Origin of the sequence: Salipiger bermudensis (assembly GCF_017309175.1) — a bacterium.
GTDB lineage: Bacteria > Pseudomonadota > Alphaproteobacteria > Rhodobacterales > Rhodobacteraceae > Salipiger > Salipiger bermudensis.
The window spans coordinates 1-55,040 of record NZ_JAEKJV010000010.1; the positions used below are offsets into that span (position 1 = coordinate 1).

Annotated in this window: 56 protein-coding genes and 1 tRNA gene (1 of these 57 running past the window's edge); 37 read left to right on the plus strand and 20 right to left on the minus strand. The window is 67.2% G+C overall.

Annotation, left to right across the window (positions count from 1 at the left end):
* Positions 1-1,059, plus strand: a 1,059-nt coding sequence (locus JF542_RS24535; RefSeq protein ID WP_277988614.1) for a tyrosine-type recombinase/integrase, incomplete at its 5' end; no start/stop codon positions are given.
* Positions 1,060-1,129: 70 nt separating this feature from the next.
* Here JF542_RS24535 and JF542_RS14330 read toward each other — a convergent pair.
* Positions 1,130-1,203: transfer RNA gene (locus JF542_RS14330), tRNA-Cys, on the minus strand.
* Positions 1,204-1,492: 289 nt separating this feature from the next.
* On the opposite strand from JF542_RS14330, the gene JF542_RS14335 reads away from it, so the two are divergent.
* The 13 genes from JF542_RS14335 (at position 1,493) to JF542_RS14395 (ending at position 15,449) form a co-directional block, all read left to right on the plus strand.
* Entirely contained in the window at positions 1,493-1,816 is a 324-nt protein-coding gene (locus JF542_RS14335; protein WP_144266900.1) for a hypothetical protein, read from the plus strand.
* Positions 1,813-3,735, plus strand: coding sequence for a cellulose biosynthesis cyclic di-GMP-binding regulatory protein BcsB (locus tag JF542_RS14340; RefSeq protein ID WP_207076329.1), 1,923 nt, complete (start codon positions 1,813-1,815; stop codon positions 3,733-3,735). The genes JF542_RS14335 and JF542_RS14340 overlap by 4 nt, the downstream gene beginning before the upstream one ends.
* Before the next feature lie 3 nt (positions 3,736-3,738).
* The gene (locus tag JF542_RS14345; protein ID WP_207076330.1) at positions 3,739-5,625 is read left to right on the plus strand and encodes a glycosyltransferase family 2 protein; all 1,887 of its coding nucleotides are present in this window, start codon (positions 3,739-3,741) and stop codon (positions 5,623-5,625) included.
* Positions 5,622-7,043: a hypothetical protein gene (locus JF542_RS14350; protein ID WP_207076331.1), complete on the plus strand. Its 1,422-nt coding sequence runs from the start codon at positions 5,622-5,624 to the stop codon at positions 7,041-7,043. The genes JF542_RS14345 and JF542_RS14350 overlap by 4 nt, the downstream gene beginning before the upstream one ends.
* Complete coding sequence (locus JF542_RS14355; RefSeq protein WP_207076332.1) at positions 7,044-7,985, plus strand: response regulator; 942 nt, start codon at positions 7,044-7,046, stop codon at positions 7,983-7,985. It abuts the gene before it with no gap.
* Between the two features lie 13 nt (positions 7,986-7,998).
* Positions 7,999-9,963 carry an ATP-binding protein gene (locus JF542_RS14360; RefSeq protein ID WP_207076333.1) on the plus strand — a complete coding sequence of 655 codons (1,965 nt, stop codon included), beginning with the start codon at positions 7,999-8,001 and terminating at the stop codon, positions 9,961-9,963.
* Positions 9,960-10,328, plus strand: a complete 369-nt coding sequence (locus JF542_RS14365) for a response regulator (RefSeq protein ID WP_007797297.1) — start codon at positions 9,960-9,962, stop codon at positions 10,326-10,328. Before JF542_RS14360 ends, JF542_RS14365 begins: the two co-directional genes overlap by 4 nt.
* Positions 10,321-10,998 (plus strand): hypothetical protein, encoded by a 678-nt coding sequence (locus JF542_RS14370; RefSeq protein WP_207076334.1) that lies wholly within the window; start codon positions 10,321-10,323, stop codon positions 10,996-10,998. The genes JF542_RS14365 and JF542_RS14370 overlap by 8 nt, the downstream gene beginning before the upstream one ends.
* A 116-nt stretch (positions 10,999-11,114) precedes the next feature.
* The gene (locus JF542_RS14375) at positions 11,115-11,474 is read left to right on the plus strand and encodes an ElaB/YgaM/YqjD family protein (protein ID WP_007797301.1); all 360 of its coding nucleotides are present in this window, start codon (positions 11,115-11,117) and stop codon (positions 11,472-11,474) included.
* Between the two features lie 9 nt (positions 11,475-11,483).
* On the plus strand, positions 11,484-11,819 hold the full coding sequence (locus JF542_RS14380) for a phage holin family protein (RefSeq protein ID WP_207076335.1): 336 nt from the start codon (positions 11,484-11,486) through the stop codon (positions 11,817-11,819).
* Between the two features lie 127 nt (positions 11,820-11,946).
* Complete coding sequence (locus JF542_RS14385) at positions 11,947-12,597, plus strand: protein-L-isoaspartate O-methyltransferase family protein (protein ID WP_207076336.1); 651 nt, start codon at positions 11,947-11,949, stop codon at positions 12,595-12,597.
* A gap of 36 nt (positions 12,598-12,633) precedes the next feature.
* Entirely contained in the window at positions 12,634-14,040 is a 1,407-nt protein-coding gene (locus tag JF542_RS14390; protein ID WP_207076337.1) for a TolC family outer membrane protein, read from the plus strand.
* Positions 14,041-14,108: 68 nt separating this feature from the next.
* Entirely contained in the window at positions 14,109-15,449 is a 1,341-nt protein-coding gene (locus tag JF542_RS14395; protein ID WP_207076338.1) for a hypothetical protein, read from the plus strand.
* 114 nt (positions 15,450-15,563) lie between these two features.
* Here JF542_RS14395 and JF542_RS14400 read toward each other — a convergent pair whose 3' ends face one another.
* Positions 15,564-15,893 carry a DUF6280 family protein gene (locus JF542_RS14400; protein WP_007797315.1) on the minus strand — a complete coding sequence of 110 codons (330 nt, stop codon included), beginning with the start codon at positions 15,891-15,893 and terminating at the stop codon, positions 15,564-15,566.
* A 217-nt stretch (positions 15,894-16,110) separates the two neighbouring features.
* On the opposite strand from JF542_RS14400, the gene efp reads away from it, so the two are divergent.
* Positions 16,111-16,674: an elongation factor P gene (gene efp, locus JF542_RS14405; RefSeq protein ID WP_007797318.1), complete on the plus strand. Its 564-nt coding sequence runs from the start codon at positions 16,111-16,113 to the stop codon at positions 16,672-16,674.
* Between the two features lie 95 nt (positions 16,675-16,769).
* On the plus strand, positions 16,770-17,237 hold the full coding sequence (locus JF542_RS14410) for a GNAT family N-acetyltransferase (protein WP_242533765.1): 468 nt from the start codon (positions 16,770-16,772) through the stop codon (positions 17,235-17,237).
* Between the two features lie 12 nt (positions 17,238-17,249).
* Here the strand turns inward: JF542_RS14410 and JF542_RS14415 are convergent, their stop codons facing one another.
* The 4 genes from JF542_RS14415 to JF542_RS14430 form a co-directional block, all read right to left on the minus strand.
* On the minus strand, positions 17,250-18,047 hold the full coding sequence (locus JF542_RS14415; protein WP_207076340.1) for a fructosamine kinase family protein: 798 nt from the start codon (positions 18,045-18,047) through the stop codon (positions 17,250-17,252).
* Positions 18,044-18,778 (minus strand): CAF17-like 4Fe-4S cluster assembly/insertion protein YgfZ, encoded by a 735-nt coding sequence (gene ygfZ, locus JF542_RS14420; RefSeq protein ID WP_207076341.1) that lies wholly within the window; start codon positions 18,776-18,778, stop codon positions 18,044-18,046. The genes JF542_RS14415 and ygfZ overlap by 4 nt, the downstream gene beginning before the upstream one ends.
* 77 nt (positions 18,779-18,855) lie before the next feature.
* Positions 18,856-20,604, minus strand: a complete 1,749-nt coding sequence (locus JF542_RS14425; protein ID WP_207076342.1) for an ATP-binding cassette domain-containing protein — start codon at positions 20,602-20,604, stop codon at positions 18,856-18,858.
* Positions 20,601-21,296 carry a phosphatase domain-containing protein gene (locus JF542_RS14430; protein WP_207076343.1) on the minus strand — a complete coding sequence of 232 codons (696 nt, stop codon included), beginning with the start codon at positions 21,294-21,296 and terminating at the stop codon, positions 20,601-20,603. The genes JF542_RS14425 and JF542_RS14430 overlap by 4 nt, the downstream gene beginning before the upstream one ends.
* A gap of 143 nt (positions 21,297-21,439) precedes the next feature.
* Between JF542_RS14430 and JF542_RS14435 the strand changes: the two genes are divergently transcribed.
* Complete coding sequence (locus JF542_RS14435; protein ID WP_207076344.1) at positions 21,440-22,639, plus strand: pyridoxal-phosphate-dependent aminotransferase family protein; 1,200 nt, start codon at positions 21,440-21,442, stop codon at positions 22,637-22,639.
* A 16-nt stretch (positions 22,640-22,655) separates the two neighbouring features.
* On the opposite strand, the gene JF542_RS14440 is transcribed toward JF542_RS14435, so the two are convergent.
* The 3 genes from JF542_RS14440 to JF542_RS14450 all read right to left on the minus strand — a co-directional run bounded on the left by JF542_RS14440 (position 22,656) and on the right by JF542_RS14450 (position 24,842).
* Entirely contained in the window at positions 22,656-22,844 is a 189-nt protein-coding gene (locus JF542_RS14440; protein ID WP_007797338.1) for a hypothetical protein, read from the minus strand.
* 118 nt (positions 22,845-22,962) lie between these two features.
* Positions 22,963-24,081, minus strand: a complete 1,119-nt coding sequence (locus tag JF542_RS14445; protein ID WP_207076345.1) for a pyridoxal phosphate-dependent aminotransferase — start codon at positions 24,079-24,081, stop codon at positions 22,963-22,965.
* A gap of 128 nt (positions 24,082-24,209) precedes the next feature.
* On the minus strand, positions 24,210-24,842 hold the full coding sequence (locus JF542_RS14450; RefSeq protein WP_207076346.1) for an NAD(P)-dependent oxidoreductase: 633 nt from the start codon (positions 24,840-24,842) through the stop codon (positions 24,210-24,212).
* A gap of 122 nt (positions 24,843-24,964) precedes the next feature.
* On the opposite strand from JF542_RS14450, the gene JF542_RS14455 reads away from it, so the two are divergent.
* Both JF542_RS14455 and JF542_RS14460 read left to right on the plus strand, forming a co-directional pair.
* Positions 24,965-26,251: a lipoprotein-releasing ABC transporter permease subunit gene (locus tag JF542_RS14455; RefSeq protein WP_007797344.1), complete on the plus strand. Its 1,287-nt coding sequence runs from the start codon at positions 24,965-24,967 to the stop codon at positions 26,249-26,251.
* Positions 26,244-26,927, plus strand: a complete 684-nt coding sequence (locus tag JF542_RS14460; protein ID WP_207076347.1) for an ABC transporter ATP-binding protein — start codon at positions 26,244-26,246, stop codon at positions 26,925-26,927. Before JF542_RS14455 ends, JF542_RS14460 begins: the two co-directional genes overlap by 8 nt.
* 16 nt (positions 26,928-26,943) lie before the next feature.
* Here JF542_RS14460 and JF542_RS14465 read toward each other — a convergent pair whose 3' ends face one another.
* Positions 26,944-27,378, minus strand: coding sequence for a DMT family transporter (locus JF542_RS14465; RefSeq protein WP_207076348.1), 435 nt, complete (start codon positions 27,376-27,378; stop codon positions 26,944-26,946).
* Between the two features lie 174 nt (positions 27,379-27,552).
* On the opposite strand from JF542_RS14465, the gene JF542_RS14470 reads away from it, so the two are divergent.
* Positions 27,553-27,969, plus strand: coding sequence for a c-type cytochrome (locus JF542_RS14470; RefSeq protein WP_007797352.1), 417 nt, complete (start codon positions 27,553-27,555; stop codon positions 27,967-27,969).
* Between the two features lie 28 nt (positions 27,970-27,997).
* Here JF542_RS14470 and JF542_RS14475 read toward each other — a convergent pair whose 3' ends face one another.
* Positions 27,998-28,588 carry a TetR/AcrR family transcriptional regulator gene (locus JF542_RS14475; RefSeq protein ID WP_207076349.1) on the minus strand — a complete coding sequence of 197 codons (591 nt, stop codon included), beginning with the start codon at positions 28,586-28,588 and terminating at the stop codon, positions 27,998-28,000.
* Positions 28,589-28,687: 99 nt separating this feature from the next.
* On the opposite strand from JF542_RS14475, the gene JF542_RS14480 reads away from it, so the two are divergent.
* The 3 genes from JF542_RS14480 to JF542_RS14490 all read left to right on the plus strand — a co-directional run bounded on the left by JF542_RS14480 (position 28,688) and on the right by JF542_RS14490 (position 31,300).
* Positions 28,688-28,975: a hypothetical protein gene (locus JF542_RS14480; protein ID WP_207076350.1), complete on the plus strand. Its 288-nt coding sequence runs from the start codon at positions 28,688-28,690 to the stop codon at positions 28,973-28,975.
* A gap of 9 nt (positions 28,976-28,984) precedes the next feature.
* Positions 28,985-29,878 carry a serine hydrolase gene (locus JF542_RS14485; RefSeq protein ID WP_207076351.1) on the plus strand — a complete coding sequence of 298 codons (894 nt, stop codon included), beginning with the start codon at positions 28,985-28,987 and terminating at the stop codon, positions 29,876-29,878.
* Positions 29,879-30,013: 135 nt separating this feature from the next.
* Entirely contained in the window at positions 30,014-31,300 is a 1,287-nt protein-coding gene (locus JF542_RS14490) for a homoserine dehydrogenase (RefSeq protein WP_007797364.1), read from the plus strand.
* Positions 31,301-31,589: 289 nt separating this feature from the next.
* Here the strand turns inward: JF542_RS14490 and JF542_RS14495 are convergent, their stop codons facing one another.
* On the minus strand, positions 31,590-32,762 hold the full coding sequence (locus tag JF542_RS14495; protein WP_207076352.1) for an acetyl-CoA C-acyltransferase: 1,173 nt from the start codon (positions 32,760-32,762) through the stop codon (positions 31,590-31,592).
* A 249-nt stretch (positions 32,763-33,011) separates the two neighbouring features.
* Between JF542_RS14495 and JF542_RS14500 the strand changes: the two genes are divergently transcribed.
* The 3 genes from JF542_RS14500 (at position 33,012) to JF542_RS14510 (ending at position 34,928) form a co-directional block, all read left to right on the plus strand.
* On the plus strand, positions 33,012-33,320 hold the full coding sequence (locus JF542_RS14500) for an STAS domain-containing protein (protein ID WP_340689159.1): 309 nt from the start codon (positions 33,012-33,014) through the stop codon (positions 33,318-33,320).
* A gap of 24 nt (positions 33,321-33,344) precedes the next feature.
* Positions 33,345-33,827, plus strand: a complete 483-nt coding sequence (locus tag JF542_RS14505) for an ATP-binding protein (protein ID WP_207076354.1) — start codon at positions 33,345-33,347, stop codon at positions 33,825-33,827.
* Positions 33,828-34,364: 537 nt separating this feature from the next.
* Complete coding sequence (locus tag JF542_RS14510) at positions 34,365-34,928, plus strand: DUF805 domain-containing protein (protein ID WP_110740066.1); 564 nt, start codon at positions 34,365-34,367, stop codon at positions 34,926-34,928.
* Between the two features lie 65 nt (positions 34,929-34,993).
* On the opposite strand, the gene JF542_RS14515 is transcribed toward JF542_RS14510, so the two are convergent.
* The 3 genes from JF542_RS14515 to JF542_RS14525 all read right to left on the minus strand — a co-directional run bounded on the left by JF542_RS14515 (position 34,994) and on the right by JF542_RS14525 (position 37,675).
* A complete protein-coding gene (locus JF542_RS14515) occupies positions 34,994-36,364 on the minus strand; it encodes a glutamate--cysteine ligase (RefSeq protein WP_007797378.1) in 1,371 nt (456 codons plus the stop codon).
* Positions 36,365-36,431: 67 nt separating this feature from the next.
* Positions 36,432-36,956 (minus strand): hypothetical protein, encoded by a 525-nt coding sequence (locus JF542_RS14520; RefSeq protein ID WP_007797380.1) that lies wholly within the window; start codon positions 36,954-36,956, stop codon positions 36,432-36,434.
* Positions 36,953-37,675, minus strand: a complete 723-nt coding sequence (locus tag JF542_RS14525; protein WP_207076355.1) for a 16S rRNA (uracil(1498)-N(3))-methyltransferase — start codon at positions 37,673-37,675, stop codon at positions 36,953-36,955. The genes JF542_RS14520 and JF542_RS14525 overlap by 4 nt, the downstream gene beginning before the upstream one ends.
* A 12-nt stretch (positions 37,676-37,687) precedes the next feature.
* On the opposite strand from JF542_RS14525, the gene ubiA reads away from it, so the two are divergent.
* The 6 genes from ubiA (at position 37,688) to JF542_RS14555 (ending at position 44,162) form a co-directional block, all read left to right on the plus strand.
* Positions 37,688-38,656 carry a 4-hydroxybenzoate octaprenyltransferase gene (gene ubiA, locus JF542_RS14530; RefSeq protein WP_040544562.1) on the plus strand — a complete coding sequence of 323 codons (969 nt, stop codon included), beginning with the start codon at positions 37,688-37,690 and terminating at the stop codon, positions 38,654-38,656.
* A 74-nt stretch (positions 38,657-38,730) separates the two neighbouring features.
* On the plus strand, positions 38,731-40,644 hold the full coding sequence (locus JF542_RS14535; protein ID WP_207076356.1) for an OmpA family protein: 1,914 nt from the start codon (positions 38,731-38,733) through the stop codon (positions 40,642-40,644).
* On the plus strand, positions 40,641-40,973 hold the full coding sequence (locus tag JF542_RS14540) for a hypothetical protein (protein WP_007797390.1): 333 nt from the start codon (positions 40,641-40,643) through the stop codon (positions 40,971-40,973). Before JF542_RS14535 ends, JF542_RS14540 begins: the two co-directional genes overlap by 4 nt.
* A 290-nt stretch (positions 40,974-41,263) precedes the next feature.
* Positions 41,264-41,917, plus strand: a complete 654-nt coding sequence (locus JF542_RS14545; RefSeq protein ID WP_207076357.1) for a histidine phosphatase family protein — start codon at positions 41,264-41,266, stop codon at positions 41,915-41,917.
* 62 nt (positions 41,918-41,979) lie between these two features.
* Complete coding sequence (locus JF542_RS14550) at positions 41,980-43,035, plus strand: saccharopine dehydrogenase (RefSeq protein WP_207076358.1); 1,056 nt, start codon at positions 41,980-41,982, stop codon at positions 43,033-43,035.
* The gene (locus JF542_RS14555; protein ID WP_207076359.1) at positions 43,032-44,162 is read left to right on the plus strand and encodes a saccharopine dehydrogenase family protein; all 1,131 of its coding nucleotides are present in this window, start codon (positions 43,032-43,034) and stop codon (positions 44,160-44,162) included. The genes JF542_RS14550 and JF542_RS14555 overlap by 4 nt, the downstream gene beginning before the upstream one ends.
* A gap of 147 nt (positions 44,163-44,309) precedes the next feature.
* On the opposite strand, the gene JF542_RS14560 is transcribed toward JF542_RS14555, so the two are convergent.
* The 5 genes from JF542_RS14560 to coxB all read right to left on the minus strand — a co-directional run bounded on the left by JF542_RS14560 (position 44,310) and on the right by coxB (position 47,779).
* A complete protein-coding gene (locus tag JF542_RS14560; protein WP_007797401.1) occupies positions 44,310-45,110 on the minus strand; it encodes a cytochrome c oxidase subunit 3 in 801 nt (266 codons plus the stop codon).
* A gap of 25 nt (positions 45,111-45,135) precedes the next feature.
* A complete protein-coding gene (locus JF542_RS14565; RefSeq protein WP_007797404.1) occupies positions 45,136-45,720 on the minus strand; it encodes a cytochrome c oxidase assembly protein in 585 nt (194 codons plus the stop codon).
* Positions 45,710-45,886 carry a hypothetical protein gene (locus JF542_RS14570; protein WP_207076360.1) on the minus strand — a complete coding sequence of 59 codons (177 nt, stop codon included), beginning with the start codon at positions 45,884-45,886 and terminating at the stop codon, positions 45,710-45,712. Before JF542_RS14570 ends, JF542_RS14565 begins: the two co-directional genes overlap by 11 nt.
* Positions 45,883-46,833 carry a heme o synthase gene (gene cyoE, locus JF542_RS14575; RefSeq protein ID WP_207076361.1) on the minus strand — a complete coding sequence of 317 codons (951 nt, stop codon included), beginning with the start codon at positions 46,831-46,833 and terminating at the stop codon, positions 45,883-45,885. Before cyoE ends, JF542_RS14570 begins: the two co-directional genes overlap by 4 nt.
* 67 nt (positions 46,834-46,900) lie before the next feature.
* Complete coding sequence (gene coxB, locus JF542_RS14580) at positions 46,901-47,779, minus strand: cytochrome c oxidase subunit II (protein WP_040544568.1); 879 nt, start codon at positions 47,777-47,779, stop codon at positions 46,901-46,903.
* A 187-nt stretch (positions 47,780-47,966) separates the two neighbouring features.
* Here coxB and tldD point away from each other — a divergent pair, with 187 nt between their 5' ends.
* From tldD to JF542_RS14605, 5 genes are all read left to right on the plus strand, one after another.
* Positions 47,967-49,388, plus strand: a complete 1,422-nt coding sequence (gene tldD, locus JF542_RS14585) for a metalloprotease TldD (protein WP_207076362.1) — start codon at positions 47,967-47,969, stop codon at positions 49,386-49,388.
* Between the two features lie 101 nt (positions 49,389-49,489).
* A complete protein-coding gene (dprA, locus tag JF542_RS14590) occupies positions 49,490-50,704 on the plus strand; it encodes a DNA-processing protein DprA (RefSeq protein WP_207076363.1) in 1,215 nt (404 codons plus the stop codon).
* A 147-nt stretch (positions 50,705-50,851) separates the two neighbouring features.
* Positions 50,852-53,557: a type I DNA topoisomerase gene (topA, locus tag JF542_RS14595; RefSeq protein WP_207076364.1), complete on the plus strand. Its 2,706-nt coding sequence runs from the start codon at positions 50,852-50,854 to the stop codon at positions 53,555-53,557.
* A 152-nt stretch (positions 53,558-53,709) separates the two neighbouring features.
* On the plus strand, positions 53,710-54,270 hold the full coding sequence (locus JF542_RS14600; protein WP_207076365.1) for a L,D-transpeptidase: 561 nt from the start codon (positions 53,710-53,712) through the stop codon (positions 54,268-54,270).
* A 115-nt stretch (positions 54,271-54,385) separates the two neighbouring features.
* Positions 54,386-55,040, plus strand: the 5' portion of a protein-coding gene (locus JF542_RS14605; RefSeq protein WP_007797421.1) for a CoA transferase subunit A. 50 nt of this gene lie beyond the right edge of the window; 655 of the gene's 705 nt are visible here — the first part of the coding sequence; the start codon lies at positions 54,386-54,388; its stop codon lies off the right edge, out of view.

Below are 55,040 nucleotides of genomic sequence, written 5' to 3' on the forward strand. Positions count from 1 at the left end.
AACCCATCGGAAACATCCCGCCAGCAGAGGCCGAAGCAAACTACCACGCAGCTCTGGAAACTCAGACCATGGCTGCGTAACTTAAATCAACCAGCCTCCGGCAAACCCGGCGCGGTTCATTGTCCCGAGTTCTTTCACGCCTTTGCGGAAGTCACCCAACCGACATCCGCTGGCCTCTACCTGACCGAGGCATTGGTCGACGACTTTTTGTCTAGCGCCGCCGTACCAAAGGGGGAGCGCTCAAAGAAAGATATCGAGCTCTGGGCCAAGCGTTTTCAACTAGAGTTTGGATCGGACCCCGCCGCGATGTTTGAAGAGCCTGCGTCACGGGGAGAGGTGAACAGCTGGCGGAAGCGCTGGCTTCACTCTCCGAAGCAGCACGATATGGCGGCCACCCATGCGACGCGTATCCTGAATTGGGCTGTTGAAGAGGGGAAACTGCGGGAACACCACTGTCACAAGCTGAAGAAGCTGTACGTCGCCAACCGGACCGAGATCGTCTGGACCTCGGACGATCTGAAAAGATTCAACCGCGTCGCCCCTAGGTGGGTGCAGCGCATCCTCGCTGTTGGATGTGAGACAGGACTGCGGGTGTCAGATCTTGTCCAGGTCCGTCTTGATCAGTTCGAGAAGACGCAGCACGGCCAGCGACTGCGGTTCAGGACCAGCAAGCGAGGGCGTGTCGCCTACATTCCTGTGACGCATTCCTTGCGCTGCCTGCTAGAGGAAACCCCCAATGGCCAGGAAACGCTGCTGGTCAGTGAGCTGGGCAAGCCGCTCTCGGCACGTTGGGCATCAAACCAAATTACGAAGTGGCGCCGCGAGGCAAAGGTGGAGCCGTGGGAAGATGGCCGCGAAAAGACGCTGGCGGATACGCGAGGCACGGCTGCAACGCGCCTTCTCAACGCTGACCTGTCGCTGCGCCAGATCGCAACGTTGATGGGGTGGTCCGTTCGCTACGCATCGCAGGTCATCGAAATCTACGCGCGTGTCAGTCCCGACGAAAGTGACGCCGTTCTGGCCCGCCTAGAAGCCGCCAGAACTCGTAGTGAGAAATGAAATTGTAAACGCACCTGTAAACAGCGGGGCCGCTACACAGAAGGGAGTGACGCAAGTGCTTGAAGATAAATGGAGGCGAGTACCGGAATCGAACCGGTGTACACGGATTTGCAATCCGCTGCGTCACCACTCCGCCAACTCGCCAGAGTGATGCACTCTCTAGGGCCCCGCCGCGGGGGCGTCAAGCGGTTATGGGCCCGCCTGGAAGATTCCTCGTGCCGTGGATTGCCCCTTCACCTGCGCCCGGCTCTGCGGTTAGGATTCGATATCGAGTGGCGTACCCAGTGCAGATTTCCGAAGACCTGCCCATCGTGTCCGGCGTGGCGTCGCGTCAGCCGGGATTGTGGCGGAAATAAGAGTGTGGAAACCGGCCCGGGGTTGTTCTAACCCTTGATCGAAAAGGTTTTTTGCCTGTGTTGAGGAGTGAGCAAACGTGAGTGATGCATATTCGGCAACGTTGAAGCTGCTGCAGGGCAGATTCATCGACGGGCTTCCCGAGATGCTGCGCCCGGTCAAGGAGACGCTCGGGCGCGAGAATGTCGAGCTCGCCGAGATCCACGATCTGCATCGCATCCTGCACGAGGCGGCGGGCAACGCCGGGATGCTCGGGTTCACCGATCTGCACCGGCTTCTCAAGGACGCGCTCAGGATGCTCGAGACCGCCGAGGCCGAGAACCGCACCCTCACGGATCCCGAACGCAACGCCCTGATCGTGGCGCTGGCGGGCATCATGCGGGCGCGGGAGGCGGCTCTTTGAAGCACGTTCCCGGCCTGTTCGCGGCGCTTCTCGCAGCACAGATCGGCTGTGCCCTGCCTGCCCTGGCGCAAAGCACAGCAGATGCGCCCGCCATCCAGTCCCGCGCCACCGAAACGCTGCGCCGCACGGTGCGCTTCGACGAGATCGGCTTTGATGCCGGCATCGAGTTCCGCCAGCTGTCCGGCGAGGTCACGTTCTTCCTGCCGGCCGCGCGCGCCGGGGCCATCGAGGGCGCCATGCTGCGCATCGAGCTCGAGCATGGCGAGAGCATGCAGACCGAGCGCTTCCTGTCGGTCGCAATGGCCGACCGCGTGATGAAGGTGGCATCGCTCGAAGGCAGTTCCGGTCGCATGACCGTCGAGGTGCCGGTGCCCGACGGCGCGATCTCGGGCGGTTTCCTCAAGGTCACGCTCGGCTACTCCGGGGCGCATTCCGAGCAGCTCTGCATCGATGAGCGGGCCTCGGGTGATTTCGTCTTCATCCGTCCGGGCTCCGCGCTCGAGCTCTATGTACGCGGCGGCGAGCTGGACAGCCCGCTCGATGTGGCGCGGCTGATGCCGCGCGACAAGCGGCTCGTGCTGGATGGCGAGGGGCCGGAGATGCTGCCCTTCGCGATGATGGCCGGTGCCGCCTATGATGCCGAGTTCGGTGCGGTGCGGGTTGGCGGCAGCGATGCCGGTGGCCGGGAATGGACCAGCGGTGCGCTGGTGGCCGGGCGCGACAGGGCGCGCGGCGGCCGCGTCGAGGTCATGGCGCTGGACGGGCGCCCGGCACTTGGGTTCGGTGGCAGCGATCCGGCGCTTGGTCTGGCCCTGCTCGAAAGCGAGTGGCAGGCGCTGGCAGCGGTCGACGGCATTGCGCCGGTCTCGCTCGATGGCGCAGAGGAGGCCTCCTCGCGGATCACCTTCGCGGAGCTCGGTGCGCCGAAGCTGCGGCAGAACGTGGTCGGCAGCTCGACCTTCACCTTCAACTTCGCCGCCGATGCGCTGCCGTCAGGCACGCTGCCCGAGCGGCTCGAGCTTCTGGTCGCGGCGGCCAACTCCGCCTCGGGGCGTGGCGTCGCGGTCAGCGTCTTCGTAAACGACTCGATGGTCGGGTCGCGGCCGCTCGACAGCGCCGAGCCGGAATGGATGGATTTTGCCCTGCCCGCCGGGCTCATCGGGCGCGACAACCAGGTCGACATCCTCGTGCAACGGCAGGTCGAGGGGGGCGGCTGCCGCTTCGCGCCGCAGGGATACCCGGCCGAGATCCTGCCGCAGAGCCGCTTCGTGCTGGGGGACGGACCTGCGCCGGGCGACGACTTCTTCCTCATGCGGCAGGCCTTCCGCGACGGCGTCACCGTGGTGGCAGAGCCGGGCGCGGCCGAGAGCGCATGGCCGCTGTTGCTGCCGCTTGCGGGCGCTCTGATCCCCGATCGTGCGACGGTCACCGGCGCGGCGCAGCTGTCGCAGGCCGAGGGGCCGTTCATCTATGTCGGCGCCAACCCGCCGGCGGGCAGCGATCCGGCGCTGCGTTTCGATCAGGGCGCGGTCGAGATCCTCGACGGCGACGGCGGGGTGATGTTCGCGGGATCCGGGCTCGAGGCACTGAGCTTCGTGCAGGTGGTCGAAACCGAGCAGGGGGCGGGCATCTGGATCCGCCCCGGTGATGGCCCGGCGCCGCAGCCGACCCGTTCGATACCGCTGCAGCTCGACCGGGGACAGCTGGCGATCCTCGATCAGGACGGGCTGGTGCTGTCGGTGGCGCGCAGCCGCACCGACCTGCTGCAAATCAGCTATCCCGACCAGACCGACCTGCTGCAGCTGCTGGCGAAGTACCGCCCGTGGATCGTCGGCGCGGCATGGCTGGCGCTGACGCTGTTGCTGATCCGCTTCCTTCAAGGTGTCTACCGGAAGCGCCGGGACAGCTCCGAGGGCTGATCGGTGGCGCTCGACGCGGAAAGCGAGGCCATCGGCAACCTGCTCTACGATCGGGGCATCCTGACCGACGAGCAGCTCGACGAGGCCGAGGACCTTGCCGAGGCCTGGAACCTTGGCCTCGTCGAGGTGCTGCTGGGCAAGCGCTGGCTGAAGGCCGCCACGATCTACCGCGAGCTTGCCTATTACTACGACGTGCCGCTGCTGGACCTGTCCGAGACGCCAGCCGACACTGCGCTTCTGCGCCGCTACGACGTCACCGAGATGACCGAGGCGCAGGTGATCCCCGTCCGCGAGGAGAATGGCCGCCTGACCGTGGCGACCGCGCGGCCCGGGCCTGTCACGCTGGTGAGGATCATCGAAATCTTCGGCAGCGAGGTCGACATCGCCGTTGCGACGCGGCTCGACATCTCGCTGGCGCTGCAGAGTGCGTTCCGCGAGGAACAGTCGCACGAGGCGGTCTACGGGCTGGCCGAGACCGACCCCGTGATGTCGGCCTCGAACGTGATCCTGCCGGCGCAGGTGGTGGTGCTTTACGGTTGCATCAGCCTGTTCCTGCTGGGGCTGGCTTTTGCGCCTGTGCCGACGCTGATCGCGCTCAACGTCGTGATGACGGTGTTCTATCTCGGCAACTTCCTGTTCAAGGCGACGCTGGTCTGGGTCGGCAGCGAGGCGCAGGAGCGCATGTCGCAGTCGATCGCCGCCGAGGCGGCGATGCTGCATGATGACGAGTTGCCGGTCTACACCGTGCTGGTGCCGATGTTCCGCGAGCCCGAGGTGCTGCCGATCCTCACCAACGCGCTGCGCAACCTCGACTATCCGCTGGCCAAGCTCGACATCAAGATCGTGCTGGAAGAGAGCGACCACGACACCATCGAGGCGGCGCGCTCGCTCGACCTCGAGGGGGTGTTCGAGATCGTGCTGGTGCCGGCGTCGCATCCGCAGACCAAGCCCAAGGCCTGCAACTACGCGCTGCAATACGCGCGGGGCGACTTCCTCGTGATCTTCGACGCCGAGGACAAGCCCGAGCCCGACCAGCTCAAGAAGGTGATTGCCACCTTCCGGCAGTCCTCGCCCAACACCGCCTGCGTGCAGTGCCGCCTGAACTACTACAACGCGCAGGAAAACTGGCTGACGCGGATGTTCACGCTCGACTACTCGCTGTGGTTCGACCTGATGCTGCCCGGCCTGCAGCGCCTCGGCGTGCCGATCCCGCTGGGCGGCACCTCGAACCACTTCCGCATGGACGTGCTGCGCCAGCTCAAGGCGTGGGATCCGCATAACGTGACCGAGGATGCCGACCTCGGCATCCGCCTCACGCAAAAGGGCTATCGGGTGGGGGTGATCGACTCGACCACCTTCGAGGAGGCCAACGTCTCGATCCCCAACTGGATCCGCCAGCGCTCGCGCTGGATCAAGGGCTACATGCAGACCTTCCTCGTGCACACGCGCCGCCCCATCCACCTGGCGCGCACCGTTGGGCTGCCGGGGCTGATCGGCTTTGTGTTCTTCATCGGCGGCACCTTCCTGTCGGGTCTGCTGAACCCGATCTTCTGGGGCATCTTCGTGCTTTGGATGATCTTCGGCGCGCAGCTCATCGAGCCGTATTTCCCGCCCGCCATCCTCTACATGTCGCTGATCAACCTGCTCGCGGGCAACGCGCTGCTGATCTACCTGACGATGGTGGCCCCGTTCCGCCGGCGCTGGACCTATCTCGCGCCGTGGGGCGTGACGGTGGTGGGCTACTGGGTGCTGATGACCATCGCCTCCTACAAGGCGCTGAAGCAGCTGGTGTCGAACCCGTTCTACTGGGAGAAGACCCAGCACGGCCTGTCCAAGCACACCGCCGCCGAGCTCAAGGCGGCCGGTGACGAGGGCGAGGCGGCGACGTGAGGGATCTGGTCTGGAAGATCGCCCTCTGGCTGCTGGTCAGCGCGGCGATGCTGCTGCCTATCGCCTGGGTCGAGGGGCATGGCTTCCTGTCTTCCGCCACCATCCAGATGTGGGCCAAGGCCATCGTGCTGACCGACGGGCCCGCGGTGTTCCGCGCCACCGACGCCTTCTTCCCGCCGTTGCCCTTCGCCATCGCACTGGTGATGCAGGTGCTGAGCGGCGGGACCGACATCCCGCTGCCGCATGTGCTGAGCGCGGCGGTTGGCGGGCTGCTGGCGGTTGCGTGGTACTACAACCTCATCAACCGGGCGGCCTATGACCGTCTGTCGGCGGTGCTGGTGGTGCTGCTTCTGGTGCTGAACCCGGTCTTTCTGCGCTCTCTGAGCGAGGGGCCGAGCATGATGTTCCTCATCCTCGGCGCGTGGCTCTTCTTCAGGGGGCTGGTGAACATCCGCCTGTTCGGCACCGCGCCCGACATGATGAAGGTGGCGCTGGGGCTCCTGGTCGCGACCATGTCGCACGAACTGGGCGTGCTTTTCGCGCTGGCCACGCTTCCGGCGCTGGTGCTGGCGGCGCGTCCGAGCCTGCTTCTGGTTTCGCCTTCGGGCTATCTCGTGTCGATGTTCTTTCCGGTGGTCGCCGCGGTGCTGTCGCTGTTCTTCGTCAGCGCGGTTCTGAAGACCGATTTCTTCGCGGTGCAGTTGCTGTCGCCCGACAGCGCATGGGCCGGGGCCACCTTTCTCGCGATCTTCTGTCTTCTGCCAGTGCCGCTGATGGTGATCTTCCGGCTGTTCCTCCAGCCGCGATTCTCGATGCCGCTCGGTGGCATGCTGCTGACGCTGGTCGGCATGGCTCTGCTGAACCGGGTCTACCCGGTGGAGCCCGATCCGGTCCTTGTGGCCGCCCCTGCGCTTGGCGCGATCCCGGTCGCGGCGCGCTGGTGGACGCGCACCTCGCTGCGCTCGACGCCGCTGGCCGCGCTGATGGTGCTCTCGGCGATGCTGGGCGGCTGGGCGCTGGGCACTCTGGGAACGCCGGAGAGCCGTGCCTGGCTGCAGGCGGCGAGCGGGCGGATGGTGACCAACCCTGTGGCGCAGGCAGCACATGTCGCGGCGTTCCTGCGCGACCGCGACGAGGTTCTCGCAGATGTCGAACGCCATCCAGATCTTGTCGCGGCGCTGGGAAATGCGAGCAATTTCATCGCGGCAGGCGATCCGGCCTATGATCGCGTGCTGTTCGGCGGTCGCCCGGCTGGAAAGTTCGTTGTCATCGGGGTGGATGAAAATGATCCAGTTGTTCGGGATCGCCTGTTGCGAGCGCTACCGAGACTGAAGAATAACAACGATTCGAGATTCGATCTCGTATATGACACGGGCAGCTGGATGGTTTACCGTGTGAACAGAGCAGGAGACACCTAAGTGCGGAAGTTTATCGCGGTCGACGACTCCGAGATCGCGCGAGAACTCATCAAGGCGACATTGGCCGATTTCGGCTATCACGACGTCTCGTCCTTCGGGAATCCGAAAGAGGCGCTCGAAAGCATGTCGGCCTCCGAAGTCGCAGCCGATCTGGTGCTGCTGGATGTGATGATGCCGGAAATGGATGGGGTCGAGCTTTGTGCGCGGATCCGGGCACTCGACAAGTGGCGCGACGTGCCAATCGTGATGCTCACCAGCCGCGAGGACAAGAGCACGCTGTCGCGGGCGTTCATGGCGGGTGCCAACGACTACCTGACCAAGCCCTTCGATCGCATCGAGTTCCAGGCGCGCCTGAGGGCGCAGCTGCGCCTCAAGGCCGAACTCGACCGGCGCAAGTCTGGTCCGCGCAACGCGCGCGCGTCGCGCCGCGCCCGCTCGCAATTCTCGCTGCCGGGTCTGCTGGCTGATCGCGACGCGCTGCAGGATGCGCTCGCTCAGGTAAGCGAAGAGCGGCTCGACGGGCTTGGTGTCTTTGCCCTTTCGGTCGACGCCACGGCGCGCAACACCGTCGATTTCAGCACCCGCGAGCGGCAGGCGATCCTTGCCGCGGTGGCCGAGGTGTTGGCGCAGGTGCGGATGCCGGCGGGCAACATGCTGGCGCATTGGGAGGGCGACACCTTTTGCGGTGCGTCTCTGGTGCACGATGACGACGCGCTGCTTGCGGATGTGCGCGACCTCGCGATGTCGGTCAAGCGGGCGCTGGAATCGATGCCGGGCAAGCTCAAGGGCGCGTTGCCGGGCGTGAGCGTCGGAGTCACGCTTCCGGGCACCGCCGGCACCGTGTCGGAGGCGCTTGGCAAGGCGTTCGGCGCGCTCGAGGAGCAGGCGCAGAAAGGCGGCAACGGGATCAAGGTCGCGGGCGCCAGCCAGCGGAACCACTAGGGAGCGACAGGTCATGCCCAACCGACTGGCGCGCGGTTTCCGAAGCAGCTTCGTGGCGCTTGTGCTGACAAGCGGGGCAATGCTGCTGTTCTTCCTGCACTACGACTACCAGCGCACCATGCGCGAGGGCGAGGTGCGCCTGACCCATGTTGCCGACCTCTTCAACCAGCATTTCCTCAGTGCCCTCGAGCTCGCAACCGTACGCGCCGAAGCGATGACCGAACGGCTGGGGGCCTTCAATCTCTACCGGGTCCCTGCACTCGAGGCCGAGCTGGGCGGCGGGCTGCGCGAGTTTGTCGAAAATGTCGACCAGATCGCAGCGATGTTGGTCATCGACCACGAGGGGGCGGTGCGCTGGTCCTCGATCGAGGGCGTTCTCGGCCTCTACCTCAATGACCGGGATTATTTTCAGGGCACGCTCGACGGGGCCGGAAAAGGCTATGTGATCGGTGCGCCGCTGGATTCGACGATCACCGGGATGCGCGTGACCCCGATTGCCTGGCCGATCATCTCCGAGACGGGGGAGGTCTCCGGTGTGATGGCGTCCTCGCTCGAGGCCAGCTATTTCCGCAGATTGCTGGAAGAGACCCGCTTCGATCCCGAGATGCTGGTCGATATCCGCTCGGTGGAGGGCACGGCCGCCTTCAGCTCGGAAGGGTTCTCGAAAGTAGGCGAAAACCGGCTCGTCACGGTGTCCTCGCCGATCGAGGGTACCGGGCTGAAGACCGTGATGGCGCTGCCGCGTTCGGTCGTGATCCGCAGCTTCCTGCTGCGTGCTGTGGCCTTTACTGCCGTCTACGCGCTGCTCTCGGGGCTCGCGCTCTACGCCGCGATCCTGGCGCATCGCCGGATGCTGGCACTGCGCGCAAGCCTCGCGCAGACCGAGCGCGAGGCCTGGAATGCGAAGCAGGCGGCGAGCCAGTTCCAGGCAATCTTCCAGAACGTCGAGGATGGCATCATCGTCTTCGACGCGCTTGGGGAGTTCCGGACCTCGAACCTTCGCGCGCAGGAGTTGTTCGGCGTCGACAATGCCGGTGCCGCGGTCGAGCGCTTCCGCGCCAGCGCCCCGGTCGAGCTCGAGCATCTCGTCGACAGCACGTCGTTCATCTTTGTCCCCGACGCGGGCAGCCATCACGGCGTCATCGGCCGCGAGATCCGCTGCAAGGTGAGCCGGGTCGAGGCGGTCGAAGGGCACACGCTCTACTGCGTGCTGACCGACGTGTCGGCCGAAGAGCGGCTGATCCGGGCGCGCACCGCCTTTGTCGAGACCGTGAACCACGAACTGCGCACGCCGCTGACCTCGCTCAACGGCGCGATGCGGCTGCTGAGCTCGCGCTTTGGCAACGAGTTGCCGCCGAAGGCGCGTCAGCTGCTCGATCTGGCCGAACGCAACGCCAGCCGTCTGATGATGCTGGTCAACGACATCCTGACCCTGCAGGCGATGGATCAGGGCCGGCTCGATGTCACGCTCGCGACCGTGCGCGCCAACGACATCCCGCGCGAAGCCGTGACCAACATGCAGGGCTATGCCGATGGCTTCGGCGTCGGCCTGCTGCTGGAGTTGCAGAACACCGGCGCCTCGGTCCAGGTCGATCCGCAACGGATGCAGCAGGTGATGGACAACCTGATCTCCAACGCGGTGAAATACTCGCCACAGGGCGAAAGCGTGGAGATCTCGAGCGCGCTGACCGAGACCGAGGTCGTGATCCGGGTGCGCGATCACGGGCCTGGCATTCCCGCAGCGGCGCAGGGCGCGATTTTTGAGCGTTTCGCCAAGCCCGCGCACGGACCGGACACCCAAGCGAGCGGAACCGGGCTTGGACTGGCGATTTCCCGCGAACTGGTCGAGCGCATGGGTGGGACTTTGTCTCTCGAAAGCATACATCTGACGGAAACCGGTGGTGACCGGGCGCACGGATCGACCTTCATCGTGCGTCTCCCGCTGGCGCAGATGGACCAACGGAGTGCCGCGGAATGAAAGTTCTATTCGTCGACAACGAGACCGACATCGTCACGCTGGTCGAGCTCGCGCTCGACGGCGAGGACGATATCGAGCTGACCGCAGTGACCTCCGGCGAGGCCGCCATGGGCGAGATCGCTTCCGGCGGCTACGACATGTTCGTCTTCGACCTGATGATGCCGCCGCCCGACGGGCGCCAGCTGTTGCGGGCGGTGCGCAGCGACCCCGCCAACGCCGGCAAGCCGGTGCTGATGTGCACGGCGAAATCCGATGCGGTGGCCAATGACGACCTGCGCGATGCCGGCGCCACCGATGTCCTGCCCAAGCCATTCGATCCGCTGTCGCTGGCAGACGTCCTGCGCGAGATCCACGCGGATGGCTGAGGCGCGGCGCGGCGTAGTGCCGGGAGCGCTGGCGGCGCTGCTGATCTCGGCGGTGCAGGCCGGGGCGGCTGCCTGGCCGCGGGCGGAGGGGCAATCCTTCCTGTCCTATTCCTACCAGTTCCAGATCAACGAGACGACGGACCGCAACTACTCGTCGCTGTATTACGAATACGGCGTGACCGAACGGCTGACTTTCGGCATCGACGCCGGGCGCAGCGATGGATCGGGCGACCTCACGGGGCTCTTCTTCCTCCGCAGGCCGGTGCTGTCGACCGATGCCGGCACCTGGATCTCGGCCGAGCTGGCAGTTGGTGCCATCGAGATCGAGGACGAGATCTATGGCGTGGTGCGCCCCGGTCTGTCCTGGGGGCGCGGATTCCAGTCCGGGCTGGGCAATGGCTGGGCCGGGGTCGAATCGTCCTATGCTTTCCGGGGCGATGGGTCCGAGGAGGGCAAGATCGACGCCACGATCGGGCTCAACCATGCCTCTGGCTCGCTGTCGCTGGTGCAGCTCCAGTATGCCGCCCCCACCGGCGGCGAGGACAGCGTCTCGATCGCGCCGTCGCACGTGATCAGCCTGACCCGCGGAGTCTTCCTCGAGCTTGGGGGCGCCTACAAGTTGACGAATGACGCAACCTCGCTGAAAATCGGGCTCTGGAGCGAGTTCTGAGGCGGCTCCCGGCGCCGAGACCTGAAGCCCTTGCATTTGCCGCCATGTGTCGGAACCTTTGACCGGGCAGCCTCGTTGACTTGTCAAAGGACACATCGATCAAGGGAGCCAGGATCATGGCGAATACCACGGCAAACACCCCGACCAGCAGCACAGCCTCGACCAGCACGAGCAGCAAGGACCGCGACCTTGACGCGCTGAGCGATCAGATCGCGACCCTGCGTGGCGATCTTTCGGCCCTGACCGAGATGGTCGGCGATATCGGCAGCCGTCGTGGCCGCGAAGCCAAGGCGAAGGCCAAGGCCAAGGCTGACGACGTGCGCGGGCAGGGCGAAGAGATGCTGCGCGACGCCGGTCGCCGCGTGGCGGATTTCGAAGATCAGGCAATCGGCCAGATCCGCGCAACGCCGCTGCAGGCGGTCGGCATCGCGGCTGCCGCCGGCTTCCTGCTGGGCTACCTCAACTCGCGGAGGTAACACCCGCCCATGTTCTACGCGCTCGAGCTTCGGCTGCGTCTCATCATCCGCCGCATCGTCTTTGGCGCGCTCGCGCTGATCGCGCTGATCGTGTCGGCGGTTTACTTCACCCGAGCCGGGCTCGTTGCGCTGGCGGAGCTGTATGATACGCAGACCGCTCTGCTGATCGTCGGCGGGATCTACCTTGCGCTGGCGCTGATCCTGCTTCTCATGGCGAACCGCCGCAAGGTGCCGGCGCCGCCGCCACCGCCGGCGACCAGCATCGCCAGCCTGCTCGAGGCCTTCCTCGCCGGGCGTGCGGCAGGCACCGCCGCAGGTCGACGCGGTGATGACGACGACGATTGACGGATCAACGGGCGCCCCAAGCGGGCGCCCGTTTCCGTTGCGGCAAATGTGACCTCTTCCGACATTGCGGCACCGTGGCAAGTGTGGCAGAACCATAGGGACCATACTGAACGGAAGAGTTTAGCGGATGACCGATTTCGCCACGCGCCGCCGCATGATGGTGGATACGCAGGTCCGGCCCTCGGACGTCACCAAGTTCCCGATCATCGATGCCATGCTCCGCATCCCGCGCGAGGCCTTCGTGCCCGATGCCGAGAAGGAAGCCGCCTATGCCGGCCGCAACGTGCGTCTGGCCGAGAACCGGGTGGTGCTCGAGCCGCGGACGCTGGCCAAGATGCTCGACGCGGTGAATATCGACAACGACGACCTCGTGCTCGATATCGGTGCCGGCTTCGGCTATTCCTCGGCGGTCATCGCCCGCATCGCGGAGGCGGTGGTCGCGGTCGAGGAGGACGAGGCGTTCACCTCCGAGGCGCAGAGCCTGCTGGTCGAGCATGGCGACAACGTGGTGTTCCACGAAGGCGCTCTGGCGCAGGGTGCCGCAGAGCATGGCCCTTATGATGCCATCGTGATCGAGGGCGGGGTGGCGCAGCTTCCCGAGGAGATCACCGCGCAGCTCAAGGATGGCGGCCGTATCGTGTGCCTGTTCATGGAAGGTGCACTCGGCACGGTCCGGGTCGGATGGAAGATCGACGGTGCGATCACCTGGCGCTTCGCCTTCAACGCGAGTGCGCCGGTGCTGCCCGGTTTTGAAAAGCAGGACGCCTTCGCTCTCTGAGGCGCCCGCGAGACGTGCTGCTGGAAGGGGAGGCCGATGGCGCGCAAGTCCGTTCTTGGAATGCTGGCCGGTGTCTGCCTTGCGGCCGTGACATCGGCTCCGGTCGCGGCTGAGTCTCTCGCCAGTGCGCTCTCGAGCGCGTACATCACCAGTGGCCTTCTCGACCAGAACCGTGCCGTGCTGCGCGCCGCCGACGAGGACGTCGCGCAGGCGGTGGCGGCATTGCGCCCGGTCATCAACTGGACCGGCACCGTCACCCGCAGCTTCGGCGCGCAGAACGCGGCATCGACCGGCGGCATGTGGGTCGACTACGCCACCACCACCGCCAGTGCCGACCTCGTGGCCACGCTCGTGCTCTATGCCGGCGGCGCGCGGTCGCTGAGCCTCGATGCCGCCCGCGAGGCGGTGCTCGCCACGCGGGCCGGTCTCGTCGGGGTCGAGCAGCAGGTGCTCTACAACGGCGTATCCGCCTTCATGGAGGTTCGCCGCGCCCTCGAGACCGTGCAGCTGCGCCGCAACAACGTCCGCGTCATCGGCGAGGAACTGCGGGCTGCGCAGGATCGCTTTCAGGTCGGCGAGGTGACCCGCACCGACGTGGCCGCCGCCGAGGCGCGGCTGGCCGGCGCCCGCAGTCTGCTGGCCGCCGCCGAGGGCACGCTCGCGGTCAACCGCGAGGTCTACAACGCGGTGGTCGGTCGTTATCCCGAGAACCCGCAACCGCCCGTCGGGCTTCCGCGACTGCCGGCCGATCCCGCGACGGCCAAGGCGCAGGCGCTGCGGGAGCATCCCGATATCGTGCAGCTTCGCCACGTGGTGGCCGGCAGCGACATCGCGATCGCCATCGCCAAGGCGCGGATGAAGCCGACGGTCAACCTCGAGGGCCGCTTGGGCATGAGCGGCACCTTCGATTCGCCCTTTGCGTCCGAGAGAGGATCAGTGACGCTCGGCCTCAGCGGGCCGATCTACCAGGGGGGCGGGCTGTCGTCGGGTGTCCGTCAGGCCATGGCGAACCGCGATGCCTCGCGGGCGCAACTTTACACCGCCGGCCAGCAGGTCGAGCAATCCGTCGGCAGCGCCTTCGCGCAGCTGCGCATCGCACAGGCCTCGATCGTCTCCACGCGCGAGCAGGTGCGGGCCGCCCGGGTCGCGTTCGAGGGCATCCGCGAGGAGGCCTCGCTTGGCGCCCGTACGACGCTTGACGTGCTCGATGCCGAGCAGGAGCTTCTCGATGCGCGGGCGGCGCAGATCTCGGCCGAGGTCGACCAGACCATCGCGGCCTACGCCGTGCTGGCCTCGATCGGTCAGCTGACCGCCGAGCAGCTCGGGCTCGACGTGCCGCGCTACGATCCGGCCGCGTATTACGACCTCGTAAAGACCGCTCCGGTGACCTCGAGACAGGGCGAGGAACTCGACCGTGTCCTTCGTGCCCTCGGAAAAAACTAGGCATTGCACATCGGTTGTCTGGAATCATCCGTCGCGGTAGAGTTTCGCGAGGCAAGAGTGGAAGATGAATGTCCGACCCCGTGACGAATGTGGAAATCGAGGATGTGCTGTCCTCCATCCGGCGACTCGTCGCCGACGATGCCCGTGAGCAATCCGCCCCGCAAAGCGGGAAGGGGAAGCCTGAACGGTTGGTCCTGACCCCGGCGCAGCGTGTGCCGGACGATGCGCCCAAGCCCGCGACGGGCCGGGGAGACGGATCTTCGACAAAGCGTCCGGCCTCGGAAAATCGCCTGCGGGCAGAGCCCGGGCGCGCGCCAGCCCCGGCCTCTGTTGAGCGCGAGAACGTGGCGGTTCCGTTCCGTCTGAACCGCGATCCGAAGGCCGAGTCGCCGTCGCGCGAGCGGCCTGAAGCAGCAGAGCGCCCCGAGAGCGACAAGGCCGGCCCTGCCGCCGCCGCGCGTCGCCTGACCCTTGGGCTCACCGCCTCGGACGAAGAATTCGAAGAGATCTACGAAGACGGCGGAGACGAGCCGTCTTTCGATGCCTCGACCCTGCTCGGCAAGCTGGTCGAGGAAGAGCTGGCGCGGGCGTTGGCCTCGCCGGAGGAGAGCGATGCGCGCCCCAAGTTTGCGCGCTCGAGACCCGCGCAGGCGACAGCGCCGGCGCCCGCCGCCGAGACGCAGGACGCGGACGAGACAGCGCAACTGCTCGACCGGATCGCGGAGGTCGCCGGGGGCGATGCTGCGGACGCCGCGGATGATGGCATCCCGACCGCCGAGGTCCCGCTGCCGGAACCCGAACTGCCCGAAATGTCCCCGCGCATCCCCGAACCGGAGCTCGAAGACGAGCCGGCAGGCGATGTCGGGCTGGCCCAGAAGATCGCCGCGCTCGAGGCGATGATCGCCCGTCACAAGGGCGACGAGCCGGAAGCGCAGGTTGAGCCCGCGACGGTGCAGGAGCCGGAGCAGGGGGCGGAAATCGAGGCCGCGCCCGAGCCCGAGCCCGTGGCCGAGAGCCATGAGCCGCAGGGCGCGGAGGCCGCTTGCGCGGCCTTTGTCCACCGGCCGCAGAAGCCGTTGGAATGGCAGGACCACAAGCCCGATGAGGTCGTCGCCGAGGACCCCCGGCGAGCCGAAGCGCTGGTGCTTGAGGGGCCGACCTGGAAGGGCACGGATCGGGGCGATGTGCTGGCGGACACGCAGCACTTGCCCGACGTGGCGGCGTCCGAACATGGCGATGCGTTGCCCGCCCCGGTGGACCTGTTCGATGAAGAGATGCTGCGTGACCTCGTGACCGAGATCATCCGTCAGGAGCTGCAAGGCGCGCTCGGTGAGCGCATCACCCGCAACGTACGCAAGATGGTGCGTCGCGAGATCCATCGCATGGTGACCAGCGAGCATTTCGACTGAGGCCGGCCTGCGTGGCCGCTCCGGTCTGTCGCGACGATCACCGCCAATAAACCGAAAGGCGCTCCCCTTGCAGGGAGCGCCTTTCGTTCAACGTGCCGAACGTCTTGGGTAGTATCAGGCTGCTTCGGCGCGATCCGCCGCGGCTGCGGCGTTGCGGCGTTCGCTCTCTTCGCGCGACAGCGCGACAGAGGTGCGGATGCCCTTGCCGACAAATTCCATCAGGCCCTGAACGACACGTTCGTTCGGGTCGATGCCGGCACAGCTCAGAACTTCACGGCCGTCGCGCGACCGTGCCCAGCGGGCGATCTGCTCAGGGCCATTGCCGTATTTCTTGTCGTCGGCGATCGCGTCGTCGAGCGCAGCCAGAACCACGGCCGCAAAGAGCTTGCGTGCGCGGTTGCCCTGTTCGGCATTGAAGGCTGTGCTATCCACGAAATCTTTCATATTTCGACCTTTGATTATTGCTCTTGTCTTTTCCGGCGTGTGTGGCGTTATGAACCATTCCGTTCGATTCGGATACACCACAAACGCATGGCTGACATGCGCTCACAACATTGCTTATTTCTTACGCACACGATATTCGCTGTCTTGCATGGGCAGGACTGGCCAGATATAGGACCGGCCAGACAATCATCAACCTTTTGCCGAGGTTTCGCCCCTAATGCCCAAGATCAACGGTAACGAAATCCGCCCCGGCAACGTGCTCGAACACAATGACGGCCTGTGGGCCGCGGTGAAGGTCGATCACGTGAAGCCCGGCAAGGGCGGTGCCTTCGCCCAGGTCGAGATGAAGAACCTGCGCAACGGCTCCAAGCTGAACGAACGCTTCCGCTCCGCCGACAAGGTCGAGCGCGTGCGCCTCGAGCAGCGCGACATGCAGTTCCTCTATGAGGATGACGGCATGCTCATCTTCATGGACACCGAGACCTACGACCAGGTGCAGCTGCCGGCCGACATCCTCGGCGAGCGCCGCCCGTTCCTGCAGGACGGCATGACCATCGTGGTCGAGTTCTACGACTCCGAAGCGCTCAACGCCACGCTGCCGCAGAAGGTGGTTTGCAAGATCGCCGAGACCGAGCCGGTGGTGAAGGGCCAGACGGCCGCAAACAGCTTCAAGCCCGCGGTGCTCGACAACGGCGTGCGCATCTCGGTCCCGCCCTTCGTCGGGCAGGACGAGGACATCGTCGTGAACACCGAAACCATGGAGTATTCGGAACGCGCATAACCCGCGCGCCGACGACTCTTGTCCCCGTGCGATCCGGGGGCAGACATGACGAGATGACCAAAGGCCTCCGGCGCAAAGCCCAGGAGGCCTTTTTCATGATCGACCATCTTCTCCAATCTGATCTGCCGCAGGTGGCCAGCCTGCTGCGTGGGCTGAACGCCCTGCATGTGCAGCGGGTGCCGCAGCGCTTCCACGCCGAGGCGGACGATGCCGCGCTGGCGGGCATGCTGGCGCTGGACATCGATACCGGCGCCGAGGCGCTGGTCTACCGGGCCGAGGGCGTGGCGCGCGGCTACCTGCTCTGGCGGCTGCGCGAGGTGCCCCAGAGCGCTGTGGAGCGCCCTCGCAGCCTTGCGGTGCTCGACCACATCGCGGTGGCGCCATCCTGGCGGCGGCGCGGCATCGCGCGGCGGCTGGTGGCGGGCTTCGAGGCCGAGATCACCGCGCGCGACTGCGACGGGTGGGTGGCCCATGTCCACAGCTTCAACGGCGCCTCACGCAGGCTCATGCAGCGTGCCGGCGCAGCGCGGGCGGTGGAGGTCTACGAAAAGCGGCTCGGCTGAACGCTGCCCGGCTCAGGCGCCGGAGGCGTCGAGCAGGCCGCTGACCATGCCGCGGTAATTCGCCCCGAAGAGCCGCAGATGCACCAGCGCCGGGAACAGCTGATAGATCGGGCGGCGCTCCGCTCGGCCCGGCTCGGTGCCGCCGTATCCGGACCAGAAGGCCTCGGGCGGGGTGCCGAACAGCTCAAGCATGGCGAGGTCGACCTCGCCGTCGCCGTGGTAACAGGCCGGATCGATCATCCATGCGGTGTCGTGCCCAAAGAGCGCGTTGCCGGTCCAGAGATCGCCATGCAGCAGGGCAGGCGGCGGGGCCTCGGGCAGACGCTCGGGCAGGGCGGCGGCCAGCGTCTCGACCCTGTGGGCCAGATCCGAGGGCAGGTGCGGCAGGAAGGGCAGCAGGCGGCGCTCGGCCCAGAACGCGGGCCAGCTCTGCGCTGCGCCATTCTTGATCGGGAGCGGCCCGAAGGCGTAATCCTCGGGCCAGCCGTAGCCGGTGCCGCAATGTTCGTGCAGCGCCACCAGCCCGGCGCCGAGCGCTTCCCAGCTCTCGGGAGCGGGCCGCGCCTCCTCGAGCCAGTCGAGGCAGAGCAGGTCTCCGGCCTGATGCAGAACGCCGGGCACCGGTGCGCCGGCGGTGGCCATGGCGGCGAGCATCCGGGCCTCGGTATCGACCCGTGCGCCGCGCTTCACCGCCATCACCCGGCCGTCGCTCAGCGTGACCTTCAGTACCTCCGAGAGGTCGCCGCCATGCAGCGGCTGCGCCGAGGTGATCTCGGCGCCGAAGACCGGCTCGAGCGCCGAGAGGCTCATGGCGTGTAGCGCACCGTCGCGCCGTCGGCCGTCATGTCGCCCTTGGCGCGATCGAAGCGCAGGTAGGCGATGCCGTGGCCCTCGGCCTGCGTGTAGAGTGTGCCGGCTGTCTTCTCGCCGGCGAGGATGTCGCTGCCGACCGGCGCGCTGCCGCTCACGTCGACCTGCGCGAGCCCCTTGCGCAGCTCGGTCTTGTGCTTCATCCGCGCGGTGACTTCCTGCCCGACATAGCAGCCCTTGCGGAAATCGACGCCGTTGAGGCGCTCGAACCCGGCTTCGAGGATGAAGGTGTCCGGCGTCAGCTCGACGCCGCTCTCGGGGACGCAGGCGGCGACGCGCAGCGCGTCCCAGTCGGCCTCCCCCCCGGTCTGGCCGTCATAACCGCGCCAGCCCATGCGCGGGTCGCGCGGATCGATGAAGGCGCCCTCCGGCTCTGGGCCGGTGCCACGGGTCACCGCGATGTCGGTCTCGGCGATCGCGACCTTGGAGCGCAGCTTGTACATTGTCAGCATGCGCTGCAGGTCCGGCGCCAGCGCCGCATCCACATCGATCAGGATGTCCTCGCCCTTGGGCACAAGGAAGAAATCGGCGCGGTACTTGCCCTGCGGCGTCAGCATGGCCGCGTAGACCAGCCCGTCCTTCAGGCCTGCCACGTCATTGGTCACCAGTCCCTGCAGGAACTGCTCCGCCTCCGGGCCGCTCACCCGAAGCACCTTGCGTTCGCTCGTCATCGCGCTCTCCCGATCTGTCCGTCGCGTCGTCTGCCCGCAATCTAGGATGCTTGGGCGGCGGGTGCGAGGGGGGTGGCTCAGGTTTCCGAGAACTGCAATGCGTGCAGCCGCGCAAAGGTGCCGCCGCGGGCCAGCAGCTCGTCATGGGTGCCTTCCTCGACCACCTGGCCCTGATCCATCACCACGATCTTGTCGGCATGGCGGACGGTCGAGAGCCGGTGCGCGATGACCAGCGTGGTGCGGCCCTTGGCGAGGGCGTCGAGCGCCTTCTGCACGACTGCCTCGGACTGCACGTCGAGGGCCGAGGTGGCCTCGTCGAGCAGCAGGATAGGCGTGTCGCGCAGGATGGCGCGGGCGATCGCCACGCGCTGGCGCTGGCCGCCCGAGAGCGACGATCCGCGCGGACCGACTTGCGCGTCGAGCCCGCCCTCGAGGCGGGGCAGGAAATCGGCCACGTGGGCGGCCTCGAGCACCTCCTGAAGGCGCTCCTCGGAGATGTCGCCGCGGCCGAGCAGGATGTTCTCGCGCAGAGATTCGTCGAACAGCAGGGCTTCCTGGCTGACCACCGAGAACAGGCCCCGCAGCTCGGCGAGCTTCATGTCGGAAACCTCGGTGCCGCCAATCTCGACCCGTCCGCTGGCCGGATCGACGAGCCGGGTCAGCACGTTGAAGATGGTCGACTTGCCGGCGCCCGAGGCCCCGACCAGCGCGGTGGTCTTGCCGGCCTCGGCAGTGAAGCTGGTGCCGCGCAGGACGGGCGCGTCGCCGTAGGAGAGCTGCACGTCATCGAGCACGATGCCCGGCACACCCTGCGGCGCAGGCTTGGGATCGGCGGGATCGCGCAGCGCCGGAACCATGTCCATCAGTTCCTTCAGACGCTCGATCGAGGCGGCGGCGATCTGCCAGGTGCCGCTCACCGCGCCCAGCCGGCGCAGCGGTTCGAAGGCCAGCGCGATGGCGGTGAAAAAGGCCATGAAGTCGCCGACGGTCTTCTCGCCGGCAATGATCTCGCGGCCGCCGTAGAACAGCACCCCGATGAAGCCGATGCCGGCCATGATATCGATCAGCGCCGGGATTGAGGCGCTGCCGAGAGAGGACCTGACCTCGGTGCGGATGCGCTTCCTGGTGAGCTTTGCGTAGCGCCCGGCCTGGTACTCTTCGAGACGGTTGAGCTTGACCGGCACGATGCCGTGGAAGATCTCGTTCAGGCGGGTCGACAGACCGGCCGAGATGTCGCGCGCCTTGCGGGCGTGCCTGCGCACGTAGCGCTGCGCGAACATCGACGGAAGCAGCATCAGGGGCGCCCCGATCAGGGCGACAAGGGTCCAGCGCCAGTCGATCGCAAGCGCCACGCCGAACAGCGAGAACAGGGCGATCACGTCACGACCTGCCCCGGTGATGATGATCTTCCAGACCTTCGCGATGCTGCCCACGTCGCCCTCGACGCGCTGCATCAGGTAGCCGGGCCCGTAGGCTTGGTGGAAGGTGCCGTCGAGACTTATGAGGTGGCTGACAAGGTCGTTGCGGATATCGCCGACGGTGATCTGCGCGATCTGCGACATCAGCACCTTCTGGATCACGCTCGCCACCGCGCGCGCCAGGAAGCTGCCGAAGATCACCAGCCCGACCCACCAGATCGCATCCGAATTGCCGCCGACGAAGACGTTGTCGAACATCGGCTTCATCATGTAGCTGAGCAGGCCGAACATGGTGCCCTCGATGCTCATGAAGGCAAGTGCGACGAGCAGCAGCCAGCGGTGCTTCCAGAGGTAGTTCCGCCACAGCCAGCTGAACAGATGGCCGGAGTTTTCCGTGCGCCCGCTCACGCCAGGTCTTCCGGAGGACGCTTGGCGTCGAACCCGGCCTGAATGGCCTTGCCGTCGTATTCGGTCCGGACCCACTCCTCGAACGGGATCGGAGCGCGGCGGTTGCGGGCGGCGTAGACATCAAGAATGTAGCCCTGAACGCCGGTGCGGGTGAACTCGAGGTGGATGTATTTCAGCCCAAGCTGCTTGCGCGCGACCTCAACCGGGACGCCTTCGAACACCATCAGGTACACCGCCGAGGCAAAGCCGGCGCGGTCGGCACCTGACTTGCAGTGGAACATCATCGGGCGTTCGGCATCGCGCAGAGTGTCGATCAGGGTGAGGATGCGCTCGCGCTTAGGCGCGGAGCGGGCCCAGAGCTTGGCGTGTTTCAGGGTCAGCCCGAGCTTCTCGCAGCTCTCCTTTTCAAAGAGGTAATGCGAGAACTTCTCTTCGCCGCGCAGCGTGATCACCGTCTTGATGCCCATCTTCGCGTATTTCTCGAAGCGCCGGTGGGTCGGGTGGTTCGAGCGCCAGACGCCCGGCGCGATCTGCCAGAAATTGGTCCAGACCGTGCGCAGCCAGGCGTGGTCGAAGAGGTTGTAATGAAACTGCGACAATGCCCGCGCCGCGGGGGTCGAGATATCCTTGCCGAACGACCGGCGCAGGCGCCGCTCGCGGTGTTCGATCTTTCCCCAGAGCTTTGAGAGCATGTGTGACGTCCCCATGGCCTTGCGGCGGTTTAGTGGCCTTGGCCGCGCGTGGCAAGCGGCGGGGCGGATTGACGCCGCCGCGCCCATGCTTAGGTTGACGCCGACCCCGGATTTTCAAGGGGGGACTTTCACGGAGAAAACCCATGTCACTTGCCCACGGTCGCCCGTACCTGGCCATTCCCGGTCCGTCGGTCATGCCCGATGCGGTGCTGCGCGCGATGCACCGCGCCTCACCGAACATCTACGAAGGCGAGCTTGTCGACATGGTGGCGGCGATGATCCCCGACCTGCGCCACGTGGCACAGACCGAGGGGCACGTGGCGATCTACATCTCCAATGGTCACGGCGCGTGGGAGGCCGCACTGTCGAACGTGCTGGCCGAGGGCGACAAGGTGCTTGTGCCCGCGACCGGGCGTTTCGGCCACGGCTGGGCCGACATGGCGGTGGGGCTGGGCATCGAGCCTCAGATCATCGACTTCGGCCGCAAGACGCCGCTCGATCCGGTCCGCGTGGCCGAGGCGCTGGAGGCCGACACCGGCCACACGCTGAAGGCTGTGCTGGTCACCCATGTCGACACCGCGAGCTCGGTGCGCAACGACGTGGCGGCGGTGCGACGGGCGCTCGATGATCTTGGCCACCCTGCGCTTCTGATGGTCGACTGCATCGCCTCGCTGGCCTGCGACGAATTCCGGATGGACGCGTGGGGCGCGGACGTGATGGTGGCAGGCTCGCAGAAGGGGCTGATGGTGCCGCCGGGGCTGAGCTTCGTGTTCTTCAACGATCGCGCCGCAGAGCGCCGCGCCGCGATGAAACGGGTGAGCCGCTACTGGGACTGGACACCGCGCGCCAATCCCGAGTTCTTCTACCAGTATTTCGGCGGCACGGCGCCTGCACATCACCTCTACGGCCTGCGCGCCGCGCTCGACATCATTCGCGCCGAGGGCATGGAGGCGATCTGGAAGCGCCATGCCACGCTCGCCCGCGCGATCTGGGCGGCGGCGGATGTCTGGGGCTCGGACGGCCCGCTGTCGATGAATGTCGAAGACCCATCGGTGCGCAGCCACGCGGTCACCGCGTTGCGGGTGGGCGCGCCCTATGGCGCCGAGCTGCGCAAGTGGACCGACACCGCGGCGGGTCTCACGCTGGGCATCGGGCTGGGCATGTCGGAGCCGGACGATCCGATGGGCACCGGCTTCTTCCGCATCGGTCACATGGGGCATGTCAACGCCCACATGGTGCTGGGCGCGCTCGGGGTGATCGAGGCCGGTCTGCACGCGGTCGGCATCCCGCATGGGCGCGGCGGTGTCGCGGCAGCGGCCGAGGTGATCGGGGCCGCCGTCTGATCGCGCGCGGGGCGGCTCAGGCCGCGCCGTTCAGCCGCCGGTCGAGCAGGGTGATGAGGTGGTTCACCGCCACCCCGGCCAGCGCCACCGCGCCGAGCCCCCAGCTCACCCAGATCACGCCGAAGATCCAAAGCATGTTGATGAACAGGAAGAACAGCGCGGACGAGGTGTAGTCCGGGGCTGGTTGGCGCGTGCGGTTGTCCATGGGCAGATCCTCAGAGCTCGGCGCGGGTCACCAGCATAGCACAGGTGACACCGCGACTTTGGGATCGAACCCTTTACGCAAGGTAATGGTTCCGTGATCGTGCCACCGCGAGGCAGCGTCAGGCCACGGTTTCGCGGGCCTCCGCCAGCGCCTTGGGCAGTTCCTCGGCCAGGATGTCGAGATCGGCCTCGGTGCCGGCGCTGATCCGAATGCAGCGATTCTGCGGTGCCACGAAGGGCATCCGCACGAAGACGCCGTGCCGCGCCAGCCCCTCGAGAACCGCCCGCGCATGGGCGCCGTCGCCGCCGCAATCGACCGCCACGAAGTTGGTGGCCGAGGGCAGGGTGGTGAGGCCGTTGGCCTCGGCGATGGCGGCGATGCGCTCGCGCGCCGAGTTCACGCGCCCGCGCACCTCGGCCAGCCATGCGTCATCGAGCAGCGCCGCCAGCGCGGCTTGCTGCGCCGAGCGATTCATCGAGAAGTGGTTGCGGATCTTGTCGAAGGCCTTGACCAGCGGCTCGGCGCCGAAGGCATAGCCCACCCGCGCGCCCGCCATGCCATAGGCCTTGGAGAAGGTGCGGAAGCGGATCACCCGGGGATCCTCGGGATCGATCTGCGGCGCCGTGCCCTCGGGGGCGAACTCGATATAGGCCTCGTCGAGCGCCAGCACCGTGCCCTCGGGCAGGTCGTCGAGCGCTGCCTCGATGGTGGCGCCGTCGATCCAGCTGCCCATCGGGTTGTCGGGATTGGCGAGGTAGACGATCTTGGCATCGACCTCGGCCGCCTTGGCGAAGAGCGCGGCTATGTCCTCGGCGTCGTCACGATAGGGCACCTTGTGCAACACGCCGCCATAGGCGTTCACGTGGTAGCTGAAGGTCGGGTAGGCGCCGTCCGAGGTCACCACCGCGTCGCCGGGCTCGACCAGCAGGCGCACGAGGTAGCCGAGGCAGCCGTCGATGCCCTCTCCGAAGACGATGTTTCCATGTCCGCAGCCCAGCCGCTTCGACAGCTCCGTCTTCAGCTCGAAATGGCTCGGGTCGGCGTATTTCCAGATCTCCTGATCGGCGGCCTGCAGCGCGGTGATCGCCTTGGGAGAGGGGCCGAAGACGCTCTCGTTGGCGCCGAGGCGGGCGCGGAACACGTGGCCGCTGGCGCGCTCCTGCTCTTCCGGGCCCACGAAGGGCACGGTGGCGGGAAGGCGGGCGATGAGGTCGGGAAATCTGGGTCCGTGGGTCATGGCGGGGATTTACGGCCTGCCGTGGTTCGCGGTCAAGCGGATGCGTCCGAGCGCCGGAACTTGCGCCGCGCGGCCCGGACAATCTCATCGCGCGCATGGAGATCTGCAAAGCGGCCCATGTGTGGGCGCTATCGCACCAGCACCGGCGCCTTTCCGATCAACGCATCGTCGCCGGCGGCGCGGACCACGAAATCGGCCACCGCGCGCCGGCTGACCAGCCCCATGCGCCACTCCCCGGGCTCGACCAGCACCTTGTAATGCCCGACGCCGCCATTGGTGAGGATGGTCGGGCGCACCAGCGTCCAGTCTAGGCCGGACGCGCGGATCATCTCTTCCTGAATGTCCTTGTCGGCATAGGCGCGGCCCAGCAGCGCCTGATGCGTCATCCGCTCGGTCCAGGACAGCGCCGAGCGCGAATCTCCCGTGCCGATGCCCGTGACAGCGATCAGGCGGCGCACGCCGGTCTTTTCCATGGCGGGGAGAAGCGCCGCGGTGGCATCCGAGAACAGCTTGGTTCGCGTCCAGATCACCGAGCCGTTGCGCGGCAGGCCCAGCGTCATGGCGACGGCGTCGACCCCCTCGACAGCCTCTGCAAGGCAGGCCGGGTCGGTGGCGTCACCGGGCAACGGCTCGAGCCCGGCCTGCAGCTCCATCTCGCCGGCGCTGCGGGCCAGCGCCCGAACCGAATGGCCCTGCGCTAGCGCGGTTTCGACCGTCGCGGCGCCTATGCCGCGGCTGGCTCCGATCACGAGAAGTTTCATGCGCCGTGCTCCCTCCTGTTTCGAGGCCAACGCGGGCGCGCTTGACCCCGTTCCGGCAAAAGGCCACTTTCCGCGCCGAGCAGACCTGCGCAGATCAGGCCCCTTCGGCACAGAAAGAGATTATGGCAAGCACCCCAGCCCCCTTCGCCCCGTTCGAATGGATGATCGCGTGGCGCTATTTGCGCGCCCGCCGCGCCGAAGGCGGGGTCAGCGTGATGACCTGGATCAGCCTCGTCGGCATCACGCTCGCGGTCTTCGCGCTGATCGCCACGCTGGCGGTGCGCTCGGGCTTCCGGGCCGAGTTCGTCGACACGATCCTTGGCGCCAACGCCCACGTGACGGTCTATGCCAGCCAGCGGCTCGACGAGTACGACCGCCCGGTGCGCACCTTTGACGATTATGCCGAGCGCGCCGCGCGCGTGGCCGAGGTGCCAGGCGTGATCCGCGTGGCGCCGCTGGTGAAGGGGCAGGTCATGGGCACCGCCGCTGGCCGCAATGCCGGGGTCGAGGTGTTCGGCATCGCCGAGGACGATCTCAAGGGCATTCCGCGCATCGCCGATCCCGAGACCGGGCAGGGCGACATCGACAATTTCGAGCAGGGCATCGCCATCGGCTCCGGCGTTGCGCGAGAGCTGGGGCTCAGCGTCGGCGACCAGCTCAAGCTGATCTCGCCCGATGGCGTTCGCACCGCCTTCGGCGTCAGTCCGAGGGTCAAGCTCTACGATGTGGTCTACATCTTCACCGCCGGGCGCTACGATATCGACCGCACGCGGGTCTACATGCCCTTCGAGGAGGCGCAACTCTATTTCAATCGCGAAGGCGTGGCCGACGAGCTCGAGGTGATGATCGACGATCCCGAGCGCGTCGAGCGGCTGGCTCTGCCGGTGCTGCAGGCGGCGGGCGAGGGCGCGCTGATCTGGACATGGCAGGACGCGTCGGGCGCCTTCCTGCGTGCGCTGGAGGTCGAGGATAACGTGATGTTCGTGATCCTCTCGGTGCTGGTGCTGATCGCCACCATGAACATCGTCTCGGGGCTGATCATGCTGGTCAAGAACAAGGGCCGCGATATCGGCATCCTGCGCACCATGGGGCTCACCGAGGGCGCGGTGCTGCGGGTGTTCTTCATCTGTGGCGCCTTCACCGGGGTGATCGGAACGCTCATGGGGGTGGTGCTGGGCTGCCTCTTCGCGATCTATATCGACCCGATCTTCTCCTTCGTGAACTACGTCGCCGGCGGCGGGGTCTGGGACCCGGCGGTGCGCGGCATCTACGCGCTGCCCGCCAAGCTGCAGATGGGCGACGTGCTCAGCGCCATGGCGCTGTCGCTCGGCCTGTCCTTCGTCGTCACGATCTTTCCCGCCCGCAGGGCGGCCCGCATGAACCCGGTGGAGGCCCTGCGCTATGAGTGATCCGGTCCTTCACCTTCAGGGCATCGAGAAACGCTACAACGCCGGCCAGCCGAACGAGATCGCGGTGCTGCGCGGCGCGGACCTGTCCGTCGCGCGCGGCGAGGTGGTGGCGCTGGTGGCGCCGTCGGGTGCCGGCAAGTCGACGCTGCTTCACATCGCGGGCCTGCTCGACACCGCAGATCGCGGCGACGTGGCCATTGCCGGCGAGACGGTGACCGGCGCCTCGGACCGGCGGCGCACCATTCTGCGCCGGCAGGAGGTGGGGTTCGTCTACCAGTTCCATCACCTGCTGCCCGAGTTCACCGCTCGCGAGAACATCGTGCTGCCGCAGCTCGCCAACGGCGTCGCCAAGGCCGAGGCCGAGGCGCGGGCGCAGGAGCTTCTGGAAAGCGTCGGCATCGGCGAGCGCGCCAGGCACCGCCCCGCGGCGATGTCAGGCGGCGAGCAGCAGCGGGTGGCGTTCTGCCGGGCGATGGCCAACGGGCCCAAGCTGCTGCTGGCGGACGAGCCGACCGGCAACCTCGATCCCACCACCTCGGACACGGTGTTCGGTGCTCTGGTGCGGCTGGTGCGTGAGACCGGTCTTTCGGCGCTGATCGCGACGCACAACCTCGAGCTCGCGGCGCGCATGGACCGTCGGGTGCGACTCGAGGAGGGGCGGCTGGTCGAGGGCTGAGCCCCGATCCGGCGGCTCAGCCGCGCTGGGCCAGCCAGACACCGGCGCCCATCAGCACCAGACCGCCAACGCGGGAGAGCGAGACCGGCACGGCGCGCGCGCCGAACAGGCCGAAATGGTCGATCACCGCGGCGCTGATCAGCTGGCCGACCAGCACGAAGAAGATCGCCCGCCCGACGCCGAACTGCGGCGCCACGTAAGTGACGCTCAGCACATAGAACGCGACGAAGAAGCCGGCGAGAAACAGGTGCTTTGGGGCGTCGACGGCGCGCACGATCGGGCGCGGGTCGGTGGCGAACATCACCACCGTGGCAGCGGTGAGCGCGACGCAGAACAGGATGAAGGCCGCCGCCGCAGGTGAGCCGATATAGCCGCCGAGCCGCGCGTTCAGCGCCGCGAGGACGGGGATGCCGATGCCGGCGGCAAGCATGGTGAGCGCGTGGATGGGCATTTGGTCTCCTTGGGGCATTCTCCGGGGGGCGTTCCGCGGTCTTCCGGGGCCGTCTGGCCGGCACAATGCGGCGGTGCAGCGTGAGTGTCACCCCAAAAGGTCAAAGGCTTTGGCTTGATCTGGGACACGCGACGGGCGAGACAGGAGAAAACACCACGAGGGAGGGCATCGAGCATGAAACGGGTGCTGATCGGAACATGGCTGGCGGCGGGGCTGGCAATCGCGGCCTGTACGCCCGACGAGATGCCGCAGGCGGCGGACGGGCGCGGCCTCTACATGGAATATTGCGCGGTCTGTCACGGCGCCGATGGCAAGGGCGATGGCGAGATGGCCCGCTCGATGACCGTACCGCCCAAGGATCTCACGCTGATCGCGCTGCGCCACGGCGACGAGTTCCCGCGCGCAAAGGTGCTGTCGATGATCGATGGCTACGCCCGCTCGGATCTCGACGGCCCGTCGATGCCGGAATTCGGCGAACTGCTGAAGGGCGATCTCGTGCCGCTCGACACCGGCGACGGGGTTCTCACCCCGACACCGCGCAAGATGGTGGCGCTGCTGGAATACCTCGAATCGATCCAGGCAACGCGCTGACGCTGCACGGGGCCGGGACCGCCCGGCCTCAGTCCGCCGAGACCGACTTGCGCACCATGTCCCAGTAGATGTCGGCGACCTCTTCGATGGAGAGCCGCCCGCCGGCCCGATACCACGTGTTCACGCCGGTCAGCATGGCGATGAGCGCGTAGGAGGCCAGCCGCGTGTCGGGCACCGAGAAGGCGCCCTCCGACTGGCCGTCGCGCAGGATCGCTTCCAGGGCGCCCTCGTAGACCTTCCGCTGGGCCTCGATCACCGCGAAGTTCTCGGGCGCGAGATTGCGCAGCTCCATGTAGGAGATGAAGATTGCCTGGGGCCTGTCGAGGTTGAAGCGGATGTGAAAGCGCACGAAGGCCTCGAGCCGGTTAAGCGGGCCGTCCGGGCGCGGCTCGGCCTCCCAGGTCGAGAGAAGCTCGTCCATGTGGCCCTTGAGCAGCGAGAACAGCAGCGCCTGCTTGTCGGGCGTGTAGTTGTAGAGTGCGCCCACCTGCACGCCGACCTCGCGGGCGATCTGGCGCATCGACACGGCGGCATAGCCGTGCTGGGCGAAAAGCCGCAGCGCGGTGTCGCGGACCTTCGGCCCGGTGATGTCGGAATGGGAACCTTGCGTGCGTGCCATGGTGACCAGATTAACTGAACGGGTGTTCAGAACAAGGTCTCGTGCTTGCCCCGCGCGCGCTGGTGCGGCAAGAGGGTGACAGACCAGACGGATCCGCCCATGCGCCTCTCGCCTCTTCTGCTGCTGCCCGTCGCCCTGCTGGGCTGCGCCACCTTTCCCGAGCTCGATGCCGCCCGCACCCCGGGCGTGGCGTCGCAGCCGTTCCCGGCGCTGTTGCCGATCGAAGATCTGATCGGCGCGCCGGTGCCGCGCGCCACGCCGGAGCTGCGCGCGGGGATCGAGGACCGGGTCGCGGGCCTGCGATCGCGCGCGGCTCAGCTTCAGGGGCCGGTGGTCTCGGACAGCGACAAGGTTCGGATGGATGGCGGCGTCGATACGTCAGAGTAGGCCGCGCAGGTGACGCGCCAGCCGCCCCTTCACGCCTGCCGGCTTTTCGATGACGGCGGCCGTGAGACCTTCGGCGATCCCGACCTGATGTTCCCGTGGTGGAGCGTCACCAAGACCGCCATTGCGATCTGCGCCCTCAGGCTGGCAGAGCAGGGGCGGCTGGACCTCGATGCGCACATGCCGGATCAGCCCTTCACCCTGCATCAACTCCTGACCCACCGCGCCGGGCTGCCGGATTACGGCAGCCTGCCTGCCTATCACGCGGCGGTGCGCGCGGATGAGGAGCCCTGGCCGCGCGACGCGCTTGTCGAGGCGGCCATGGCGCAGGGGCGTCTCTTCGCGCCGGGGCAGGGCTGGCGCTACTCCAATGTTGGCTACCTGCTGGCGCGGGAGTGGATCGAGGCGGTCGCGGGGCAGGGCCTCGGGGATCTGGTGCGCGCGCAGATCGCGGGACCGCTCGGGCTCGACAGCGTGGTGCTGGCGCAGACCCGGGGGCGGTTTGCGCGGACCGCGTGGCCCGAGGCGCGGCGCTACCACCCCGGCTGGGTCTATCATGGCTGCCTGATCGGCACGGCGCGCGACGCGGCGCGGATGATGCAGGGGCTGTTCGCGGGGCAGTTGCTGCGGGCCGAGAGCCTCTCCCGGATGCGCGAGACACTCCGTCTGGGTGATGCATTGCCCGGTCGGCCCTGGACCGCGCATGGCTACGCGACGGGGCTGATGAGCGGCAGGGTCGGGGCGGCGGGGCGCGCCATCGGGCATTCCGGCGCGGGGCCGTTCAGCGTCAACGCCGTCTATCACTTCCCCGACCTTCCGCGCCCGGTGACCGTGGCCAGCTTCACCGATGGACATGACGAGGGTGTGGCCGAGCGCGAGGCGGTGCGGCTGGCGGTCTCGGGCTGAGCCCGTGTCCGGTGGCGCAGCGCTTTCGCCGCAGCGCTGCCGAATCCCGTAAGCGCGCCGTTGCACCGGCGCGGGCTTGGGGATAATGCGGGCCGGACATCTGCGAAAGCGACAACAGCAAGAAGGAGCACTCCCATGTCTGACCCCCTCCGTCTCGGAATCGCGGGCCTGGGCACCGTGGGTGCCGGCGTGGTCAAGATCGTCCGCCAGAAATCCCTCCTGCTGGAAGCGCGCACCGGGCGCGGCATCGCGATCTCGGCGGTCTCGGCCCGCAATCGCGAGAAGGATCGCGGCGTGCCGCTGACCGATTACGGCTGGGAAGACGATCCGGTGACGCTCGCCACGCGGGACGATGTCGATGTCTTCGTCGAGCTGGTCGGTGGATCGGACGGGCCTGCCAAGGCGGCGGTCGAGGCGGCGCTGAAGGCCGGCAAGGACGTGGTCACCGCCAACAAGGCGCTGCTGGCCCATCACGGCCAGGCGCTGGCCGAACTCGCCGAAGAGAACGGCTGCGTGCTGCGCTTCGAGGCGGCCGTCGCGGGCGGCATCCCGGTGATCAAGGCGCTGACCGAGGGGCTTGCCGCCAATGACATCACCCGTGTCATGGGCGTGATGAACGGCACCTGCAACTATATCCTCACGCGCATGGAGAGCGGCGGGCTGAGCTATGCCGAGGCCTTCGCCGAGGCCGACGGGCTGGGCTTCCTCGAGGCCGATCCCGAGCTCGACGTGGGCGGCATCGACGCCGGCCACAAGCTGTCGCTACTCTCGGCCATCGCCTATGGCACGCAGGTCTCCTTCGATGCGGTGGAGCTCGAGGGCATCGGTCGGGTCAGCATCGACGACATCCGCCAGGCCTCGGACATGGGCTACAAGATCAAGCTGCTCGGCGTGTGCCGGATGACCGGCCGCGGGCTCGAGCAGTCGATGTCGCCCTGCCTCGTGCCCGCCTCGTCGCCGCTGGGGCAGCTCGAGGGCGGCACCAACATGGTGGTGATCGAGGGCGACCAGGTCGGGCAGATCGTGATGCGCGGCGCCGGCGCGGGCGAGGGCCCGACGGCAAGCGCGGTGATGGGCGACGTGGTCGACATCGCGCGCGGCACGCGGGTGACGACCTTCGGTGCGCCCGCCAGCAAGCTCGTCAAGGCGACGCCGGCCAAGGCCGCGACGCCGGCGCCGTACTACCTGCGCATGAACCTTGCCGACAAGCCGGGCGCACTGGCCAAGGTGGCCTCGGCGCTGGGCGAGGCCGGGGTCTCGATCCACCGCATGCGCCAGTACGACCATGTCGACAATGCCGCGCCGGTGCTGATCGTCACCCACAAGACCACCCGCGCGGCGTTGGATGCGGCGCTGGACGCGATCCCGGCCACCGGCGTGGTGCAGGGCGAGCCGGTGGCGCTGCGCATCGAGCAGGTCTGAGACGGATCTGGCGGTGCGCCCCTGACGGGGCGCGCAGGTCTTGCATGAGCCCGCTTCGGCGGGCCCATGCGGTGAGGGGGCGCGGGCCCCTGTCGCACCACCTGTCGCACCAAAGGTGCGCCTTGAGAAGAAAGGAGGGGGCGCTGCCCCCTGTCGCACCAAAGGTGCGCGTTAGGAAGAAAGGGGGGGGCGCTGCCCCCTCTTGGCCTTCGGCCAATTCACCCCCGAGGTATTTTTGAACCAGAGAAGGGGCGGGCGCTTTCGGAGACGGCGCGGGCGCGTTCAGGTCTCAGGGGCGCTCGATGGCGATGGCGGTGCCTTCGCCGCCGCCGATGCAGATCGCGGCGACGCCGCGCTTGAGGCCACGGCGTTCGAGCGCGTTGAGCAGCGTGACGATGATGCGCGCGCCGCTGGCGCCGATCGGGTGGCCGAGCGCGCAGGCGCCGCCATGCACGTTCACGATGTCGCGCGGCAGGCCCATCTCCTTCATGAAGGCCATCGGCACCACCGCGAAGGCTTCGTTGACCTCCCAGAGATCGACATCGGACTTTCTCCAGCCAATGCGGTCGAGGAGTTTCTGCGCTGCCGGGATCGGCGCGGTGGGGAAGAGATTCGGGGCCTGCGCGTGGCTGGCATGGCCTAGGATGCGGGCGCGGGGTGTGGCGCCGGTGGCCTCGGCACCGGCGGAGGATGTCAGCACGAGGGCCGCGGCACCGTCCGAAATCGACGAGGAATTGGCCGCGGTCACCGTGCCGTCCTTGCGGAAGGCTGGTTTCAGGTGGGGGATCTTCTCGGGGCGGGCGCGGCCTGGCTGCTCGTCGCGGGTGATGATCTCCTCGCCGGTGCGGGCATGCACGCTCACCGCGGTGATCTCGGCCTCGAAGGCGCCGGTGCGCTCGGCGTCGAGCGCGTTGTCGAGCGAGGCAATGGCGTATTGGTCCTGCGCTTCGCGGGTGAACTGGAAGGCCTCGGCGCACTCCTCGGCGAAGGTGCCCATCAGGCGGCCCCGGTCATAGGCATCCTCGAGCCCGTCGAGGAACATGTGGTCGATCACCTGGCCGTGGCCGATGCGGGCGCCGCCGCGCATCTTGGGCAGAAGGTAGGGCGCGTTGGTCATGCTTTCCATGCCGCCGGCGATCATCGTCGTGGCATGGCCGAGGGCGATCTGGTCGAAGGCCATCATCGCGGCCTTCATACCGGAGCCGCACATCTTGTTGAGCGTGGTGGCGGGCACGCCCTCTCCGAGCCCGGCGCGGAAGCCGGCCTGCCGCGCCGGGGCCTGGCCCTGTCCGGCGGGCAGGACGCAGCCCATCAGCAGCTCGTCGATCTCGGGGGTGCCGGCCTCGGAGCGCGCCGCACGGATCGCCGCACCGCCGAGATCGGCCGCGGCAAGATCCGAGAACATGCCCTGAAAGCCCCCCATCGCGCTGCGCGCCGCGCCGGTGATCACCACGTCCGTCATGAGTATTCCTCCCTCTCTCCTGCATATCCTTACCGAATGCTAAGGATTGCCGTCTAGCCATGGCGGCGGAAACCGTTGCAAGGGCGGAAGATGCAGCTGACCGTTGTTCAGAACGAAGTGATCCCGCAAACCTGTGGCGCGGCGACGGATCGCGCCGTCCCCGATGCCGGTTCCGACCATGTCAGCCGCGATGCCGCGCGCGACAGAGGCGCTGCCGGGCAGGGGGCACCCGCGACCGCGCCGGAACGGGTGCAGGTGATCCGCGTCGACGAAGACCGCATCGATTCGCTGGTGGCGATCCAGTTCAAGGACGCGGTGCGCGCCCTGGTCGATCCCCAAGCAAGCCGGGTGATCCTCGATCTCGAGCGCGTGGCCTTCATCGATTCCAGCGGCCTCGGGGCGGTGATCGCCGCCATGAAGGGGCTTGGCGCGAGGCAGAGGCTGGAACTCGCCGCCCTCAGCCCGGTGGTCGACAAGGTGTTCCGCATGACCCGGATGGACAGCGTCTTTACCATTCACGAGGTGGTTCCGCCGCTTGGCGAAGCCGGGCCGGCCTGAACGGGCCGCCGGGAGCGAGGGCCCATGGTGGAGGCGCATGACCCTGACCCGCCGCTCATTCTCGATCTCTGGATAGGGGCGACCTCCGCCGAGGTGCGCCGCAGCCTGGGGCAGGCCAAGCAGGCGCTCTGCGCGGTCGGCTTCGACCGGGACCGCGGCGATGAGGCCGAGCTTGTGCTTGCCGAGGCGCTCAACAACGTGGTCGAGCACGCCTACGCGGAGCAGGCGAACGGGTGGCTCCATCTGCAGATCCTTGCGAATGGCGAAACAGCGGTGCTGCGACTGTACGATCGCGGCGCCGAGATGCCATGCGGAGCGCCGCCGGCGGGCCGGATCCGCCCGAGCGCAAGGCCGGACGACCTGCCAGAGGGGGGGTATGGCTGGCACCTGATTCACCGGCTGGCGGACGCTGTCTGCTATGATCGCACCGATGGCTGGAACAGGCTCGAGTTGCGCCTCGGCCATACGCAGTTGCGGGACGGTGCAGATCAGCGAGGATCTTCATGAAAGCGCCCAGATCCGATCTCATTGGTGCCTGAAATGCCGGCGATACAGAGAGGGTAGCTGCTTAAGGCTTCCCTCGGCGCCGCGCCGTTTCAGCCCCCACCCAGTGCGTGGCGTCGAGGTCTTTCAATCTCAGTAACGTCTTCCCTAAAACCCTGTCCGATTGCGCCGCCGGAGCCCATGCCCGTGCGGCCGTCTGCGCGTGGCGCAGCGTCTTCGGGACTGGCGGCAGCGCAATGTGGCCCGGCCACCTCAATTCCTTCAAGCGATCATATTTCCGCCCGAATGAGCCGCGATACAGGGAGGGTAGCTGCTAAAGGCTTCCCTCGGCGTCACGTCGTTTCAGCCCCCACCCAGTGCGTGGCGCCGAGGCACTTCCTCCTCCCGGAAAATCCATCGCTCGCAGCCTGCGCCGGCCTCCGAACGGGTTGGTGTATATCGCACACGCATAGCGCGAAAAACTCCCGATCTTGCCACATTTCGGCCTTTGACGAAGGCGAAGCTTCGGGAATGTGCGTTTTCCGCTATGGAGCCAATGGCATGGTCGGACCGATTTCCGCTCTCGAATCCTATGTTTTCAATGCTTTTCGTCTGAACGGGCGTGCGACGCGCTCGGAATACGTTTGGCCCGCGCTTGCCTATACGCTGCTGTTGATCCTTGCCGGGGTCGCGGATGCGATGACGCTTGTCGCGGCCACGCAGGATGGCGGCATGCCGCCGCTGAGCCCGCTGGCTTACTGGAGCGTCCCGCTCTTCCTGCTTTGCATGATCCCGAATTTCACCGTGGCGATCCGGCGCCTGCATGACAGTGGCAAGTCCGGCGCCTGGATGCTCGTCATGTTCGTGCCGATGGTGGGCGGGATTGTCTTCCTGATCCTGATGCTGCTGCCCTCTCAGGACCGCGAGAATGCCTGGGGCCAGCCGCGTGGCCCATCAAGCGACAGCGGCGCGCCGCGCGCCCGCGACCACAAGGCCAGCGCGCTCGATTCCTACGCGCTGCTGCTGCAGTCCGAGGCCGAGCCGTCGCCGGAAGAGGTCGCCCGCCGCAAGCAGGAGGTGCACGAGTACTTCCTGCGCAACGTCTCGCGCCGCACTGCGTCCTAGGGCGGGTATGCCGCAAAAAAGGGCGGCCCCGCGGGACCGCCCTTCGCAAGACCGTGTTGCGATGATCAGTAGCTGAACTGCGAATAGATCCGGCCCAGATCGCCCTTCCAGTCGCCGTTGTAATGCTCGAGAAGCTCGTCTGCCGGCACCTTGCCGGTCTCGACGCTCTCCTTCAGCGCGTTCAGGAAATGGGTCTCGTCGGGCAGCATGCCGCCAGCGCCGGTGCAGGCGCGCGCCTTGAGCCCGGCCTCGGCGATCTCGAGCGTGCGCGCCGCGAGATCGTGCATCCGGATACCGCCAACCTCGGCGTCGAGCGCATGATCGGCGGCGGCGACGCGCAGCGCCTGCCGGGTCGGGGCATCCCAGCCCTTCACCAGGTCCCAGGCCGCGTCGAGCGCGCCCGCATCGTAGGTCAGACCGACCCAGAACGCCGGCAGCGCGCAAAGCCGGCGCCACGGGCCGCCATCGGCGCCACGCATCTCGATGAATTTCTTCAGACGCGCTTCGGGGAAGATCGTCGTCAGGTGGTCGGCCCAGTCCGACAGGGTCGGCACCTCGCCGGGCAGCGCCGGCAGCTTGCCTTGCATGAAGTCGCGGAACGACATGCCGAGCGCGTCGATGTACTTGCCGTCGCGGTAGACGAAATACATCGGCACATCGAGCGCGTAATCGACATAGCGCTCAAACCCGAACCCGTCCTCGAACACAAAGGGCAGCATGCCGGTGCGGTCCTCGTCGAGGTTGCGCCAGACCCAGGAGCGGTAGCTCTTCATGCCGTTGGGCTTGCCCTCGAAGAACGGCGAGTTGGCGAACAGCGCAGTGGCGACCGGCTGCAGCGCCAGCGCCACGCGCATCTTCTTGATCATGTCGGCCTCGGAGCCGAAATCGAGGTTCACCTGCACGGTGCAGGTCCGCCGCATCATGGTGGTGCCGCTGATGCCGACCCGGTCCATGTAGGCATCCATGAGCTTGTAGCGCCCCTTGGGCATGAGCGGCATCTCGTCATGCATCCATTCTGGCGCCGCACCGAGGCCGATGAAGCCCACGCCGATCTCGTCGGCGATGCTCTTCACCTCGCGCAGGTGCTCGTTCACCTCGTCGCAGGTCTGGTGGATGGTCTCAAGCGGGGCGCCTGAGAGTTCCAGCGCGCCGCCCGGCTCGAGCGAGACATTGGCGCCGTCCTTGGTCAGCCCGATGAGCTTGCCGCCCTCCTCGACCGGGTCCCAGCCATAGCGGTCGCGCAGGCCTTCCAGCACCGCGCGGATCGAGCGTTTGCCGTCGTAGGGCAGGGGCTCGTGGGTGTCGGTGAGGTAGCCGAATTTCTCGTGTTCGGTACCGATACGCCAGTCCTCGACGGGCTTGCAGCCGGCCTCGAGATATTCCGCGAGCTGTGCGTGGCTCTCGATCGGGCCGCCGCCGGATTGGGGAATGGACATGAGGGCGCTCCGAATTGTCTGGCCGTATCGCTTTGAAGGTCAGGCATGGGCGCTGCGCCCTGGCTTGTCAATGCAGACGGAGGTGTGTGGATTTGCACGAAGCCTTGCGCCAGATCTCCACCGGACGGGTGCCGTCGCGGCGCATCTCGGCCAGCATCCGCTCGGTCTGCAGGCCGGGCAGGGTGGCGAAGGCGTCGAACAGCGCGTCGGCGCCTTCGGCGTTGAGCGGGATGGCGAGCGGCTCCTGTCCGGGCTGGTGCAGCATCCAGTGCGGCGGCTTGCCGGTCGGGTCGAGGCTCAGCGCGCTAAGCGCATCAAGGTCCGCGACGCCGCCGGACAAGGGGCCGAAATAGGTGATGCGCCCCTCAAGCACTTGCACGATGCCGGGGCCGCCGCTGCCAATGCGGAAGCGGCCGCGCTGGATCCCCGCGACGATCAGCAGCACCCCGGCCAGCGCCACCGCGTAGCCGATCCAGTGCAGCAGCCCGCCACCGGTGAAGAATCCCCAGTAGACTCCCAATGCCAACACGCCGAGCCCCACCAGCGCCTCGCGCCATTGTGACAGCGCCGCCTTCGCCTCGGGCCGGATCATGCCCAGTCCCCGCTCTGCGACTGCCACAGCGTCAGCGCCGCCACCGCCGCCGTGTCGGCGCGCAGGATGCGCGGACCAAGGGCGATGACGCGGGTCTGTTCCATGCGACCAAGACGCGTGCGCTCGGCATCCGAGAACCCGCCCTCCGGTCCGATCAGGACCGCAGAAGGGGCAGGGGCGCTCGCAAGGGCTCCGGCGCGGCTGCCCGCCTCCGCCTCGTCGCAGAACAGCAACCCGCGCTCCTCGGGCCAGTCCGAGAGCAGCCGGTCGAGCCGCACCAGTTCCGCCACCTCCGGCACGAAAAGCGCGCCGCATTGCTCCGCCGCCTCGAGCGCATGCGCCTGAAGCCGGTCCTGTCGGATGCGCTCGGAATTGGTGAACTGGGTTTGCACCGGCAGGATACGCCGCACCCCGAGCTCCACCGCCTTCTCGACGATGAAATCGGTGCGCGCCTTCTTGATCGGCGCGAAGAGCAGCCACAGGTCCGGCGGCATTGCCTGCGCCCGCGTCTGCGTGTCGCAGACCGCGGTCCCGGCCTTCTTGCCGGCCTCGGTGATCTTGGCCCGCCATTCGCCATCGTGGCCATTGAACAGAAGAATCTCTCCGCCCGTGGCCATGCGCATCACGGAAAAAAGATAGTGAGCCTGCTCCCGTGTCAGCGGGACAGGTTGTCCCGCGCCCAGCGGGTGCTCTACAAACAGGCGAACCTTCGCAGTCATGAGGCGCACCATATGAGCCAACCGGAACCAACGCCAGAGGCAGACGGACAGGTCTCCGACGCCGTGCGCGGCAACTGGGTGGATCACTACGCCCCGGCCTGGAGCCGGCCCTACCTGCGGCTGTCGCGCGCCGACCGTCCCATCGGCACCTGGCTGCTGCTGCTGCCCTGCTGGTGGGGGCTCTTGCTGTCGATGGTCCATGACGGGCGGGCCTCGCTGTTCGACCTGTGGATCTTTGCCGGCTGCGGCATCGGCGCCTTCCTGATGCGTGGCGCCGGCTGCACCTGGAACGACATCACCGACCGCAAGATCGACGGCTCGGTGGCGCGCACCGCGTCGCGGCCGATTCCCTCCGGGCAGGTCAGCACCAAGCAGGCGCTGGCCTGGGCGGTGATCCAGTCGCTGGTCTCCTTCGGCATTCTCGTGACCTTCCCGCCCATGGCCATCGCGCTTGGCGTTCTGTCGCTGGCACCGGTGGCGATCTACCCCTTCGCCAAGCGCTTCACGTGGTGGCCGCAGATCTTCCTCGGCATCGCCTTCAACTGGGGCGCGCTGCTGGCCTGGACGGCACATTCCGGGAGTCTTGGCTGGCCGGCGGTGCTGCTCTACTTGGCCGGCATGGCCTGGACGCTGTTCTACGACACCATCTACGCCCACCAGGACAAGGAAGACGACGCGCTGATCGGGGTGAAATCCACCGCCCGCCTGTTCGGCGACGCCGCCACTCCAAAATGGCTGGCGGGCTTTCTGGTGGTCAGCGTCTCGCTGATGGGGCTCGCCATCGTCGCGGCGGTGCCGCGCGGCGAGATCCTGCAGCTGGTGATCCTGATCGGCGGGCCGTGGGCGATGGGCTGGCACATGCTCTGGCAGATGCGCCGGCTCGAGGTGAACGACCATGACCGGCTGCTGATGCTGTTCCGTTCGAACCGCGATGCAGGCCTTCTGCCTGTGCTGTTTTTCGCCGTTGCCCTGCTGGCTTGATTGCGTGAGCAGGGGGCGGGGCGTATCACCTCCGCCAGACCGACAAGAAGACCAATAAAAAGGAAGGAAGGCCGATGCGCCTCTCCAGAATCGCCATCCCAGCCGCCGCTCTGCTGATTGCTGCGGCGCTCTGCGTCATCACCGCGTTCTTTTCCGTCAGGCTGGTCGAGGACAGCTCGATCTCCGGTGTCGAGGAGGCGCTCGACATCGCCGAGCTCGACTGGGCCGATGTCGATGTGAACGGTCTGCAGGTCTTCCTGATCGGCGAGGCGCCGGACGAGGCGGCGCGCTTCCAGGCGGTGACGGTGGCCGGAACGGTGGTCGATTCGGCCCGGGTCATCGACCAGATGCTGGTGGCCGAGGCCGCCGATATCCGCCCGCCGGCCTTCTCGGTCGAGATCCTGCGCAACGATGACGGCATCTCGGTGATCGGCCTGATCCCGGCCAGCACCGACCGCGAGGACATGCTGTCGCGTTTCGAAGATATCGCCGGCCGCGACGGCGAGGTGGCGGACCTGCTCGAGGTTGCCGACTTCCCCGCCCCGGACGGCTGGGAGCCGGCGCTGTCCTTCGCGCTGCGGTCGCTCTCGGATCTGCCGCGGTCCAAGCTCTCGATCTCGGCCGAGGCGGTGGCGATCAAGGCGATGACCGAAAGCGAGGCGGACCGCCGCAAGCTGCTTTCCAACCTCGAGCGCCGTGCGCCGGAGGGGCTCGAACTGGCGCTGGATCTGTCGGCGCCCCGCCCTGTGATCACGCCCTTCACCCTGCGCTTCCTGATCGACGAGACCGGCCGCGCGCATTTCGATGCCTGCTCCGCCGATACCGAGGCCAGCCGGGATGCCATCCTTGCCGCCGCCCAAGCCGCCGGTGCCACCGAGGACGAAACCTGCCGCCTCGGCCTCGGCGTACCGAGCCGGCGTTGGGCCGACGCGGCGGTGCAGGCGATCTCGGCAGTCAGCGAACTCGGTGGCGGCTCGGTCACCTTCTCCAATGCCGACATCGCGCTGCTGGCGCTCGAAGGCACCGATCAGGGCCTGTTCGACCGCGTCGTGGGCGAGCTCGAGACCGGCCTGCCGGAGGTCTTCGCGCTGAAGGCCGTGTTGCCCGAGACGCCGGACGCCAAGGACGAGGGCCCGCGCGAGTTCACCGCGACGCTGAGCCCCGAGGGCTCGGTGCAGCTGCGCGGCCGGGTGCGCTCGGAGATCGCCCGCCAGACCGCCGACAGCCTCGCCCGCGCGCTCTTTACTTCGGCCTCGGTCTACACCGCCGCGCGCGTCGACGAGACCCTCCCGGCGAACTGGTCGCCGCGGGTGCTGGCCGGGCTCGAGGCGCTGGGGGGGCTGTCAAATGGCGTGGTGCGCGTGACCCCGGATCTGGTCAGCCTCTCTGGCAACACCGGCAACCCGGATGCCGAGGACGAGATCTCGGGCCTGCTGGCGGACAAGCTTGGCGAGGCCGGCGAGTTCGAGATCAGCGTCACCTACCAGGAGAAGCTGGACCCGACGCTCGGCATCCCGACGCCGGAGGAATGCGAGGCGCAGATCGTCGAGATCATCGGCGACCGAAAGATCAACTTCGAGCCGGGCTCGGCCAATCTCGACGCTTCCGCCAAGGACGTGATGGACGACATCGCCGAGCTGCTGAAGCTCTGCGGCGACATCCCGCTCGAGATCCAGGGCCACACCGACAGCCAAGGCCGCGAATCGATGAACGAGCAGCTCAGCCAGGACCGCGCGCAGGCGGTGCTCGACGCGCTGCGCAACCGGCGGGTGCTGACCGCCTCCTACCGGGTGAAGGGCTATGGCGAGATGCAGCCCATCGCCGACAACGGCACCGAGGAAGGCCGCGAGGCCAACCGCCGCATCGCCTTCCGCCTGATCCGGCCGGAACCGGTGGAAGAGGAAAAGACCGCGCTGGAAGAGCTTGAAGAAGCGGCCACGGAAGGCGATACGGAAGTCCCAGAGGCGGAACAAGGGACGGGTGAATGAACAGGGCCGAATTCGTGATCGCCACGGCGATCATTCTCTTCGTGGCCTTCTGCATGGGCTGGTTCGCCAACTGGCTCGTGCATCGGTTCAAGCGGGTGAGCCAGTCGGATGTCGACCAGCTCGAGCGCATGAGCCAGGAGCTGCACGAGGCCGAGGAGACGCGCGACCAGGCCATCACCTACCTGCAGCAGCGCGAGGCGGAGCTGACCAACCAGCTGGCGCAGACCGAGGCGGAGCTCTCGGCGGCCATGGAAGGCCTGCGCGAGGCGCGTCACGAGGCCGAGGAAATGCGCGGCTGGATCGAGCGCAACAAGGGTGGCGCCGCCTGACACCGTACCACGTGCCGGTCGCTGAATGAGCCGCTAACGCGGCACAGGTCGAGCCCCGCCCCGCCTGCGGCGGAACGGGGCGGCTGGAGCCTTTGGTGCCGTCTTCTTGCCTGCCGGGGCATGCGATCCGTGGCATATGGCCTTTCCTGAGTATTTGGGACGTAGAGAAGCAGGGGGCTGGTGCCCTTGTGCTCGCGTTGTGCTCGCGTTGTGCTCGCGTTGTGCGTTCGGCGGGCGGGTTTCCATTCCCGGCGGGGGGCCGTAAGAGGTGCTGGAAAGGAAGGTGACCGATGTCCCATGTCACGCTTGTGCGCCACGGCCAGGCCAACACCGCCGCGCGCGACGAGCGCTCCTATGATCGGCTCAGCGATCTCGGGCGGCAGCAGGCACGCTGGCTCGGAGAGCATATGCGCGGCACCGGTGAGCGCTTTGCCCGCGCCTATCGCGGGACGCTGACCCGGCATCGAGAGACCGCCGAGGAGATGGCGCTGGGGCTCGAGGTGGTGGCCGATGCCCGGCTCAACGAACTTGAGTACTTCACCATGGCGCAGCTCTGCGCCGAGCAGCACGGCGTGGCGATGCCCGAGAGCCGGGAGGCCTTTATCCTGCACCTGCCGCGGCTCTTCACCATCTGGCGCGAGGGCGGGCTCGAGGGCGCGCCGGAGAGCTTCGAGAGCTTCGAGACCCGGGTCGGGGAGGCGCTACACGAGATCGCGGGCGGCGAGGGCCGCGCGGTGGTGGTGACCTCCGGCGGCCTCATCGGCATGGCGATGCGGGTCACCATGGGGCTGGGCATGGGCGCACTGGCGCATGCCTGCCTCGCCATCGAGAACAGCTCGGTGCACCGCTTCCAGCCGCTGGCCACCGGGCTGGCGCTGACCCAGTTCAACGCCGTGCCGCATCTCGAGGCGCCGGGCCGGGCCTACGCGCGCACCCATCTCTGAGCCCCGGCTTTCGCTCAAGGGCCGGCTGGGATAGCTTGCGCGCAAACGGACGGAGCAGACACATGACACATCTCTGGGTGCGCGCGGAACAGCGCCCGAACGAGGAGCGGGTCGGGATCACCCCCGACGGCGCAGCCGCGCTGATCGCGCAGGGCATGCGCGTCACGGTCGAGGACAGCGCCACGCGGATCATTCCCACCCAAGCCTATCGTGAGGCCGGGGCCGAGATCGCATCCGAGGGCAGCTGGCCTGAGGCGCCCGACGACGCCCTGGTCTTCGGTCTCAAGGAACTGCCGGAGGATGGCACGCCGCTGAAGCACCGCCACATCATGTTCGGCCACGCCTACAAGGGGCAGCCGGCGGGCCAGGTGCTGCTGCAACGCTTCGCGGCGGGCGGTGGCACGCTCTACGACCTGGAATATCTCGTCGACCCCGACGGGCGCCGCGTGGCCGCCTTCGGCTACTGGGCCGGCTATGCCGGCGCTGCGGTCTCGCTCTATGCCTGGGCGGCGCAGCAGGGCGGGGCGGTCTGTGCGCCGGTTTCGACCTGGGGCGATGCCGCGGCGATGGAGGCCGAGCTTTCGTCCGCGCTCGCCGAGGCCGGTGCGGCGCGACCGCGCGCCATCGTCATCGGTGCGCTGGGGCGCGTCGGCACCGGGGCGAGCGATCTCTGTGAGAAGATGGGCGTCGCCGTCACCCGCTGGGACATGGCGGAGACCGCTCATGGCGGGCCATTCCCGGAGGTGCTCGACCACGCGCTGTTCCTCAACTGTATCCTCGCGCGCCCGGGCACGCCGGTCTTCGTGCCGGCCTCGGCGCCCACGGATCCGCGCAAGCTCGCGGTGATCGGCGATATCGCCTGCGATCCCGACAGCGATTTCTCGCCCGTGAAGGTCTATGACCGGGCGACCAGCTGGGAGGCGCCGGTGCTGCGCGTGCACGACACGCCGGCGCTCGACGTCATGGCGATCGACAACCTTCCCTCGCTGCTGCCGCTGGAAAGCAGCCACGACTTCGCCGGGCAACTCCTGCCCTGGCTGAAGCAGCTCGATGCCCTCGACGCGGGCGTCTGGGGGCGGGCGGAAGACACTTTCAACACTTACAAACCGGAGGCATGAGCATGATTCACTGGTGTGGAACGGGGCTCTCGGCGGTGCCGGGGCTACGGCGCCTGATCGAGAACGGCCACGATGTCATGGTGTGGAACCGCACCGAGACCAAGGCGCGCGAGGCGGTCGGCGACCTGACCAACCGCATCCTTGCCTTCGCCCCCGAGGCGGTGGAAGCGGCGGTGCAGCCGGGCGACGTGGTGGTGTCGATGCTGCCCGCGGACTGGCACGTGCCGCTGGCCAAGATCGCCATCGCCAAGGGCGCGCATTTCGTCTCGTCGAGCTACATCTCGCCGGAGATGCGGGCGCTCGAGGACGCGGCCAAGGCCGCGGGCGTGGCGCTGGTCAACGAGGTCGGGCTTGATCCGGGCATCGACCACCTGATGGCGCATGACCTTGTGCGGGCCTACCGCGAGTCCGATGCCTTCGATCCCGAGAACGCGCTCAGCTTCCTGAGCTATTGCGGCGGTGTGCCGAAGATTGCCAACGCCTTCCGCTACAAGTTCTCCTGGGCGCCGGTGGGCGTGCTGAAGGCGCTGCGCTCGCCGTCGCGCTCGATCAAGCAGTTCTCCGAGCTGAACGTGTCGCGGCCCTGGGACGCGCTCGGGCGCTACGACGCGCCGCTCGATCCGCCCGAGACCTTCGAGGTCTACCCCAACCGCGACTCGATCCCCTTCATGGAAGAGTACGGTTTCGAGGACGGCTGGAAGGTGAAGGACTTCGTGCGCGGCACGCTGCGCCTGAACGGCTGGGCCGAGGCGTGGAAGGACATCTTCGCGACGGTTGAGACGGCCGACGACGCGGCGCTGTCGAAGCTTGCCGACGACTTGCTGGCGGAAAACGCCTACGACGAGGGCGAGCCTGACCGCGTGGTGCTCTGCGTCTCTCTGAAGGCCGAGAAGGATGGAGAGGCGGTCTGGCACAAGACCTGGGTTATGGACGCCTGGGGCGACGAGCGCGGACTGGCCATGGGCCGTCTGGTCTCGGTGCCCGTCTCGCTGGCCATCGAGGCGGTGCTGAACCGCGAGATCGCGCCGGGTGTCTCGGCGGCGCCGTCCGATCCGAAGCTGGTGACCCGCTGGCTCGACGAGGTCCAGGTGCTGGCGCAGCGGCTGATGCGGGTCGATCTGGTCTGATCGGCCGACCTTGGAACCGGGAGAGGCCGGAGCGCTGCGAGGCGCTCCGGCCTTTTTCGTGTCGCGGGGCAGGGGAGAGCGCGTTGCGCAAAAGAAAAGCGGGCCCGAAGGCCCGCTTTCCGAAACGTATCGCGTGAGAGCTGTCGCTCAGCCGCCCCAGACGTAGACGGCGCAGAACAGGAACAGCCAGACCACGTCGACGAAGTGCCAGTACCATGCAGCGGCCTCGAAACCGATATGTTTGGTCGGGGTGAAGTCACCCTTCATCAGGCGCAGCAGGCAGACGAACAGGAAGATCGTGCCGATGATCACGTGCGCGCCGTGGAAGCCGGTCGCCATGAAGAAGTTGGCGCCGTAGATGTTGCCCGAGAAGCCGAAGGCCGCGTGGCTGTACTCGTATGCCTGAAAGATCGAGAAGATCACGCCCAGAACGATGGCGATGATCAGGCCCCACTTCATGTCCTGACGGTTGTTCTCGTGCACGAGGGCGTGGTGCGCCCAGGTCGCGGCGCAGCCCGAGCAGAGCAGGATCATGGTGTTGATCAGCGGCAGGTGCCAGGGGTCGAAGGTCTCGATGCCGGCGGGCGGCCAGACGCCGTCGACCGCGGGGGAGTTCGGGCCCATCGGGTACATGGCGTGCTTGAAGAACGACCAGAACCAGGCGAAGAAGAACATCACCTCGGACATGATGAACAGGATGAAGCCGTATTTCAGGCCGATCTGCACCACCGGGGTGTGGTCGCCCACGCGGCTTTCCGCGATCACGTCGGACCACCAGCCGAACATGACGTAGAGCACGCCGACAAAGCCCGCGAGGAAGATCCAGGGGCCGCTGCCGTGCATCCAGAGCACCGCTCCGAACAGCATGACGAAGGCCGCCACGGAGGCCACGAAGGGCCAGACGGAGGGGTTCAGAATGTGGTAGTCGTGGTTCTTAGCGTGCGCCATCTCGTTTCCCTCGTTGGATAGGCGTTCAGTTCACGGACTTTTCGTCCGCGTTGTTGGTATCGAGCGCGGCCTGCACGCCTTCGGGCAGGTCGATCTCGTAGAAAGTGTAGCTGAGCGTGATGTGATTGATGTGCTTGGCGTCCGGATCATCGACGATCTCGGGGTCGACGAAGAAGTTCACCGGCATCTGCACCCGCTCGCCGGGCATCAGCACCTGCTCGGTGAAGCAGAAGCACTCGATCTTGTTGAAATACCCGCCCGCCTCGTAGGGGTAGACGTTGTAGCTCGCCTGACCGGCAATCGGCTTGTCTGTGGGGTTGTAGGCCTCGTAGAAGGCCAGCCCGTCCTCGCCGATCTTCATCGTCATCTCGGTCTGCGCGGGCTTGAACTCCCACGGGAAGCCGCGCGCCTTGGAGCCGTCGAAGCGGATCTTGATCTCGCGGTCGAGAACGGTGCCGGTCGTGGCAGAGGCCACGTTGGTGGTGCCGCCAAAGCCGGTGACCCGGCAGAACCAGTTGTAGAACGGCACCGAGGCCCAGGCCATTGCGCCCATGAAGACCACCACGCCGACAAGCTGCAGCAGGGTCTTGTTCTTGTTGTCAGCCGCCATCCTGCACCCCCCTGTCGCCTTGCAGCGCACCTGAGATGTCGCCGCCGGTCACCTTGACCATGGTCATGCCGAAGACGATCACGATGAACGACACCAGCAGCAGGCCGACGCCGACATTGCGGCCAAAGCGGCGCTTGTGCAGGTCGTGTTGCTTGGAAATGCTCATGCCCAACCTCCCAGGCCGAACCGCGCGAGGCCGGCCTCGAGCAGGATGGCACCGAAATGCGCGAAGAGATAGAGCAGGGAAAGCTTGAAGAAGGCTTTCTCGGTCTTGAAGTTGTCCGCCTCGGAGGCGTCCTCGTCGCGGCGGAAGATCTCCCACGCGCCCTTCAGGAACAGCCCGTTCAACACCACCGCCACGGCGAGGTAGACCGGCCCGCCGATCGAGGTGAAGCCGGTGCCGATGGCCAGCGCGGCGAGCAGCACGGTGTAGACGAGGATGTGCACGCGGGTCGAGCGGCGGCCGTGGGTCACGGTCAGCATCGGCACGCCGGCATCGTCGTAATCCGAGCGCATGAACAGCGCCAGCGCCCAGAAGTGCGGCGGGGTCCACATGAAGGTCAGGCAGAACATCAGCACGGCCTCGATGCCGACCGATCCGGTCGCGGCGGCCCAGCCGATCATCGGGGGGAAGGCCCCGGCGGCGCCACCGATGACGATGTTCTGCGGCGTCGAGCGCTTCAGCCACATGGTGTAGATCACCACGTAGAAGAAGATCGTGAAGGCCAGCAGGGCGCCGGCGAGCCAGTTGGTGGCGAGCCCGAGGAAGACGCAGGAAAAGGCCGAAAGCGCGAGGCCCAGCCCCAGCGCCTCGCCCGGCTCGACCCGGCCGGCGGGGATCGGGCGCTTGGCGGTGCGCTTCATCACCTGGTCGATATCGGCATCCCACCACATGTTCAGCGCGCCAGAGGCGCCGCCGCCCACGGCGATGAACAGGATGGCGCAGAAGCCGATGAACGGATGCACCGGGACCGGCGCCGCCAGCAGACCGACCAGCGCGGTAAAGACGACAAGCGTCATCACCCGGGGCTTCAGCAGGGCGAAATAGTCGCCGAACTGCGCCTCGCCGGGCTGCGTGGTCTCGAGAGTGCTGTTGGTGCTGAGATCGGTCATCTGGGTCTTTGCTGGGTCAGTCAGTCAGGAAACCGGCGCCCCGCCTCCGGGGCGCCGGCCAATGGGATCAGGAGTTGGCCAGGAACTGGCGCACGTCGACATAGCCGCCGTCTTCCTGCGACGCCGCGAACCAGGCGTCATAGGCTTCCTGGCTGACCACCTTCACAGTGATCGGCATGTAGGCGTGGCTGATGCCGCAGAGCTCGGAGCACTGGCCGAAATACACGCCCTCGCGCTCGGCGTTGAACCACAGCTCGGCGATGCGGCCCGGCACGGCATCCTGCTTCACGCCGAAGGCGGGGATGGTCCAGGAGTGGATCACGTCGGCGCCGGTCACCTGCATCACCACGGTGGCGCCCACGGGCACGACCACGGAGGTGTCGGTTGCGAGCAGCCAGTCCTCGCGGCTGTAGCCGGCCTCGACCAGTTGCGCCTCGACCTCGTCGTTGAGACGGTTGTCGCCGCCGGTGGCGGGGGCGCCGATCATGTAGCCGTCATAGGCCAGATCGGTGCCGACATACTCATAGCCCCAGTACCACTGGTAGCCGGTCACCTTGATGACCACGTCGCCCTCGGGGATTTCCTGCTGCTTGAACAGCACCGGCAGCGAGAACGCGCCGATCACAACGAGGATCAGGATCGGGCCGATGGTCCATGCCACCTCGATCGGGGTGTGGTGGGTGAAGCTTGCCGGGTTCGGGTTGGCACGGCGGTTGAAGCGGATGAAGGCGTAAACCAGAAGACCCGCGACGAACAGAGAGATCGCCGTGATGATGACGAGAAGCATCCCGTCGAGCCATTGCAGATCGCGCGCCAGCTCGGTGGCGGCTGGCTGGAAACCGACGCCCCCCTGCTGCGGACGGCCGACCACTTCCAGGTCCTGGGCGATGGCGGGCGCGGCCAGAAGGCTGGACATGAGTCCCGTCAGCATCGAAATCTTACGCATGTGTCACCTGATCCGGTTGTCGTTCTTGTTCGTTCGCAGGAGGATGCAATCCGGGCGTCGCGCCCTGGAACAATCCTCCTCCCTCTTGTTCCGCTCTTTAAAAAGCACAGATCGTGCATCAAATAAACCAGGTCGCTTGCGGCAAAAAGGCGCTTTTTTGATCTGGATCAAATAATACGAGGAAAACATGACCGAACTGCCCTTCCGCCCCTTTGAAACAGCGCTTGACCTCGACCGGTCCCTGGTGCAACTGCGCGCCGCGCTGGAGGGGGCCGAGGACGGAGAGCTGTTTCTCGAGCGACGCCGCGCCGAAGCGCTGGTGCTGGATGACGGGCGAATCAAGACTGCGAGCTACGATGCTTCGGAGGGATTCGGCCTGCGCGCGGTGAATGGCGAGGTCACTGGATACGCCCATTCCACCGAGCTTTCCGAAGCGGCCATCCAGCGCGCGGCCGAGACCGCCCGGCTGGCGGTGGGTGATGGCGGCGGCGTTCTCGCCCCGGCGCCCACGGGCACCAATCGCACGCTCTATACCGATGCCGATCCGATCGCCGGCCAGTCCTTCCCGGTCAAGGTCGACACGCTGCGCGAGATCGACGCCTATGCCCGCGGCCTTGATGCGCGCGTGGTGCAGGTCACCGCCACCATTGCCGCGAGCTGTCAGGAAGTCGCGATCCTGCGCCCCGACGGCTCGCTGGTGACCGACACCCGCCCGATGACCCGCGTCACCGTGAGCGTCATCGTCGAGGAGAACGGCCGCCGCGAGCAGGGCAGCGCCTCGGGTGGTGGCCGCTTCCTGCTCGACGGGCTGATGACGCCGGACTCGTGGCAGGGCAAGGCGCGCGAGGCGCTGCGCATCGCGCTGGTCAATCTCGAGGCCGAGGCGGCGCCTGCAGGCGTCATGGACATCGTGCTGGGGCCGGGCTGGCCGGGCATCCTGCTGCACGAGGCGGTGGGCCACGGGCTCGAGGGGGATTTCAACCGCAAGGGATCGTCGGCCTTCGCGGGGCTCATGGGCCAGCGCGTTGCGGCGCCCGGGGTGACCGTGCTGGATGACGGCACCATCCCGGACCGGCGCGGCTCGATCACCGTCGATGACGAGGGCACGCCCGGGGCCAAGAACGTGCTGATCGAGGACGGCGTGCTGGTCGGCTACATGCAGGACCGGCAGAACGCCCGGCTGATGGGGGTGGCACCCACCGGCAACGGCCGCCGCGAGAGCTATGCCCATGCGCCGATGCCGCGCATGACAAACACCTACATGCTGGGCGGCGAGGCCGATCCGGCCGACATCGTCGCCGACCTGCAGGACGGCATCTGGGCGGTGGGATTCGGCGGCGGCCAGGTTGACATCACCAACGGCAAGTTCGTGTTCTCCTGCACCGAGGCCTACCGGGTGAAGAACGGCAAGGTCGGCGCGCCGGTGAAGGGCGCCACGCTGATCGGCGACGGCGCCACCGCGCTGCAGCACATCCGGGCGCTCGGCAATGACATGGCGCTCGATCCCGGCATGGGCAATTGCGGCAAGCAGGGCCAGTGGGTGCCCGTCGGCGTGGGCCAGCCCACGGTGATGATCGGCGGGCTCACGGTGGGCGGTTCGGGCAGCTGATCGACGCGGTTAGGCGCGTGGCGGGGAAAATCGGTTTTCGGTTTACCGCTGATTAAGGATGAGTGCGCTACACCGTGCCGAGCAAGCAGACGGGGCACGGGATGACCGAGGACAGCAACAGCTTATCTTCCACTCACCCCCCACTCCCACCCACCACGGAAGAGGATCGGTTCGACCGGCTCCGTCTCTTGCGCTCCCGCCGCGTGGGCGTTGCGACCTATTGGCGCCTGCTGGCCGAGCATGGCTCGGCCGCCGCGGCGCTCGAGGCTCTGCCGGCAGTGGCCGCCGCTGCGGGCGTGGAGAATTACAGCATCTGCCCCGAAGGCGTGGTGCAGGCCGAGATCGCCGCCGCGCGGCGACATGGCGCCCGGCTGGTCTGCCTGGGCGAGGCGGGCTACCCGCCGCTTCTTGCAGAGATCGATGATCCGCCGCCGTTTCTCTGGGTGGCCGGCGATACGGCACCGCTGATGCGTCCGGCGGTGGCGCTGGTGGGCGCGCGCAACGCCTCGTCGCTCGGCACCCGCATGGCCCGCGCTCTGGCGCAGGGGCTGGGCGCCGAGGGGAGGGTGGTGATCTCGGGACTGGCCCGCGGCGTCGATGCGGCGGCGCACGAGGCTGCGCTCGACACCGGCACAGTCGCGGTGATGGCGGGTGGGGTCGATATCCTCTACCCGTCCGAGAACACCCGCCTCGGCGAAGAGATCCGCGCCCGCGGTGGCGCGCTGGTCTCCGAACATGCGATGGGGCTGCAGCCGCAGGCGCGGCACTTTCCGGCGCGCAACCGCATCGTCTCGGGCATTTCAGCAGCCATCGTGGTGGTCGAGGCGGCGGCCAAGTCCGGCTCGCTGATCACCGCGCGCTGCGCCCTCGATCAGGGGCGCGAGGTGCTGGCCGTGCCCGGCCATCCGCTCGACGCGCGCGCTGCCGGCTGCAACATGCTGATCCGCGACGGCGCGCGGCTGGTCCGCCATGCCGAGGACGTGGCCGAGGCGCTGGGGCCGCTGCCGCAACCCGAGACGCGCCAGCAGAGCCTGCCGCTGGAGCAGCCGACGGCTTCGACCTCGCAGCAGGCGGCGAGGCGACGCACGGACCGCGCGCCCGTGATCCCCGCGCCCCCGCCCGAAAGCCGCTCGCTGGCGGAAACCGCACAGCTGCACCGGCAGATCCTCGACCGGCTCGGCCCCGCGCCACTGGCCGAGGATCAGCTGATCCGCGATCTCGCCGCGCCCTCCGATGCGGTCGCCCCGGCGCTCACCGATCTCGAGATCGATGGCCGCATCCGGCGCCAGCCCGGAGGGTTGCTCTCGCTCGTCTGAGTGGCACAACGGGCTGAAAGACCGGCACCTCAAGCCCGCGTCATCTGGCCCCGCATTGACATTTCCCCCTTGCACCCCACATCTTCCGCCGCCATACGCCCTCCGCGCTCAGCCTGTGGACGTATTTCCAGGAAAGGTGGTCATTTCATGCCCGTTGTCGTCGTCGAATCCCCGGCCAAGGCCAAGACAATCAACAAGTATCTGGGGTCCGACTACACCGTTCTCGCCTCCTATGGCCACGTGCGCGACCTGCCTCCGAAGGACGGATCCGTCGACCCGGAGGAAGACTTCTCGATGAAGTGGGAGATCGGAAACGACTCCCGCAAACACGTCGCCGCGATCGCCGAGGCGCTGAAATCCGACAACGCCCTGATCCTCGCAACCGACCCTGATCGCGAGGGCGAGGCGATCTCGTGGCACCTGAAGGAGGCGCTCACCAAGCGCCGCTCGATCAAGAAGGACACCGATGTCCGCCGGGTGACCTTCAACGCCATCACCAAGGCCGCCGTCACCGAGGCGATGCAGAACCCGCGCGAGATCGACGCGCCGCTGGTCGAGGCCTATCTGGCCCGCCGCGCGCTCGACTATCTCGTGGGCTTCAACCTCTCGCCGGTGCTCTGGCGCAAGCTGCCGGGCGCGCGCTCGGCGGGGCGCGTGCAATCGGTCTGCCTGCGCCTCATCGTCGAGCGCGAGATGGAGATCGAGGCCTTCAAGCCGCGCGAATACTGGCAGGTCAAGGCGCTGCTCAGCACGCCGCGCGGGCAGGATTACGAGGCGCGCCTCACCATGCTGGCGGGCAAGAAGCTCGACCGGTTCGATATCGAGAACGCCACCCAGGCCGAGATGGCGGTGCAGGCGGTGGCCTCGCGCAAGCTCGAGATCGCCAGCGTCGAGGCCAAGCCCAGCTCGCGCAACCCCTCGGCCCCGTTCATGACCTCGACCCTGCAGCAGGAAGCCAGCCGCAAGTTCGGCATGGGCGCGCGGGCCTGCATGAGCGCCGCGCAGCGCCTCTACGAGGCCGGCCACATCACCTACATGCGGACCGACGGCATCGACATGGCGCCCGAGGCGACTGCGGCCTGCCGCGATGCCATCGCCGACCGTTTCGGCAAGGATTACGTGCCGGGCAGCCCGCGGATCTACAAGAACAAGGCCAAGAACGCGCAGGAAGCGCACGAGTGCATCCGCCCCACCGACATGACCAAGGATGCCGCCAGCCTCAAGCTGCGCGAGGATGACCAGCGCAAGCTCTACGACCTGATCTGGAAGCGCACGCTGGCCTGCCAGATGGAGGCCGCCCGGCTCGAGCGTACCACCGTCGAGATCGCCAGCCCCGACGGCCAGGTCGGGCTGCGCGCCACCGGCCAGGTGGTGCTGTTCGACGGCTTCCTGCGGGTCTACGAAGAGGGCCGCGACGACGTCGCCGACGATGATGACAAGCGCCTGCCGCAGATCATGCAGGGCGAGGCCGCCAACTTTGCCAAGGCCGGTCTGCGCGACCAGTATGCCAAGGCCTCTGAGAAGGCCGACCCGGCGGCGGGTCCCGCGGCGATGATCTCGGGCAATGACGCGGTGCTCGGCACCCAGAGCTTCACCCAGCCGCCGCCGCGCTACACCGAGGCAACGCTGGTCAAGAAGATGGAAGAGCTCGGCATCGGCCGGCCTTCGACCTATGCCAGCGTCATCGGCACGATCCAGGACCGCGAATATGTCCGCAAGGAGCAGAACCGCCTGATCCCCGAGGACAAGGGCAGGATCGTCACCATCTTCCTGCTGAACTTCTTCCGCACCTATGTCGGCTACGAGTTCACCGCCGAGCTCGAGAACGAGCTCGACGAGGTCTCGGCCGGCGAGATGGATTACAAGGCGCTGCTAGGCAAGTTCTGGCGCGATTTCTCGGCTGCGATCTCGGAAACCTCCGAGCTGCGCATTTCCGAGGTGCTCGACGTGCTCGACGAAGCGCTGGCGCCGCAGCTCTACCCGCCGCGCGAGGATGGCTCCGATCCGCGCATCTGCCCGAAATGCGGGCAGGGGCGTCTGCACCTGAAGACCTCGCGCACCGGCGGCTTCGTCGGCTGCGGCAACTATCCCGAATGCACCTACACGCGCCCGATTGCGGGCGAGGGCGCCGAGGGCGAGGAAAAGATGTTGGGCCTCGACGGCGAGGACGAGATCTGGCTCAAGGCCGGTCGGTTCGGGCCCTATGTCCAGCGCGGCGAGCCGACGCCCGAGAACAAGAAGCCGCCGCGGGCCTCGCTGCCCAAGGCGCGCGGGAATTTCCTGCCCGGCTGGGCGCCCGATGACATGACGCTGGAAAAGGCGCTGACGCTGCTGACGCTCCCGCGCGAGATCGGGATGCATCCCGATGGCGGGGTGATCAAGTCGAACTTGGGCCGCTTTGGCCCCTACATCATGCACCAGGCCCCGGACGAGGAGAAGCCGGTCTATGTCAACCTCAAGGAATTCCAGGAGGTTTTCGAGATCGGCATGAACCACGCGGTGGAGCTTCTGGCCGAGAAGCGGGCCAACCCGGGCCGTGGCCGGGGCGGGGCTGCCAAGGTTCTCAAGGAGCTGGGCGAGCATCCGGACGGCGGCAAGATCGCGGTCTACGAGGGGCGCTACGGGCCCTATGTGAAGTGGGAGAAGATCAACGCCACGCTGCCGAAAGAGACCGAGCCGGGCGATGCCACGCTCGAGCAGGCGCTGGAGCTGATCGCCGAGAAGGCCGCCAAGAAGGGTGGCAAGAAGAAGGCCGCTCCCAAGAAGACCGCGGCGAAAAAGACCACTGCCAAGAAGACCACGGCCAAGAAACCGGCGGCCAAGACGGCTGCCGCCAAGAAGGCCGAGGACTGATCCCGAGCGAAGGCGCGTGATGGGCGGAAACCGGCCTGTTGCGCGCGGCCGCGCGGTTCCATGCCGCGCCCGCAAGTATATGTGATTGGAAATGTGTCTGCCTGTGACCCAGAGTCCGGGGCAGTTCCGTCACATCTAGCGAGAGCCATGTCATGACCGACACGACCTTCACCCGCCGTGCGCTGCTCGGCGCCGCCGGTGCCACACTGGCGCTGCCGCTGGTGCCGGCCCAAGCCCGCGCTCAGGCGGTCATCCGCAACAACATCTCCAGCTTTGTCATGCAGGACTGGCGCGACCATTTCGAGACGCTGGGTGTCTCGAGCATCGTGGCCGACACGAGCTCGCGCGCGCTGCACTACTGGAACGCCGACGGCAGCGATTACCGCGTCTACCCGACCTCGGTGCCCAAGACCGACGAGCTGACCAAGCGCGGCTATACCGAGATCGTGCGCAAGAAGGTGGGCCCGAGCTGGACCCCCACCGCCTCGCAGCTCGAGCGCTTCCCCGACTGGGAACCGATCGGCCCGGGGCCGGACAACCCCTTGGGAACCCACGCGATGTACTTGAGCTGGCCGGCCTATATCATCCACGGCACCCACGACACCCGCAAGATCGGGCGGCGCTCCTCGGATGGCTGCATCGGGCTCTACAACGAGAAGATCGCCGAGCTGTTCGAAATCTGCCCGATCGGAACTCAGGTGCGGGTGATCTGAGCCGTGTCCGTTTCGTGTTAGCGCTGAAGGCGGTTCCATCCGGGACCGCCTTCGTTGACTCTGGCTCTGCAGCGCGGCAAAACCCGTGCGAACAGCTTCAGGAGGGGAGAATTCCATGAAGAAAGTCTATGGCTCCGCAGCGGAGGCCCTCGACGGTCTGCTGCGAGACGACATGCTGATCGCGGCCGGAGGGTTTGGTCTCTGCGGCATTCCCGAGCTTCTGATCGACGCCATCGTCGAGAGCGGCGTGAAGGATCTGACCATCGCCTCGAACAATTGCGGCGTTGACGGGTTTGGACTCGGCAAGCTGCTCGACACCAAGCAGATCAAGAAGATGATGTCGTCCTACGTGGGCGAGAACGCCGAGTTCATGCGCCAGTACCTGTCGGGCGAGCTCGAGCTGGAATTCAACCCGCAGGGCACGCTTGCCGAGCGCATGCGCGCCGGTGGCTGCGGCATCCCCGGCTTTTACACCAAGACCGGCGTCGGCACCCAGATCGCCGAGGGCAAGGAAGTGAAGCAATTCGGCGGCGAGGACTACATCCTCGAGGAAGGCATCTTTGCCGAGCTGTCGATCGTCAAGGCGTGGAAGGCGGACACGTCGGGCAACTGCGTGTTCCGCAAGACCGCGCGCAACTTCAACCCGCCGGCGGCGATGTGCGGCAAGATCTGCGTGATGGAGGTCGAGGAGATCGTCGAGCCGGGCGAGCTTGACCCGGATCACATCCACCTTCCGGGCATCTTCGTGCACCGCATCATCAAGGGCGAGC

Excerpts from the sequence above, each read along its gene's own strand:
- JF542_RS14505 (WP_207076354.1), top strand. The coding sequence starts at position 33,345 with ATGGTGGAGGCGCATGACCCTGACCCGCCGCTCATTCTCGATCTCTGG.
- JF542_RS14535 (WP_207076356.1), top strand. The coding sequence starts at position 38,731 with ATGCGCCTCTCCAGAATCGCCATCCCAGCCGCCGCTCTGCTGATTGCT.
- JF542_RS14470 (WP_007797352.1), top strand. The coding sequence starts at position 27,553 with ATGAAACGGGTGCTGATCGGAACATGGCTGGCGGCGGGGCTGGCAATC.
- JF542_RS14455 (WP_007797344.1), top strand. The coding sequence starts at position 24,965 with ATGGCAAGCACCCCAGCCCCCTTCGCCCCGTTCGAATGGATGATCGCG.
- JF542_RS14440 (WP_007797338.1), bottom strand. The coding sequence starts at position 22,844 with ATGGACAACCGCACGCGCCAACCAGCCCCGGACTACACCTCGTCCGCG.
- ygfZ (WP_207076341.1), bottom strand. The coding sequence starts at position 18,778 with ATGACGAGCGAACGCAAGGTGCTTCGGGTGAGCGGCCCGGAGGCGGAG.
- JF542_RS14465 (WP_207076348.1), bottom strand. The coding sequence starts at position 27,378 with ATGCCCATCCACGCGCTCACCATGCTTGCCGCCGGCATCGGCATCCCC.
- JF542_RS14495 (WP_207076352.1), bottom strand. The coding sequence starts at position 32,762 with ATGACGGACGTGGTGATCACCGGCGCGGCGCGCAGCGCGATGGGGGGC.
- JF542_RS14525 (WP_207076355.1), bottom strand. The coding sequence starts at position 37,675 with ATGACTGCGAAGGTTCGCCTGTTTGTAGAGCACCCGCTGGGCGCGGGA.
- JF542_RS14445 (WP_207076345.1), bottom strand. The coding sequence starts at position 24,081 with ATGACCCACGGACCCAGATTTCCCGACCTCATCGCCCGCCTTCCCGCC.
- cyoE (WP_207076361.1), bottom strand. The coding sequence starts at position 46,833 with ATGACCGATCTCAGCACCAACAGCACTCTCGAGACCACGCAGCCCGGC.
- JF542_RS14360 (WP_207076333.1), top strand. The coding sequence starts at position 7,999 with ATGCCCAACCGACTGGCGCGCGGTTTCCGAAGCAGCTTCGTGGCGCTT.
- JF542_RS14545 (WP_207076357.1), top strand. The coding sequence starts at position 41,264 with ATGTCCCATGTCACGCTTGTGCGCCACGGCCAGGCCAACACCGCCGCG.
- ubiA (WP_040544562.1), top strand. The coding sequence starts at position 37,688 with ATGAGCCAACCGGAACCAACGCCAGAGGCAGACGGACAGGTCTCCGAC.
- JF542_RS14560 (WP_007797401.1), bottom strand. The coding sequence starts at position 45,110 with ATGGCGCACGCTAAGAACCACGACTACCACATTCTGAACCCCTCCGTC.
- JF542_RS14520 (WP_007797380.1), bottom strand. The coding sequence starts at position 36,956 with ATGATCCGGCCCGAGGCGAAGGCGGCGCTGTCACAATGGCGCGAGGCG.
- topA (WP_207076364.1), top strand. The coding sequence starts at position 50,852 with ATGCCCGTTGTCGTCGTCGAATCCCCGGCCAAGGCCAAGACAATCAAC.
- JF542_RS14435 (WP_207076344.1), top strand. The coding sequence starts at position 21,440 with ATGTCACTTGCCCACGGTCGCCCGTACCTGGCCATTCCCGGTCCGTCG.
- JF542_RS14450 (WP_207076346.1), bottom strand. The coding sequence starts at position 24,842 with ATGAAACTTCTCGTGATCGGAGCCAGCCGCGGCATAGGCGCCGCGACG.
- JF542_RS14510 (WP_110740066.1), top strand. The coding sequence starts at position 34,365 with ATGGTCGGACCGATTTCCGCTCTCGAATCCTATGTTTTCAATGCTTTT.
- JF542_RS14515 (WP_007797378.1), bottom strand. The coding sequence starts at position 36,364 with ATGTCCATTCCCCAATCCGGCGGCGGCCCGATCGAGAGCCACGCACAG.
- JF542_RS14480 (WP_207076350.1), top strand. The coding sequence starts at position 28,688 with ATGCGCCTCTCGCCTCTTCTGCTGCTGCCCGTCGCCCTGCTGGGCTGC.
- JF542_RS14490 (WP_007797364.1), top strand. The coding sequence starts at position 30,014 with ATGTCTGACCCCCTCCGTCTCGGAATCGCGGGCCTGGGCACCGTGGGT.
- JF542_RS14365 (WP_007797297.1), top strand. The coding sequence starts at position 9,960 with ATGAAAGTTCTATTCGTCGACAACGAGACCGACATCGTCACGCTGGTC.
- JF542_RS14600 (WP_207076365.1), top strand. The coding sequence starts at position 53,710 with ATGACCGACACGACCTTCACCCGCCGTGCGCTGCTCGGCGCCGCCGGT.
- JF542_RS14570 (WP_207076360.1), bottom strand. The coding sequence starts at position 45,886 with ATGAGCATTTCCAAGCAACACGACCTGCACAAGCGCCGCTTTGGCCGC.
- JF542_RS14460 (WP_207076347.1), top strand. The coding sequence starts at position 26,244 with ATGAGTGATCCGGTCCTTCACCTTCAGGGCATCGAGAAACGCTACAAC.
- JF542_RS14410 (WP_242533765.1), top strand. The coding sequence starts at position 16,770 with ATGATCGACCATCTTCTCCAATCTGATCTGCCGCAGGTGGCCAGCCTG.
- JF542_RS14385 (WP_207076336.1), top strand. The coding sequence starts at position 11,947 with ATGACCGATTTCGCCACGCGCCGCCGCATGATGGTGGATACGCAGGTC.
- JF542_RS14550 (WP_207076358.1), top strand. The coding sequence starts at position 41,980 with ATGACACATCTCTGGGTGCGCGCGGAACAGCGCCCGAACGAGGAGCGG.
- coxB (WP_040544568.1), bottom strand. The coding sequence starts at position 47,779 with ATGCGTAAGATTTCGATGCTGACGGGACTCATGTCCAGCCTTCTGGCC.
- JF542_RS14390 (WP_207076337.1), top strand. The coding sequence starts at position 12,634 with ATGGCGCGCAAGTCCGTTCTTGGAATGCTGGCCGGTGTCTGCCTTGCG.
- JF542_RS14375 (WP_007797301.1), top strand. The coding sequence starts at position 11,115 with ATGGCGAATACCACGGCAAACACCCCGACCAGCAGCACAGCCTCGACC.
- JF542_RS14380 (WP_207076335.1), top strand. The coding sequence starts at position 11,484 with ATGTTCTACGCGCTCGAGCTTCGGCTGCGTCTCATCATCCGCCGCATC.
- JF542_RS14430 (WP_207076343.1), bottom strand. The coding sequence starts at position 21,296 with ATGCTCTCAAAGCTCTGGGGAAAGATCGAACACCGCGAGCGGCGCCTG.
- JF542_RS14395 (WP_207076338.1), top strand. The coding sequence starts at position 14,109 with ATGTCCGACCCCGTGACGAATGTGGAAATCGAGGATGTGCTGTCCTCC.
- JF542_RS14400 (WP_007797315.1), bottom strand. The coding sequence starts at position 15,893 with ATGAAAGATTTCGTGGATAGCACAGCCTTCAATGCCGAACAGGGCAAC.
- JF542_RS14370 (WP_207076334.1), top strand. The coding sequence starts at position 10,321 with ATGGCTGAGGCGCGGCGCGGCGTAGTGCCGGGAGCGCTGGCGGCGCTG.
- JF542_RS14415 (WP_207076340.1), bottom strand. The coding sequence starts at position 18,047 with ATGAGCCTCTCGGCGCTCGAGCCGGTCTTCGGCGCCGAGATCACCTCG.
- JF542_RS14540 (WP_007797390.1), top strand. The coding sequence starts at position 40,641 with ATGAACAGGGCCGAATTCGTGATCGCCACGGCGATCATTCTCTTCGTG.
- dprA (WP_207076363.1), top strand. The coding sequence starts at position 49,490 with ATGACCGAGGACAGCAACAGCTTATCTTCCACTCACCCCCCACTCCCA.
- JF542_RS14555 (WP_207076359.1), top strand. The coding sequence starts at position 43,032 with ATGAGCATGATTCACTGGTGTGGAACGGGGCTCTCGGCGGTGCCGGGG.
- efp (WP_007797318.1), top strand. The coding sequence starts at position 16,111 with ATGCCCAAGATCAACGGTAACGAAATCCGCCCCGGCAACGTGCTCGAA.
- JF542_RS14475 (WP_207076349.1), bottom strand. The coding sequence starts at position 28,588 with ATGGCACGCACGCAAGGTTCCCATTCCGACATCACCGGGCCGAAGGTC.
- JF542_RS14565 (WP_007797404.1), bottom strand. The coding sequence starts at position 45,720 with ATGGCGGCTGACAACAAGAACAAGACCCTGCTGCAGCTTGTCGGCGTG.
- tldD (WP_207076362.1), top strand. The coding sequence starts at position 47,967 with ATGACCGAACTGCCCTTCCGCCCCTTTGAAACAGCGCTTGACCTCGAC.